The sequence below is a fragment of the Halobacillus sp. A1 genome, from assembly GCF_024189295.1.
Classification (GTDB): Bacteria; Bacillota; Bacilli; order Bacillales; family Halobacillaceae; genus Halobacillus_A.
In genome coordinates this window covers 173,014-230,684 of the sequence record NZ_JAIZEN010000002.1, presented here as the reverse complement: position 1 = coordinate 230,684, position 57,671 = coordinate 173,014, and the positions used below count along the sequence as shown (strand labels likewise).

General features: G+C 40.6%; 52 protein-coding genes, 2 tRNA genes, 1 pseudogene and 1 other annotated feature (2 of these 56 only partly in view). Of the genes and pseudogenes, 48 read left to right on the top strand and 7 right to left on the bottom strand.

The genetic code is table 11. From position 1 onward, the window contains the following. Positions 1-673: the 5' portion of a ribonuclease HIII gene (rnhC, locus tag LF817_RS04130; RefSeq protein ID WP_253934499.1), read on the bottom strand. Its footprint begins 260 nt before the window's first position; only the first 673 of its 933 coding nucleotides appear in the window; the start codon lies at positions 671-673; the stop codon falls past the left edge of the window. A gap of 144 nt (positions 674-817) precedes the next feature. Here rnhC and zapA point away from each other — a divergent pair, with 144 nt between their 5' ends. The 12 genes from zapA to uvrC all read left to right on the top strand — a co-directional run bounded on the left by zapA (position 818) and on the right by uvrC (position 14,002). Next, a complete protein-coding gene (zapA, locus tag LF817_RS04125) occupies positions 818-1,096 on the top strand; it encodes a cell division protein ZapA (RefSeq protein ID WP_253934498.1) in 279 nt (92 codons plus the stop codon). A gap of 1 nt (position 1,097) precedes the next feature. Then, a complete protein-coding gene (locus LF817_RS04120) occupies positions 1,098-1,646 on the top strand; it encodes a CvpA family protein (RefSeq protein ID WP_253934497.1) in 549 nt (182 codons plus the stop codon). A 62-nt stretch (positions 1,647-1,708) separates the two neighbouring features. Beyond that, positions 1,709-3,427, top strand: a complete 1,719-nt coding sequence (polX, locus tag LF817_RS04115; RefSeq protein WP_253934496.1) for a DNA polymerase/3'-5' exonuclease PolX — start codon at positions 1,709-1,711, stop codon at positions 3,425-3,427. Between the two features lie 14 nt (positions 3,428-3,441). Further along, entirely contained in the window at positions 3,442-5,787 is a 2,346-nt protein-coding gene (locus LF817_RS04110) for an endonuclease MutS2 (protein WP_253934495.1), read from the top strand. A 21-nt stretch (positions 5,788-5,808) separates the two neighbouring features. After that, positions 5,809-6,216 (top strand): DUF350 domain-containing protein, encoded by a 408-nt coding sequence (locus LF817_RS04105; protein WP_253934494.1) that lies wholly within the window; start codon positions 5,809-5,811, stop codon positions 6,214-6,216. A gap of 260 nt (positions 6,217-6,476) precedes the next feature. Continuing rightward, positions 6,477-8,183 carry a long-chain-fatty-acid--CoA ligase gene (locus tag LF817_RS04100; RefSeq protein WP_253934493.1) on the top strand — a complete coding sequence of 569 codons (1,707 nt, stop codon included), beginning with the start codon at positions 6,477-6,479 and terminating at the stop codon, positions 8,181-8,183. Between the two features lie 86 nt (positions 8,184-8,269). Further along, the gene (locus LF817_RS04095) at positions 8,270-8,860 is read left to right on the top strand and encodes a fatty acid metabolism transcriptional regulator FadR (protein ID WP_253934492.1); all 591 of its coding nucleotides are present in this window, start codon (positions 8,270-8,272) and stop codon (positions 8,858-8,860) included. Between the two features lie 14 nt (positions 8,861-8,874). Then, a complete protein-coding gene (locus LF817_RS04090) occupies positions 8,875-9,648 on the top strand; it encodes an enoyl-CoA hydratase (RefSeq protein ID WP_253934491.1) in 774 nt (257 codons plus the stop codon). Between the two features lie 17 nt (positions 9,649-9,665). After that, the gene (locus tag LF817_RS04085; RefSeq protein WP_253934490.1) at positions 9,666-10,439 is read left to right on the top strand and encodes an electron transfer flavoprotein subunit beta/FixA family protein; all 774 of its coding nucleotides are present in this window, start codon (positions 9,666-9,668) and stop codon (positions 10,437-10,439) included. Between the two features lie 29 nt (positions 10,440-10,468). After that, positions 10,469-11,449: an electron transfer flavoprotein subunit alpha/FixB family protein gene (locus LF817_RS04080; RefSeq protein ID WP_253934489.1), complete on the top strand. Its 981-nt coding sequence runs from the start codon at positions 10,469-10,471 to the stop codon at positions 11,447-11,449. Between the two features lie 325 nt (positions 11,450-11,774). Further along, positions 11,775-12,089, top strand: coding sequence for a thioredoxin (trxA, locus tag LF817_RS04075; protein WP_253934488.1), 315 nt, complete (start codon positions 11,775-11,777; stop codon positions 12,087-12,089). A 119-nt stretch (positions 12,090-12,208) separates the two neighbouring features. After that, a complete protein-coding gene (uvrC, locus tag LF817_RS04070) occupies positions 12,209-14,002 on the top strand; it encodes an excinuclease ABC subunit UvrC (protein WP_253934487.1) in 1,794 nt (597 codons plus the stop codon). A gap of 10 nt (positions 14,003-14,012) precedes the next feature. On the opposite strand, the gene LF817_RS04065 is transcribed toward uvrC, so the two are convergent. Further along, positions 14,013-14,453: a YslB family protein gene (locus LF817_RS04065; protein ID WP_253934486.1), complete on the bottom strand. Its 441-nt coding sequence runs from the start codon at positions 14,451-14,453 to the stop codon at positions 14,013-14,015. Positions 14,454-14,747: 294 nt separating this feature from the next. On the opposite strand from LF817_RS04065, the gene LF817_RS04060 reads away from it, so the two are divergent. The 22 genes from LF817_RS04060 to LF817_RS03955 all read left to right on the top strand — a co-directional run bounded on the left by LF817_RS04060 (position 14,748) and on the right by LF817_RS03955 (position 36,933). Then, positions 14,748-15,368: a succinate dehydrogenase cytochrome b558 subunit gene (locus tag LF817_RS04060; RefSeq protein ID WP_253934485.1), complete on the top strand. Its 621-nt coding sequence runs from the start codon at positions 14,748-14,750 to the stop codon at positions 15,366-15,368. Positions 15,369-15,411: 43 nt separating this feature from the next. Next, positions 15,412-17,163: a succinate dehydrogenase flavoprotein subunit gene (gene sdhA / locus LF817_RS04055; protein WP_253934484.1), complete on the top strand. Its 1,752-nt coding sequence runs from the start codon at positions 15,412-15,414 to the stop codon at positions 17,161-17,163. Positions 17,164-17,178: 15 nt separating this feature from the next. Next, positions 17,179-17,943 carry a succinate dehydrogenase iron-sulfur subunit gene (gene sdhB / locus LF817_RS04050; RefSeq protein WP_253934483.1) on the top strand — a complete coding sequence of 255 codons (765 nt, stop codon included), beginning with the start codon at positions 17,179-17,181 and terminating at the stop codon, positions 17,941-17,943. Positions 17,944-18,069: 126 nt separating this feature from the next. Further along, entirely contained in the window at positions 18,070-20,394 is a 2,325-nt protein-coding gene (locus LF817_RS04045) for a sensor histidine kinase (RefSeq protein WP_253934482.1), read from the top strand. Further along, entirely contained in the window at positions 20,391-21,038 is a 648-nt protein-coding gene (locus tag LF817_RS04040) for a response regulator transcription factor (RefSeq protein WP_253934481.1), read from the top strand. The genes LF817_RS04045 and LF817_RS04040 overlap by 4 nt, the downstream gene beginning before the upstream one ends. A 94-nt stretch (positions 21,039-21,132) precedes the next feature. Beyond that, positions 21,133-21,357, top strand: coding sequence for a helix-turn-helix domain-containing protein (locus tag LF817_RS04035; RefSeq protein ID WP_253934480.1), 225 nt, complete (start codon positions 21,133-21,135; stop codon positions 21,355-21,357). Positions 21,358-21,511: 154 nt separating this feature from the next. Further along, positions 21,512-21,961 carry a MarR family winged helix-turn-helix transcriptional regulator gene (locus LF817_RS04030; RefSeq protein WP_253934479.1) on the top strand — a complete coding sequence of 150 codons (450 nt, stop codon included), beginning with the start codon at positions 21,512-21,514 and terminating at the stop codon, positions 21,959-21,961. Between the two features lie 21 nt (positions 21,962-21,982). Then, complete coding sequence (racE, locus tag LF817_RS04025) at positions 21,983-22,804, top strand: glutamate racemase (RefSeq protein ID WP_253934478.1); 822 nt, start codon at positions 21,983-21,985, stop codon at positions 22,802-22,804. Between the two features lie 83 nt (positions 22,805-22,887). Then, the gene (locus tag LF817_RS04020; protein WP_253934477.1) at positions 22,888-23,967 is read left to right on the top strand and encodes a GerMN domain-containing protein; all 1,080 of its coding nucleotides are present in this window, start codon (positions 22,888-22,890) and stop codon (positions 23,965-23,967) included. A gap of 120 nt (positions 23,968-24,087) precedes the next feature. Then, positions 24,088-24,855 (top strand): ribonuclease PH, encoded by a 768-nt coding sequence (gene rph / locus LF817_RS04015; RefSeq protein ID WP_253934476.1) that lies wholly within the window; start codon positions 24,088-24,090, stop codon positions 24,853-24,855. A gap of 4 nt (positions 24,856-24,859) precedes the next feature. After that, positions 24,860-25,456 carry an XTP/dITP diphosphatase gene (locus LF817_RS04010; protein WP_253934475.1) on the top strand — a complete coding sequence of 199 codons (597 nt, stop codon included), beginning with the start codon at positions 24,860-24,862 and terminating at the stop codon, positions 25,454-25,456. 14 nt (positions 25,457-25,470) lie between these two features. Continuing rightward, positions 25,471-25,998, top strand: a complete 528-nt coding sequence (locus LF817_RS04005; RefSeq protein ID WP_253934474.1) for a metallophosphoesterase family protein — start codon at positions 25,471-25,473, stop codon at positions 25,996-25,998. A 282-nt stretch (positions 25,999-26,280) separates the two neighbouring features. Further along, positions 26,281-26,354: transfer RNA gene (locus tag LF817_RS04000), tRNA-Gly, on the top strand. A gap of 17 nt (positions 26,355-26,371) precedes the next feature. After that, positions 26,372-26,445 (top strand) — tRNA-Arg (locus LF817_RS03995). 210 nt (positions 26,446-26,655) lie between these two features. Continuing rightward, positions 26,656-27,297: a BMQ_0737 family morphogenetic spore coat protein gene (locus LF817_RS03990; RefSeq protein WP_253934473.1), complete on the top strand. Its 642-nt coding sequence runs from the start codon at positions 26,656-26,658 to the stop codon at positions 27,295-27,297. A 761-nt stretch (positions 27,298-28,058) separates the two neighbouring features. Beyond that, the gene (locus tag LF817_RS03985; RefSeq protein ID WP_253934472.1) at positions 28,059-28,655 is read left to right on the top strand and encodes a YitT family protein; all 597 of its coding nucleotides are present in this window, start codon (positions 28,059-28,061) and stop codon (positions 28,653-28,655) included. Positions 28,656-28,950: 295 nt separating this feature from the next. After that, positions 28,951-29,931, top strand: coding sequence for a tetratricopeptide repeat protein (locus LF817_RS03980; protein ID WP_253934471.1), 981 nt, complete (start codon positions 28,951-28,953; stop codon positions 29,929-29,931). 172 nt (positions 29,932-30,103) lie between these two features. Beyond that, a complete protein-coding gene (tig, locus tag LF817_RS03975) occupies positions 30,104-31,390 on the top strand; it encodes a trigger factor (protein WP_253934470.1) in 1,287 nt (428 codons plus the stop codon). A gap of 319 nt (positions 31,391-31,709) precedes the next feature. Further along, positions 31,710-32,987: an ATP-dependent protease ATP-binding subunit ClpX gene (clpX, locus tag LF817_RS03970; protein WP_253934469.1), complete on the top strand. Its 1,278-nt coding sequence runs from the start codon at positions 31,710-31,712 to the stop codon at positions 32,985-32,987. 307 nt (positions 32,988-33,294) lie between these two features. Beyond that, the gene (gene lon, locus LF817_RS03965; RefSeq protein WP_371924995.1) at positions 33,295-35,559 is read left to right on the top strand and encodes an endopeptidase La; all 2,265 of its coding nucleotides are present in this window, start codon (positions 33,295-33,297) and stop codon (positions 35,557-35,559) included. Next, positions 35,549-36,136: a ribosome biogenesis GTP-binding protein YihA/YsxC gene (gene yihA, locus LF817_RS03960; protein ID WP_253934467.1), complete on the top strand. Its 588-nt coding sequence runs from the start codon at positions 35,549-35,551 to the stop codon at positions 36,134-36,136. Before lon ends, yihA begins: the two co-directional genes overlap by 11 nt. A gap of 74 nt (positions 36,137-36,210) precedes the next feature. After that, entirely contained in the window at positions 36,211-36,933 is a 723-nt protein-coding gene (locus LF817_RS03955) for an amino acid ABC transporter ATP-binding protein (RefSeq protein ID WP_253934561.1), read from the top strand. Between the two features lie 568 nt (positions 36,934-37,501). Here LF817_RS03955 and LF817_RS03950 read toward each other — a convergent pair. Continuing rightward, positions 37,502-37,981: a LiaI-LiaF-like domain-containing protein gene (locus tag LF817_RS03950; protein ID WP_253934466.1), complete on the bottom strand. Its 480-nt coding sequence runs from the start codon at positions 37,979-37,981 to the stop codon at positions 37,502-37,504. A gap of 248 nt (positions 37,982-38,229) precedes the next feature. On the opposite strand from LF817_RS03950, the gene hemA reads away from it, so the two are divergent. Genes hemA through hemL form a run of 6 tightly spaced genes read left to right on the top strand, consistent with a single transcriptional unit; the run spans position 38,230 to position 44,427 of the window. Continuing rightward, entirely contained in the window at positions 38,230-39,603 is a 1,374-nt protein-coding gene (gene hemA / locus LF817_RS03945; protein WP_253934465.1) for a glutamyl-tRNA reductase, read from the top strand. 13 nt (positions 39,604-39,616) lie between these two features. Further along, positions 39,617-40,435, top strand: a complete 819-nt coding sequence (locus LF817_RS03940) for a cytochrome c biogenesis protein (protein WP_253934464.1) — start codon at positions 39,617-39,619, stop codon at positions 40,433-40,435. A 17-nt stretch (positions 40,436-40,452) separates the two neighbouring features. Then, complete coding sequence (hemC, locus tag LF817_RS03935; RefSeq protein ID WP_253934463.1) at positions 40,453-41,382, top strand: hydroxymethylbilane synthase; 930 nt, start codon at positions 40,453-40,455, stop codon at positions 41,380-41,382. Further along, positions 41,382-42,143 carry a uroporphyrinogen-III synthase gene (locus LF817_RS03930; protein WP_253934462.1) on the top strand — a complete coding sequence of 254 codons (762 nt, stop codon included), beginning with the start codon at positions 41,382-41,384 and terminating at the stop codon, positions 42,141-42,143. The genes hemC and LF817_RS03930 overlap by 1 nt, the downstream gene beginning before the upstream one ends. A 2-nt stretch (positions 42,144-42,145) precedes the next feature. After that, positions 42,146-43,123 carry a porphobilinogen synthase gene (gene hemB / locus LF817_RS03925; protein ID WP_253934461.1) on the top strand — a complete coding sequence of 326 codons (978 nt, stop codon included), beginning with the start codon at positions 42,146-42,148 and terminating at the stop codon, positions 43,121-43,123. 20 nt (positions 43,124-43,143) lie between these two features. Then, positions 43,144-44,427 carry a glutamate-1-semialdehyde 2,1-aminomutase gene (gene hemL / locus LF817_RS03920; RefSeq protein ID WP_253934460.1) on the top strand — a complete coding sequence of 428 codons (1,284 nt, stop codon included), beginning with the start codon at positions 43,144-43,146 and terminating at the stop codon, positions 44,425-44,427. Positions 44,428-44,723: 296 nt separating this feature from the next. Here the strand turns inward: hemL and LF817_RS03915 are convergent. Beyond that, a protein-coding gene (locus tag LF817_RS03915; RefSeq protein WP_253934459.1) for an IS3 family transposase occupies positions 44,724-45,850 on the bottom strand; the annotation gives its coding sequence in 2 pieces (ribosomal slippage) (positions 44,724-45,601 and positions 45,601-45,850; 1,128 coding nt in all). A gap of 351 nt (positions 45,851-46,201) precedes the next feature. On the opposite strand from LF817_RS03915, the gene spoVID reads away from it, so the two are divergent. Continuing rightward, positions 46,202-47,185, top strand: a complete 984-nt coding sequence (spoVID, locus tag LF817_RS03910) for a stage VI sporulation protein D (protein ID WP_253934458.1) — start codon at positions 46,202-46,204, stop codon at positions 47,183-47,185. Here the strand turns inward: spoVID and LF817_RS03905 are convergent. Beyond that, positions 47,182-47,370, bottom strand: a complete 189-nt coding sequence (locus LF817_RS03905; RefSeq protein ID WP_253934457.1) for a hypothetical protein — start codon at positions 47,368-47,370, stop codon at positions 47,182-47,184. The genes spoVID and LF817_RS03905 overlap by 4 nt on opposite strands. Positions 47,371-47,456: 86 nt before the next feature. Continuing rightward, positions 47,457-47,684: a binding site (T-box leader), on the top strand. A gap of 58 nt (positions 47,685-47,742) precedes the next feature. On the opposite strand from LF817_RS03905, the gene LF817_RS03900 reads away from it, so the two are divergent. The 3 genes from LF817_RS03900 to LF817_RS03890 all read left to right on the top strand — a co-directional run bounded on the left by LF817_RS03900 (position 47,743) and on the right by LF817_RS03890 (position 53,545). Then, positions 47,743-50,385 carry a valine--tRNA ligase gene (locus tag LF817_RS03900; RefSeq protein WP_253934456.1) on the top strand — a complete coding sequence of 881 codons (2,643 nt, stop codon included), beginning with the start codon at positions 47,743-47,745 and terminating at the stop codon, positions 50,383-50,385. Positions 50,386-50,452: 67 nt separating this feature from the next. Then, entirely contained in the window at positions 50,453-51,733 is a 1,281-nt protein-coding gene (locus LF817_RS03895) for a bifunctional folylpolyglutamate synthase/dihydrofolate synthase (RefSeq protein WP_253934455.1), read from the top strand. Between the two features lie 72 nt (positions 51,734-51,805). Beyond that, the gene (locus LF817_RS03890; protein ID WP_253934454.1) at positions 51,806-53,545 is read left to right on the top strand and encodes a sensor domain-containing diguanylate cyclase; all 1,740 of its coding nucleotides are present in this window, start codon (positions 51,806-51,808) and stop codon (positions 53,543-53,545) included. 341 nt (positions 53,546-53,886) lie between these two features. Here LF817_RS03890 and LF817_RS03885 read toward each other — a convergent pair whose 3' ends face one another. After that, complete coding sequence (locus LF817_RS03885; RefSeq protein ID WP_253934453.1) at positions 53,887-54,765, bottom strand: DMT family transporter; 879 nt, start codon at positions 54,763-54,765, stop codon at positions 53,887-53,889. A 774-nt stretch (positions 54,766-55,539) separates the two neighbouring features. On the opposite strand from LF817_RS03885, the gene LF817_RS03880 reads away from it, so the two are divergent. The 4 genes and pseudogenes from LF817_RS03880 to LF817_RS03865 all read left to right on the top strand — a co-directional run. Then, complete coding sequence (locus LF817_RS03880; protein WP_253934452.1) at positions 55,540-56,208, top strand: YesK family protein; 669 nt, start codon at positions 55,540-55,542, stop codon at positions 56,206-56,208. Positions 56,209-56,350: 142 nt separating this feature from the next. Then, the gene (locus LF817_RS03875; protein ID WP_253934451.1) at positions 56,351-56,545 is read left to right on the top strand and encodes a hypothetical protein; all 195 of its coding nucleotides are present in this window, start codon (positions 56,351-56,353) and stop codon (positions 56,543-56,545) included. Between the two features lie 238 nt (positions 56,546-56,783). Next, a complete protein-coding gene (locus LF817_RS03870) occupies positions 56,784-57,146 on the top strand; it encodes a hypothetical protein (RefSeq protein ID WP_253934450.1) in 363 nt (120 codons plus the stop codon). Positions 57,147-57,184: 38 nt separating this feature from the next. After that, positions 57,185-57,292 (top strand): annotated as a pseudogene (locus tag LF817_RS03865) (GNAT family N-acetyltransferase); the annotation flags it as partial. A gap of 59 nt (positions 57,293-57,351) precedes the next feature. Here LF817_RS03865 and LF817_RS03860 read toward each other — a convergent pair. Beyond that, positions 57,352-57,671, bottom strand: partial view of a prepilin-type N-terminal cleavage/methylation domain-containing protein gene (locus LF817_RS03860; RefSeq protein ID WP_253934449.1) — the 3' portion only. Its footprint extends 1,096 nt past the window's final position; only the last 320 of its 1,416 coding nucleotides appear in the window; the start codon falls outside the window, past its right edge; the stop codon is at positions 57,352-57,354.

The following is a 57,671-nucleotide window of genomic DNA, read 5'->3' as shown; positions in this document are numbered from 1 at the left end:
GAAGCATTCGTCCTTCAGATTTCAAATGTTTTAAATAAACGGACGGCTCTGAAAATTGGTCGATCAATATTCCGTCGGGCTTTTCAGGTTCGATTTTTGTCAATAATTTATCGATGGCCTGGTGGTGAAGAAGGGTCTTCATCTTCCCCTGGGACCAGCCTTTTTCCTGCCAGTCATTGTATTTACTGTTGTGAAGTCTTAATAAGGTGTAAGGGATGTTCATTTCAACAATTTGTTTAGCGATATGTGTAATTTGATCGTCTGATAAATGTTTGGAATCTTTTACACCAATGGCTTTTAGTTGACCAATCTGGTGGTCTTTGACATAGGCTGCTGCAACGGTTATAGGGCCGAAGAAGTCACCAGTTCCCGCTTCGTCAGATCCGATATGACTGCTTGTGAATAAGTCATTCGCTGGATGGTAATTATGTGCTTTTTTCGTAGAAATACTTTTTGATGCTTTCTGGGTTGTTTCCCCCCAGTGCTTTGATTCCGCTTCAGGGTTTTTACCTTGAAATAAAACTTTTCCTGAAGGGTATGCCGTGATCGTGCAATTGGGTGTTTTCGCTGCAAAGGCAGCATGGTTAGGTGTAATGGGTTTCAAAGACGTCCGATAATGATCTTTTAGTTTAGATAATCGTTCCTTCGATAATGTAAGTACAACTTGTGGCATATATAGATCCTCTCTTTGATATATTTTCTAGCCATAGTATAGCAAATTCCAGTACCTCAAAGGAAATCAATCTTATTGGTTTCCTAATTGTTTAGCTTCATGTTAGTATAAAGCGTAGGATATTAGAATCAAGGGGGTATAGATGTGTCCCAATCAGATAAAGAGCGGAAGCGAATTACCGTTGAGATATACAATCGATCTTATACTATAGTTGGTCAAGAAGAACCACATCATATCCGCATGGTATCTAATCTTGTCGACCAGAAAATGAGAGAAATTCACGAGTCCAATCCTGCTCTGGATGTGTCTAAGTTGGCTGTATTAACGGCTGTTAATACAATGAACGAGTACATAAAACTGAAAGAGGAATGTGCAGAGTTGATTAACTATATTGAAAAGATAGAGAAAGAGGACGACGACTAACATGATTGATTTACTGATACTTTTTATTTTGCTTTTAGGTATATTTACAGGATTTAAACGAGGCTTCATTTTACAATTATTCCATTTAATCGGCTTTGTGACAGCTTTCATTGTAGGAGTTCTTTACTATGATGATCTAGCTCCTAATCTCGTATTGTGGATTCCTTATCCTGACCTTCCTGAAGGAGCATCATGGGCTATTTTCTTAGATAACCTCCCGCTAGAAACTGCTTTTTACAACGCGATAGCCTTTGCTATCTTGTTTTTCGGGGTGAGGATTATCCTGCAAATCGTGGCTTCTATGCTGGATTTCGTTTCCGATCTTCCAGTGCTTAGTTCCATTAATGGATTGCTTGGAGGAATCCTGGGTTTTGTTCAGCGCTATGTTCTTTTGTTTATACTTTTATATATTGCGGCACTTGTTCCTGTAGTCCAGATTCAAAATGCGATTGATGGATCTTTCTTAGCACAGTATATTATAGAGCATACTCCTGTGCTTTCATCTCAAATAAAAAATTTGTGGATTGAACAAGTGGCTAGTTTGATATAATGGAGTAAAGGGGAGCCGCTATTTTCATAGCGGCTTTTTCCTATGAAGAGAGGATGGGAAAATTGAGTAACGTCAATAAAAAGCAAGTAATCCAATTACTCGAAAAGATTGCTGTGTATTTAGAATTAAAAGGTGAAAACCCGTTTAAGATATCCGCTTACCGAAAGGCAGCGCAGGCATTAGAACGTGACGATCATTCATTGAGCGAAATTGATGATTTTACAAAAATGCAGGGCATTGGAAAAGGAACGGCATCCGTCATTCAGGAGTATGTCCAATCTGGTGAATCAGAAACACTCCGTCAGTTAGAAGCGGACGTACCTGCAGGACTAGTGCCCTTATTGGACTTACCTGGTCTTGGTGGTAAGAAGCTGGCCAAACTTTATCAACAACTAGGTGTCACAGATGCTGAGTCCTTGAAAGAAGCATTACAATCTGGAAAGGTCGAGGAACTAGAAGGTTTCGGCAAAAAGTCTGTTGAAAAAATGCTTAAGGCTTTGGAAGAAGCAGGCTCAAGACCAGAACGTCTGCCAATTTCTAAAATGCTTCCACTTTCTGAAAAGGTGGAAGAGTACTTAGCCGGACTTCATACTTTAGAGCGTTATTCCAAGGCGGGAAGCGTCAGGAGAATGAGGGAAACCATCAAGGACCTTGATTTCATTATCGCTTCCAATGATGCTCAAGCCACGCGCGATGAACTGTTGAACTATCCAGATATAAAAGAAGTCGTAGCTTCTGGCGAGACGAAGGTATCCATCATCGTGAATGAGGGATATGATATCGGTATCGACTTTAGAATTGTGGAACCTCAGGAATTCATTACAACACTGCACCACTTCACTGGCTCTAAAGACCATAATGTCGCAATGAGACAGTTGGCTAAAGAAAATAACGAAAAGATAAGTGAGTACGGCATTGAAAATACGGAGACGGGCAAAGTAGAAACCTTTGAAACAGAGGAAGCGTTCTTTAAGCATTTCGGTTTGAATTATATTCCTCCTGAAGTGAGGGAGGATACTGGTGAGATTGATGCTTTTCGTGAAAAGGTCGACCTGCTGGAGTTAAGTGATATCCGTGGAGACCTGCACATGCACTCAACGTGGAGTGATGGTGCCCAATCTATCAAGGAAATGGCTTTACGCAGTAAGGAAAAAGGATACGATTATATTGCGATTACCGATCACTCTAAATATTTAAAAGTGGCAAATGGATTAAATGAAAAACGTCTGCGTATGCAGCGGGAAGAAATAGAAAAAATCAATGAAGAAATAGAAGACTTTCATATTTTCTGCGGCATTGAGATGGATATTCTTCCAGATGGCAGTTTGGACTTTGAAGACGATTTTCTAAAAGAAATGGATTTTGTAATTGGCTCTATTCACTCAAGTTTCAGTCAAACAGAGGAGCTCATCATGAAAAGGCTCACTAATGCCTTGGAAAATCCTTATGTCCATATGATTGCCCATCCTACCGGAAGATTAATAGGCAAGCGCCAGGGATATAGAGCTAATGTTGAACAATTGATACAAGGTGCAAAAGAAACCGGGACTATTTTGGAGTTGAACGCGAACCCCAACCGCCTCGACTTGAGCGCCGAATGGGTAAGAGCGGCTCAGGAAGCCGGTGTGGAGATTGCTATCAATACGGATGCACACAGCTACCCTATGCTTGAGCATATAGAGGTTGGAGTCGGGTCTGCTAGAAAAGGCTGGCTTAAAAAAGAATCGGTGATCAATACGATGACAAGAGAACAGCTCATGAAACGACTCGGATTAAGTTAGAAGGGGATGTCATAATGAACCAGCGGATCTTTAAGGTTCTTGAATATAATAAAATTAAAAATCAATTGATTGATCAAGCTGCTTCTTCACTAGGAAAAGAAAAAGCGGCAGCAGTGAAGCCATCCACTGAATTAGAGGAAGTTGTGCGTTGGCAGCAGGAAACAGATGAAGCCGCGCAAGTGCTTCGTTTGAAAGGCCATGTTCCTCTGGGCGGTATTTTTGACATTAAACCAAGCATAAAAAGAACAATGATCGGGGGTATCTTAAGTGCATTGGAATGTCTCGACATTGCCAGTACGATCTATGGAGGCCGTCAGCTCAAACGTTTTATTGAAGATATGGAAGAGCCCGAACTCCCAATTCTGCGCGAATTAGTTGATGGTCTGCTTCCCCTTCATGAACTGGAAAGAAGTATAAAGAGCTGTATTGATGACCACGGGACTGTTATGGACGGCGCCTCGGATAAACTTCGTACGATACGCTCTAGAATACGCACTTCTGAAAGCAGAGTAAGGGACAAGTTAGATTCCATTACGAAGTCAAAATCAAAGATGCTTTCTGATTCGATCGTAACGATCCGTAATGACCGCTATGTTCTTCCTGTAAAACAAGAATATCGCGGGTCCATTGGAGGCATCGTTCACGACCAGTCTGCTTCTGGAGCTACTTTATTCATAGAACCTCAGGCAGTAGTGGAAGTCAACAACCTGCTCCAACAAGCCCGAGTGGAAGAGAAACAGGAAATCGAGCGGATATTAGCGGAATTATCTCAGGACGTTTCTGAAAATCAAAGCTTCTTATATACCAACGTTGAAATTTTATCTCAAATTGATTTCATGTTCGCAAGAGCCAAACTAGGCAGTCAAATGAAAGCTGCTATGCCAACGATGAATGATGAGGGACGCGTCAATATAAAGCAGGCTCGACATCCATTAATAGATCCTGAAGAAGTAGTACCCAATGATATTGAGCTAGGCTCAGACTTTACCTCTATTGTTATCACAGGGCCTAATACCGGCGGAAAAACGGTTACGTTGAAATTACTCGGCCTATTCACCTTGATGGCTCAGTCCGGGCTGCAAGTACCTGCAATGGATGGCTGTGAACTTGCGGTGTTTGAACAAGTATACGCTGACATTGGAGATGAGCAGTCGATCGAACAAAGCTTATCTACCTTTTCTTCGCATATGACGAATATTGTAGACATATTAAAACACGTGAATGATCGCACGCTCGTGCTTTTTGACGAACTAGGTGCCGGTACAGACCCTCAAGAAGGAGCAGCACTGGCGATGTCCATTCTTGACGAGGTTGTCAGCAGAAAGGCTCGGGTCATTGCGACCACTCATTATCCTGAATTAAAAGCATATGGCTACAACCGTGACGGAGTAACGAATGCAAGCGTGGAATTTGATATCCAGACATTAAAACCTACTTACCGATTGTTGATCGGTGTCCCTGGCCGGAGTAACGCTTTTGAAATTTCGCGCAGGCTGGGTCTTGATGAGAATATTATTGAAACGGCTAAGCAGCATGTTGGAGTAGATTCGCAAAGTGTGGAACACATGATTGCTTCACTGGAAGCTTCCACAAGAGAAGCTGAGAAGGATTATGAGGAAGCTGATTTAAAGCTGAAGGAAGCTGAGCAGCTGCATCGTGATTTACAGGAAAAATTGCGGCAGTTTGAAGAAAAGAAAGAGAAGATGTATGAGAAGGCAGAAGCGAAAGCCGAGAAGGCCATTCAAAAAGCTAAAGAAGAAGCAGAATATATCGTTAGTGAAATTCGTAATAAAAACAAAGCTGGTCTAAAAGAACATGAATGGATTGAAGCTCGAAAATCATTTGAGGAAGCTCAACCAAATCTGTCAAACAACCAGAAACACCCTCAGAAGCAGCCAGAAAAGAAACAACAAAAAGAACTCCAAGCTGGCGATGAAGTTAAACTATTGACTTTGAATCAAGAAGGAACGATCGTGGATAAAACCGGCAGAGAAGAATATCAGGTCCAAGTCGGGGTCATGAAAGTGAAGGCCAAAGCTAAAGACCTCGAATTCATCAAGTCTAAGCAGCCGTATAAAGATAAACCTCTTGCGACAGTAAAAGGTAAAAGCCATCACGTTAAAACCGAGCTTGATTTACGTGGGGAGAGGTATGAGGATGCGTTGAACCTTTTAGAGAAATATGTTGATGATGCTGTGTTAGCAGGTTATCCTACAGTTTCTATCATTCACGGCAAAGGAACAGGTGCCCTTAGAACAGCCGTACAAAATTATGCGAAAAACCATCGGTCGATTGCTTCTTCCAGATTCGGCGGTATGAATGAGGGCGGAAGCGGTGTCACTGTACTAGAATTAAAGTGATGACATAAGGGAGTGCGAGGAATGACAGGTTTTTGGGAAAACCCATACGTAGAAACGGCTGCAAGTTATAGTGTGGCCGTCTTATGTTTAATCTTATTCATGGCTGTATTTGAAGTGGTCACTTCCTACAATAACTGGAAAGAAATCAAAAACGGAAATATTGCCGTTGCTATGGCAACCGGAGGCAAAATATTCGGGATTGCTAACATTTTCAGGTATTCCATAGAACATAATGACAGCTTACTGCAGACGATGGGATGGGGTATTTATGGTTTTGTTATGCTGCTCGTCGGTTATTTCATCTTCGAATTTTTGACTCCGTCTTTTAAAATTGATGAAGAACTCTCTGCCGATAACCGAGCGGTTGGATTTATTTCTTTGATTATTTCAGTAGGATTATCCTATGTCATTGGTGCTAACATTATGTGAGGGGGCGCAAGGTGGAAACTCTAGCGAAAGTATTGATGGTAGTGGCCGCTGTTTTTATCATAGTCGGCGTCGTTTATATGTTTTTAGTTTAAAACCTCCTTTTACAAGGAGGTTTTTTGTTACCAGAGTCAAAAAAATAGGTAGTAGTGGTATTGAATTCATTAGTTGTCCTCATACATTTTCAATAATTTAAATAATATTTCAAATTATTCGGAAATATCGTTATAATGTAAGTATTAAGTAGCGGGAGGGATACAAAGATGACAATCGAAACAAAACCATGGCATAAGCACTATCCACCAGAGATTCCTACTAGCATTGAGTATGACGAATATCCGTTGCACCATTATCTTAAAGAAAGCGCTGAACATTACAGTAAAAAGAAAGCGCTTTATTTTATGGGAAAAGAGCTTAATTACGAAGAAGTGTATGAGGATACAAAGGCTTTTGCAAGCTATTTACAGAAGCTTGGGCTTGAAAAAGGGGATCGAGTGTCGATCATGCTGCCTAACTGTCCGCAATCAGTTATTGCTTATTACGCGATACTGATGGCAGGTGGAATCGTCGTTCAGACGAACCCTTTATATATGGAGAGAGAATTAGAGTATCAGTTAAAGGACTCTGAAGCCAAAATGATTTTGTGTTTAGACGTTTTATATCCTAAAGTGGCAAACGTCAAGCCAGCTACTTCACTCGAGCATATTATTGTGACAGGTATTAAAGACTATTTGCCTTTTCCTAAGAATAAAATTTATCCATTCATTCAGAGGCGCCAGTATCAAATGCTTGTAAAACCCGAGCAGTCGACAGATACACATCTCTGGAGACATCTGATGAATGAAAGCAGCAAACAGGTCAGTCCTGTAGAAATCGACCCTAAAGAAGATTTAGCCCTTTTGCAGTACACAGGAGGTACGACAGGCTTTCCCAAGGGTGTGATGCTAACCCATTATAATTTAGTGGCTAACACTCAAATGTCGATGAAATGGATGTATAAATCTGAAAAAGGCCAGGAGGTTGTGTTGGCATTACTGCCATTTTTCCATGTATATGGGATGACATCCGTCATGAACTTATCGGTAATGATGAGTAGTAAAATGGTGATTTTGCCTAAATTCGAGCCTGAAGATGTTTTAAAAGTCATTGCCAAACAAAAACCGACACTTTTTCCAGGAGCCCCTACGATATATATTGCATTATTGAACCATCCGGATATTAAGAAGTATGACCTGTCATCCATTACTGCATGCCTCAGCGGTTCAGCACCGTTACCAGTAGAAGTTCAGGAACGATTTGAACAAATTACTGGAGGCAAATTAGTAGAAGGGTATGGATTGACGGAAACTTCTCCTGTTACCCACTCCAATTTCATTTGGTCTAATCGAATCAGTGGAAGTATCGGAGTCCCCTGGCCTGATACGGATGCGAAGATCTTCCGTATTGATGCGGACGAAGAAGCGGACCATGGTGAGATCGGCGAGATTGTGGTAAAAGGACCACAAGTCATGAAAGGTTATTGGAAACGAAAAGAAGATACTGATAAAGTGTTAAGTGAGGATGGCTGGTTCAGAACAGGGGACTTGGGCTACATGAATGAAGAGGGTTACTTCTATATAGTGGATCGGAAGAAGGATATGATCATCGCCGGCGGCTTTAATATATATCCTCGAGAAGTTGAAGAAGTTTTATATGAGCATGAGGCTGTACAGGAGGCGGTCATCATTGGTATTCCTGATCCTTATCGCGGAGAAACCGTCAAAGCATTTATTGTGAAAAAGCCTGGTCAGGTCGTAACGGAAGAAGAACTGGATGAATTCTGCCGTAAAAATATGGCTGCATTCAAAGTGCCGAGGATTTATGAGTTCAGGGAGGAGCTGCCAAAAACAGCTGTAGGTAAAATATTAAGGCGTACTTTGGTAGAAGAAGAAAAAAAGAAGATGGACAATAAACCTCTGCAAAGTTCCTAGTTTTCGTGTTGACAGATATATTTTTGGGATGTAATATAATAGGTGAATGACCATTCATTCATTTTTAGCAAAGGCAGGGGATTACTATGAATAAGAATAAACCAAAATACAAACAAATTATCGATGCAGCAGTCGTAGTTATTGCTGAAAATGGATACCACTCTTCGCAAGTTTCCAAGATTGCCAAAAAAGCAGGAGTGGCGGATGGTACTATTTATTTATATTTCAAAAATAAGGAAGATATCTTAGTTTCACTTTTTCAAGACAAAATGGGCCAGTTCATAGAGAAGATTGAACACGAAACCACTTCCGGGCAGTCTGCTGAAGAGAAATTGTTGACCTTAGTAGAAACCCATTTCGAACAGCTGGCTGCCGATCATCATCTGGCTATAGTGACTCAGCTCGAACTTCGTCAATCAAATAAAGAGCTGCGTTACAAAATCAATAATGTGCTAAAGAAGTACTTAGCAGTTATTGATAACATCGTCGATGAAGGTATACAGGAAAAATTGTTCCGTAATAACCTGAATCGCAGACTAGTTCGTCAGCTGATTTTTGGGATGATGGACGAAGCTGTCACCAATTGGGTAATGAAAGAACAAAAATATAACTTAGAAGAGCAAGCACAAGACGTCCATAGTTTAATCGTCTATGGATTGGCCGAATCAAGTAAATAAAGGAGAGAAAATTTTTGTCTACTTTACACGTCGAAACAAATGGCCATGTGGCCACAATCACCATTCAAAGTCCACCGGCAAATGCTTTATCCAGTCATATTTTAAATGATCTGTCAGTGGAGCTGGACAATATTGAAAACAATCAATCCATTAAAGCTATTGTACTCAAAGGGGAAGATAAGTTCTTTTCCGCAGGAGCAGATATTAAAGAATTTACGTCTTTCCAGGATGGATCTGACTCCGGAAGTCTTGCGGGTAAAGGCCAGGAGCTCTTCAATAGAATTGAAAACTTCCACATACCAGTGATTGCAGCGATTCACGGTGCTGCATTAGGTGGTGGTTTGGAACTTGCCATGGCCTGCCACATCCGCTATGTGGCGGAAGACGCAAAGCTTGGTTTACCAGAATTGAATCTAGGCATCATTCCCGGATTTGCTGGAACTCAAAGGCTGCCTCGCCATGTGGGTGCTGCCAAAGCGTATGAAATGATATTAACCGGTGTACCGATTTCGGGTGAAGAAGCGGTGGAGGCTGGATTAGCAAATCAAAGCTTCAGCAACGATGAGTTGTTCGTTAGTGCTGATAAAACAGCTCAGTTAATTGCGGCAAAAAGCGGACCTTCTATCCACCACATCATGAAATTGATTCCTTATGCTCATACTACTCAGCTTCAGGAAGGTATCCAAAAAGAAGCAGAGGCTTTCGGTGCAGTTTTTGGTAATGAAGATGCTGTTGAAGGTGTGCAGGCTTTTATTGAAAAAAGAAAACCAGAATTCAAGGATAAATAGTTTAGGAGGGTATGCAAATGAACATTTATGTATTATTAAAAAGAACATTTGATACAGAGGAAAAAATTTCTATAAGTAATGGTCGTATCGAGGATGATGGTGCTGAATTCATCATCAACCCATACGATGAGTATGCGGTAGAAGAAGCCATTAATTTGCGTGATGCACATGGTGGAGAAGTCACGGTCGTTACGATTGGTGAAGAAGACGCTGAGAAACAACTCCGTACAGCGCTGGCGATGGGTGCAGACAAAGCTGTATTGATCAATACTGAAGATGACCTTGAAGAAGGTGATCAGTTCACCACGGTTAAAATTTTAGAAGCCTTCTTTGAAGATAAAGAAGCAGACATCATTTTAGGTGGAAATGTAGCTATCGATGAAGCCAGCGGACAGGTCGGACCACGTCTGGCTGAACGATTGAATATGCCTTGTGTGACAACAATTACAAGTATCGATATTGACGGAAGTGATGTTCAAATAGAAAGAGACGTAGAAGGTGACGTGGAGAAGGTGGAGACGACACTTCCACTAATTGTAACGTGCCAGCAAGGATTGAATGAACCACGTTATCCATCATTGCCTGGAATTATGAAAGCTAAGAAAAAACCTTTAGAAGAACTTGAGATTGATGATCTTGATTTAGATGAAGATGAAGTCGAACCAAAAACGAAAACTATAGAAATCTTCCTGCCTCCTGAAAAACAAGCGGGTAAGGTGCTAGAAGGAGAAACGGACGACCAAGTAAAAGAGCTGGTATCTCTACTGAAAACGGAAGCTAAAGTTCTGTAATTATTTATGGAGGGAAAGGAGACTTATTTATGAGTAAGAAAGTATTAGTCATCGGGGAAGCTAGAGAAGGAACTTTGAGAAATGTAACGTTTGAAGCTATTGCTGCAGCTAATATCATTAGTGACGGAGGCGAAGTGGTCGGTGTTCTCTGCGGATCTGATAGCCTTGAAGATATGGGTAAAGAAATGATTTATTACGGGGCCGATCGAGTCATCACTGTAGCAAACGAAGAATTGAAAACGTATACATCTGATGGATATGGTCAAGCTGTGTTATCCGTAATCGATGATGAAACCCCAGAAGGGATCGTTATGGGACACACGTCAATCGGTAAAGATTTAACTCCTAAGCTGGCCAGTCGACTGGAGTCAGGTTTAATTTCTGATGCTACAGAAGTCGTAGCAGAAGGCGGAAGGATCGTATTTACACGTCCCATTTATTCAGGAAAAGCCTTTGAGAAAAAGGAAATTACTGAAGGATTGACCTTTGCTACTATCCGGCCGAACAATATTCCTGCAGCTGCAAGGGACGAAGGACGGGCTGGAGAAGTTACTGAAAAAAGTGTAGATGTGCAAAATATCCGTACGATTATTAAAGAAGTAATCCGTAAATCAACGGATGGTGTGGATCTTTCCGAAGCTAAAGTCGTAATAGCCGGTGGTCGAGGGGTGAAAAGCGCCGAAGGGTTTGAACCGCTTGAAGAACTTGCTGAGCTGTTAGGTGGTACAGTAGGAGCTTCCCGAGGAGCTTGTGACGCAGGATATTGTGATTACTCTCTGCAAATCGGACAGACGGGTAAAGTCATAACTCCAGATTTATACATCGCCTGTGGTATATCAGGTGCAATTCAGCACTTAGCTGGTATGTCTAACTCTAAAGTGATCGTAGCTATTAACAAAGATCCAGAAGCGAACATTTTTAATGTAGCGGATTATGGAATTGTAGGAGATTTATTTGACGTATTACCTAAGCTGATTGAAGAAATCAAACAGATGAAAGTGAACGCTTAATTATAATAAATGGTTAAAGTGATGCTTTAGTCACTTTAACCATTTATTTTTGTTATGTTAGGTTTGAGTTGCGCCGCCTTGCTTATGCGTGTCAGGCCTACCAGTCCCTCTCCGCTTTTCGTGATGTCCAGCTTCGGTGTTCAGACACTCGAGACATAAGCAATTCGCCTCCGTGAAGGAAGAACGCTTCACTGCGCCGCCTTGCTTATGCTTGTCGTGTCTACCAGTCCCCCTCCGCTTTTCGGTGCATAAACAAATTGTTAGTCAGTTAAAATAGAAAGTGATATACTCGTTACAGACTAAAAGTTCGAGGAGGAATGTAAAGATGGCACTTGTAAAAGCTACTGATCAAAATTTTACTAATGAAACTAGTGAAGGCCTTGTCCTTGCTGACTTTTGGGCACCTTGGTGTGGCCCTTGTAAAATGATCGCACCGGTTCTTGAAGAGCTGGATGAAGAAATGAGCGATCAGGTGAAAATTGTTAAGCTTGATGTAGATGAAAACCAGGAAACAGCTAGTAAATTCGGTGTTATGAGTATACCGACATTACTTCTTTTCAAAGATGGTAAAGTCGTCGATCAAGTAATCGGTTTTCAACCGAAAGAAGCACTTGCTGAACTTATTACTAAGCACTCTTAATAAGAGCGTAATTTTTGAAAAGGGCCACGCTGTATGACAGCGTGGCTTTTTGCTGTATAAGATTTCCTAAATGTGGTACCTTTCATATAAGAACCACAATAAGGGTGGGGTGAACAACCATGAACAACAATATTAAAGAGAAACTGGCAGTATTGCCGGACCAGCCGGGCTGCTACTTGATGAAAGATAAACAGAATACAATCATTTATGTAGGTAAAGCTAAAGTTTTAAAAAATAGAGTTCGCTCTTATTTTACAGGAGCTCATGATGGAAAAACGCAGCGACTTGTAAGAGAAATCGTGGACTTTGAATATATTGTTACCACTTCAGAAATCGAAGCCTTGATTCTAGAAATGAATCTCATCAAGAAACATGATCCTAAATACAACGTTATGTTGAAAGATGATAAAACTTATCCCTACCTTAAGGTCACAGCTGAACGTCATCCTAAGTTGATTGTGACTCGTAAAGTGAAAAAGGATAAAGGGAAGTATTTTGGGCCTTACCCGAACGTCATTGCGGCAAGGGAGACGAAAAAACTTTTGGACCGACTTTACCCGTTAAGAAAATGTAATACCATGCCGGACAGGGTGTGTTTGTATTACCACATGCACCAATGTTTAGGTCCATGTGAGTTTCCGGTTTCTAAAGAAACGAATCAGGAAATCGTGCAAAGTATTACTTCTTTTCTTGGAGGAGGTCATAAGGAAATAAAAAATGACCTCAAAAGAAAAATGCAGGACGCTTCAGAAAAGTTGGATTTTGAAAGAGCCAAGGAGTATCGTGATCAAATCGAACATATTGAGTCTGTCATGGAGCAGCAGAAGATGACGATGAATGATCAAATAGATCGCGATATATTCGGGTACTCTGTCAATAAAGGCTGGATGTGTGTGCAAGTGTTCTTCGTACGTCAAGGAAAACTGATTGAGCGCGATATTGCTTTATTCCCGTTTTTCGACGACCCAGAAGAAACTTTCTTAAGTTACATCGGCCGCTTCTATTTGCACCAAAACCACCCATATCCAAAAGAGATCCTTGTACCCGTGGCAACAAATACGGAGGTTCTCGAAGGCGTAGTGGAAACGAAAGTAGCTATTCCTATGAGAGGGCGTAAAAAAGAGCTCGTCAATTTAGCTATGAAAAATGCAGAAATCGCTCTTGAAGAGAAATTTGCACTTATTGAACGAGATGAAGAAAGAACAATAAAAGCAGTAGAAAAACTTGGGGAAGAACTCAATATCGAAACTCCTCATCGGATCGAAGCTTTCGATAATTCGAACATCCAAGGAACGGATCCCGTTTCTGCTATGGTAACGTTCATTGACGGGAAACCTGACAAAAAAGAATATCGTAAATATAAAGTGAAAAATGTTAAAGGGCCAGATGACTATGAAACGATGCGAGAAGTCGTGAGGAGAAGGTATTCAAGAGTTTTGAAAGAAGAATTGCCGCTTCCTGATTTAATCGTTGTAGATGGTGGCAAAGGACAAATGACGGCCGCTATGGATGTTTTGGATAACGAATTAGGATTGGATATACCGTTATGCGGGCTTGCTAAAGATGATAAGCACAAAACGAGTGAATTACTATACGGGGACCCTCCGGCTTTTGTCAGCCTGGACAGGAATTCTCAAGAGTTTTATTTAGTCCAGCGAATCCAGGACGAAGTACACCGCTTTGCCATTTCGTTCCACAGACAGTTACGGGGTAAAGGTGCCATTCAATCTGAACTCGATCAAATCCCTGGTGTGGGGCAAAAGCGCCGCCGATTGTTATTAAGGCATTTCAAATCCGTGAAAGAAATCAAAGATGCATCCCCGGAGGATATTACAAAATTAGGGGTCCCGTTACCGACAGCACAGAACATCATTGAAACACTCAATAAAGAAGAAGAGCCAGCTGAGGAATAACACTGGCTCCTTATTCTGGTTCTCTTGTAGCAATGATCTCAACAATATTTTCTTTTGAGTTTATTTCTTCAATGCATTCATATGTATCTTCTGTTAAAGATTTAAGGATCTCTGCTAAAAAACCGCATTCGAGCCTGAAATCAACTTTGAACATTTTTTGATTCAACCTTTTCTCAACGATATGTCCTTGAAGATTGAAAATCATTTCTTTTCTTTTTTCCTTCACCAGCTGTAATTCGCCCCAGCCCATGTATTGGAAAAACTCATATAATTCTTCAAATGTACTTATAGTCGTTTCCCGTGCGATATTTTTCCCCATGAAATAAAGTAAAGAGGGAGCTTCTTTCCCAAGAAAATCGGGTAAAGAATAATAGCGCAGAAGGTCGAACCCCGCGCCTGTAGCGACTAGCGATGAAATGTTTTCAGTAGATAGCTTAGCAGTTTGTTTCATAACGTTCATTCCCTTCTACTTCATTATTATCGCTTGAATTAAAAAAACTCGCAACATATTCAATAGATTTTAAGGAATTGTGAATTTTTGGGGATTTCTACTAAATAATGAACAGGTTTTCTTGACGCTATTCCCCGATAGAAGTACAATATACGTGTCACAAATTGTACATTTAGCAGTTTTGATCATGGAAAAATTGGGGATTTCCTATCTTTTTTTGAGCCTTTATAAAAGCGCTTAACTGTCTGAATAATGTGCATAATACTATAGTCATCATCTTCTAGGGGGGTAAACATGGCAGGATCACGCGGATACGTTAATCGAAGACTACATTCATTATTAGGAGTAGTTCCTATAGGAATTTTCCTGATCCAACACTTAACTGTGAATTTCTTTGCAACTCGTGGGCCAGAAGCGTTTAATGCGGCAGCACATTTTATGGAAAGCTTGCCTTATCGATACGTTCTGGAAATTTTCATCATCTTTTTACCACTGTTATTTCATTCGATTTATGGAGTATACATTGCATTCACGGCTAAAAGTAATTTGAAAAACTTTGGATATTTCAGGAACTATATGTTCATGCTACAGCGTTTTACGGGTATTATTACGCTCATATTTATTGCTTGGCACGTATGGGAAACTCGTATTGCCATTGGATTCGGTTGGGCTGATTTAAATTATCAGCTTATGGAAGGCATCCTTACTGACCCATTCTTTTTCTGGTTCTACATAGTAGGGGTTATCTCCACAACATTCCACTTCTCGAATGGACTTTGGTCCTTTTTCGTCAGTTGGGGAATTACCGTTTCTCCACGTTCACAGCGCATTATGACGTATGTGAGCATCATTGTATTTGTTGCAATTTCATACGTAGGTGTTCGTACATTAATTCAGTTTGCCTACGGAGTATAAAATTATATACGGTTAGAGAAAGTCAAGGGAGTGAGCATTAATCATGAGTAATCGAAATATAGTTATTGTTGGTGGGGGACTAGCTGGTCTTATGGCAACAATTAAAGCTGCTGAGAAGGGCGTTCATGTCGACTTGCTTTCAGTAGTTCCTGTTAAACGTTCTCACTCTGTATGCGCTCAGGGCGGAATTAACGGAGCTGTCAACACGAAGGGTGAGGGGGACTCACCATGGGAACACTTTGACGATAGCGTATACGGCGGCGATTTCCTGGCAAACCAGCCGCCTGTAAAAGCCATGTGTGATGCAGCACCTGGAATTATACACTTGCTGGACCGAATGGGAGTTATGTTCAACCGAACCCCTGAAGGTTTGCTCGATTTCCGCCGTTTCGGTGGAACACAGCACCATAGAACTGCATTTGCTGGAGCAACTACGGGACAGCAGTTGTTATATGCTTTAGATGAACAAGTTCGCCGCCACGAAGTGAATGGACTTGTTACGAAATATGAAAACTGGGAGTTTCTTTCTGCAATCGTTGATGAGAAAGGCGTTGGGCGAGGTGTGGTCGGTCAGAATTTAAGTAACCACGAGCTTAAAGCTTTCCCTGCTGACGCCGTAATCATGGCGACAGGCGGTCCTGGAATCATCTTTGGAAAATCTACGAACTCGGTCATCAACACAGGATCTGCGGCTGGTTCTTTATTCCAGCAGGGAGTGGATTATGCAAATGGTGAATTCATTCAAATTCACCCGACTGCCATCCCTGGTGATGATAAGCTTAGGCTTATGAGTGAGTCGGCTCGAGGTGAAGGCGGAAGGGTTTGGACTTATAAAGATGGCGAGCCATGGTATTTCCTTGAAGAGAAGTACCCTGCCTACGGAAACCTGGTGCCTCGTGATATTGCTACACGTGAAATTTTCGATGTATGTGTCAATCAGAAGCTTGGTATCAATGGTGAAAATATGGTGTATCTGGACCTTTCTCATAAAGACCCTAAAGAATTAGACGTCAAGCTTGGCGGTATTATTGAAATCTACGAGAAGTTCGTTGGGGAAGACCCAAGAAAAGTACCGATGAAAATCTTCCCGGCTGTTCATTACTCTATGGGAGGACTTTGGGTTGATTTCGATCAAATGACGAATATACCTGGAATTTTCGCAGCGGGAGAATGTGATTACACTCAGCATGGGGCTAACCGACTCGGAGCAAACTCGCTGTTATCATCAATTTATGGTGGTATGGTTGCCGGTCCGAATGCTGTGAAATATACAGAGGATCTGGAAACCATTTCAGATGAAATGACTTCAACTCTATTTGACGAAGCGCTTAAAGCTGAACAGGAAAAATTCGAAGCTATTATGAATATGGATGGCGATGAAAATGCGTTCCAAATTCATAGAGAGCTGGGAGAATGGATGACCGATAACGTTACAGTTGTTCGAGAGAATGATAAACTTTTAAAAACGGATGAAAAAATTGTCGAGCTTATGGAACGATATAAGCGTATCAATATCAATGATACATCCCGTTGGAGCAATCAAGGCGCAATGTTTACTCGTCAGCTATGGAATATGCTTCAACTAGCTCGAGTAATCACACAAGGTGCTTATAATCGAAATGAGAGCCGTGGCGCGCATTATAAGCCAGAGTTTCCTGATCGTAATGATGAAGACTGGTTGAAGACAACGGTAGCAAGCTATGATAAAGAAAATAATAAGCCTGTTTTCCGTTATGACGCTGTAGATACATCTTTGATCGAACCGCGTAAACGTGACTATTCGAAATCCAAATAAAGGAGGTCCATCATCATGAGTGAAGAAAAAAACATTACGTTTATAATCACACGACAGGACGATCCGAATTCCCAGCCGTATGAGGAAACATTTGAGATTCCCTATCGTAATAATATGAACGTTATTTCTGCTTTAATGGAGATTCGTCGGAATCCAGTTAATGCTGAAGGGAAGACCACGACACCTGTCTATTGGGATATGGGATGTTTAGAAGAAGTTTGTGGTGCATGTTCAATGATTATCAACGGGAAGCCGAGACAGTCTTGTACCGCTCTTGTCGATCAATTAGACCAGCCTATCCGCTTAGAACCTATGTCGACTTTCCCGATCAATCGTGATTTGGCCGTTGATCGTAACCGTATGTTCGACTCTTTGAAAAAAGTGAAAGCATGGGTGCCTATTGATGGTACGCACGATCTTGGTCCTGGACCGAAAATGCCTGAAAGTAAAAGGCAATGGGCTTACGAGCTATCTAAGTGTATGACATGTGGTGTATGCTTGGAAGCTTGTCCGAACGTTAACAGTAAATCGGACTTTATTGGTCCAGCTGCACTTTCACAAGTTCGCTTGTTCAACTCTCATCCGACAGGTGCGATGAATAAGAGTGAAAGGCTGCAAACGATTATGGATGCAGAAGGGATTATGGGCTGTGGTAATGCGCAGAACTGCGTGGAATCATGTCCTAAAGGTATCCCGCTTACAACTTCTATCGCGTCATTATATCGTGATACAGCAATTGAATCTTTCAAAAGCTTCTTCGGAAGTGACCAAAGAGTTTAATTCAATTTATTTATCCAAAATACTTCTGCTCATTGAGCAGAGGTATTTTTTTGTGTGTCAGGGTTGCCCGCTATTATTGTGGTAGTATAATAGAATGGATTGACATATATAAAGGTGGATTTATCTATGCGCTCGATGAATACAAAAGAGTTATTGATTCTATTATTTGTACTAGGATCTGCCAGCTATATTATTTTTGTTTCTGTTACACAGCCGTTTCTGGGTATCGAACTTGAAAAGAATGGGGAACAGTTTGAAATCACCCATATTAACGGGGATAGCTGGGGTGACAAGCAGCAGGTTCCTTTAGGGGCGACCGTTGAAAATGTGAATGGAGAAAGTCCAGAAGAACATTACACAGTTACCATGTTTAAAACACTGGAAAACGCAAACTCTTTTACATTGAATCATGATGGAGAATTCCTGAATTATGAAGAAATCGAACAGTCTTCTGCAACACATTGGGCATTTTTCATTATATTACCGATTATTTTTCTGTTGTTCGTACTTTGGATATCGCACCTTGTAAATAAAAAAGTAAATAAACGTTATTCTGCGAATTTGCTCATGCTGTTCTTTTTAATGATAGCTGTCGGCTATATAAGCAATGGTGGAGCGGTACGTGCTGACTTCTACAGTTTATTCATCAATGTTTTTTTGTTTTTGCTTGCTCCCGTTGTATTGATACACTTTTTGTATAAATATTTCTCGGAACTTGGAGTGTATTGGTTTTCAAAAAATTGGTATCAAGTATTATATATTCTGGTTGGAGCCGTAACCTTACTGGAAGGTTATTTTATATTGACGAACCAATACCCGTCAGTTTATTACTATATTCCTCGAATCTTTTTATTGGGATTATATATTATTTCTTTTTTTATTATTTTCAGAGGATTATTTATTCACCGGAATCATTCCCATGGTACGTTGTTCAAGTATGTAAGCATAGGGATGACGGTAGGCTTTTTTCCGTATATTTTCTTGTACTTGATTCCTGCTTTACTGCTGGACACAAAGTTCATTCCTATTGAATTCGCAGGGGCTTTCTTAATAGCGCTGCCTGTCACTTTTATGTATTTAATTACACGTGAACGACTGATCGATATTAACTTTTATATGGGAAGACTGCGATACTACTTATTTCTTTCATCAATTCCAAGCTTATTGATTACTATCGCTTTAGTCCTATTCCTTAGAGACAGCGTTTCAGTTGTCCATTATATCGAGATCTACTTTATCATCAACGTTTTGCTCATCGTGTTTCTTTCTTTAAAGGAAATACTGGACTTTAAGCTTCAGCAGTATCTATTCGCTGCTCGTTATAGTTATCAAGAAAGTATGCACCGCATGTCCAAAGATATGAAGGACCAGACGAATGTGGTCGATTTAATGAAAGTCTTGCGAAATGAGATCAGCAATGTACTAAACGTTAGAGAGATTTATATTTATTCAAAACACAACAAAAAACCGCTTTATTGTGTATATGATCCAATCCCTGAAGACTATATCGAGCATGTCGACTATCATTTGACCCATCACAGCTATGATATTGGTTCCATTATCGAGACTGAAAAAGGGTTCGGGGTTATCGTCGGATATTCTTTAGAAAAAATTACAATGCTCTGGTGTAGAGGGAAGAAGGATTTCACCAGGTTAAATCGGGATGAGAAGACGTATCTTCAGACGATATCTCACAATGCCAATATTGCTATTGAAAATATGAATCTCATTGAAGATCTGCTTAAAGAGCTGCGAACCCTTCGAAGTGATCAGACTCAACAATATCCAGCATGGTTATCAAGGCTTTTATTTACGATCGCGGAAAACCAAAGGAAGCAGCTTTCAATTGACCTTCACGATACAGTTTTGCAAGAGCAGCTTTACCTTTACCGCAGGATGGATGATTTAGTCAGCAAACGTAAAGACTTACCGAAGACGCTTGTAACGGAACTGAATATGTTCAAGGAGTCGATATTGGATAGTATACATTTGATTAGAGAAACGTGTAATGAGTTAAGACCAGCTTTTATTGAGGAACTCGGATTGGTGCATTCGTTAGAGGACCTTATTGAGCAATATCAACTTAGGTCTAATTTCACGGTATACTTTTCACATGATAACTTTGATGCAGAGCTCGATCAGGAGCGGATTCTAGCAATTTTTCGAATTGTCCAGGAGTTATTGTCCAATGCGATGAAACATTCGGATGCGAAAATTGTTAAACTCAGTCTGTCCAATTTAAGTGAAGAGGTTACTTTACTTTACTCTGATGATGGACAGGGCATGGATTATTCATTTCAACGAGATCTTTTCTCTCATATCGGATTATCAGGAATCGAACAAAGGGTTCACGGCTTAAACGGCCGTTTGCATATTGAGACTGCACCGGATCAAGGATTCAAATCAATGGTTGCTTTCCCTTATAACTCAAGAAAGGAGGCTAAAGTATGACTCGTGTACTCATAGTGGACGACCACCCAGCGGTCGGTGCTGGAACCAAAGCCATGCTGGAACAAGAGGAGGACATGCAGGTAGATGTCATCGATCAAGCTGAGGAGGCGGAGGCGACACTTGCACACCAAATTTATGATATTGTGCTCCTGGATTTATATATGCCTGGAATGAGCGGTGTCGATTTAGCGAAAGATTTACGCAAGGACCACCCTGATTTAGCCATTCTTATTTATACCGGATTTGACTTGAACACTCATTTTAATATGCTGGTGGAAGCCAATATCAACGGGTTCGTTAGTAAAACAGCTTCTAGTGAGCAACTTATTAATGTAATTCGCTGTGCACTTCGAGATGAAGTCGTCATTCCTCTTCACCTTTTCAAACAATTGAGGCGGTCTGAAGCCAGCGTGAGCGATATTTCTGAAAAAGAAGGAGCTCGGCTTTCGTTAAATGAAAAGGAACAGTCCATACTAAGAGAAGTATCTTCTGGTTTGACTAACCGGGAAATCGCTCAAACCCTTCATATGTCACAGCGCAGTGTAGAGTATACGTTAACGGGTATATTCAATAAATTATCCGTAAAGTCGAGAACTGAGGCCTTATTTAAAGCTCAAGAGTTAGGTCTTGTATCTAAAACGTAAATGAACGGCACATGGTCACCCCTACCTTCATACGATACAATGACTAAATAATTCCCTCCGTACAGAGCTCTAGACAACAAGGAGGGGTTCGCTTGTGAAGGAGGAGGGCTATAGGCCAGCACAGATTCTGACTAAACGCGAGCGCGAAGTTTTTGAACTATTGGTGCAAGACAAGACGACAAAAGAAATTGCTAAAGAACTGTTCATCTCAGAAAAGACGGTGAGAAACCATATTTCTAATGCCATGCAAAAACTGGGCGTTAAGGGCAGGTCTCAAGCTGTAGTAGAATTACTGCGAATGGGTGAATTGAAGCTTTAGCTTTGATGTGCCATGCTAGATAGCAGGCAAAGACCTTTCAGGTATTAGATTGTCTATGCCTGGGAGGGTTTTCATTTTTAGAAAGTTTAGCTTGATATTTATCTCAAAAAAAGTAAGATATATAGAATAGAACAATTTGTTAGGAGTGCTGTAAGTGGTCGAATCACATCCCGCGGCGTCAATAGCCAATGTTGAAAAAGAATTAAGGTACATATCAGGAATTATTAAACAAAAAGGAAGAGAAATTCTTGACCAGTATCCAATAACAGCCCCTCAGTTTGTAGCTGTTCAGTGGCTGCTTGAAAAAGGTGATCTGACGATAGGTGAGTTATCAGACCATATTTATTTAGCATGCAGCACAACAACAGATCTAGTGGACCGTATGGAAAAGAATAAACTGGTGGAGCGGGTCCGTGATCCTAAAGACCGCCGGGTAGTTCGTATACACGTTTTAGATAAAGGAAAACAGATTATCCACGAAGTGATTGAAAAGAGGCAGGAATACCTTAAAGAAGTCTTAAGTGAAATGCCAAGTGATGACGTGGAAACTTTAAATAAATTATTGAGTCTTCTGCATGATAACATGGTACACACATCTAAGTAGACGCAGAGAAGAGGGATATGCTTGGAACAGCCTATAGGAGTTATAGATTCAGGGGTCGGAGGGCTGACCGTGGCCGTGGAGTTGATGCGTCAGCTTCCTAATGAAAAACTCATATATCTGGGAGATACGATCAGGTGCCCGTATGGCCCGCGCCCAAAAGAACAAGTGAAGCGTTATACTTGGCAGATGGTCCATTATTTATTAGAAAAAAACATTAAAATGCTGATCGTAGCGTGCAATACGGCTACGGCTTATACACTGCGTGAGCTTCAATCAACGCTTTCTATTCCCGTAATAGGAGTTATTGAGCCCGGCGCAAGAGCGGCGATTAAAAATAGCCAAAACAAGCAAATCGGTGTTATTGGTACAGAAGGCACAATCAAGAGTGAAGCGTATCCACATACCCTTCGGACAATCGACCAAAGTATTGTCGTAGATGGTTTGGCTTGTCCGTCGTTCGTCCCGATGATAGAAAGTGGCCTTCTATCAGGTCCTGAGGCAGAAGAGATCGTTTCGAGAACCTTGAAGCCTTTTCAAAATCAAAAAAATATCGATACACTGATTCTTGGATGTACCCATTATCCTATTATAAAAGATTTGATTCAAAAGGAGATGGGCTCTCACATTCAAGTTATCAGTTCTGGAGAAGAAACGGCAAGAGAAGCCAGTTTGATTCTTGCTTATCACAGGTCTTTAGAGCAACGGAACAGAAGTCCTGTTCACGAATTTTATACAACGGGTGACACAGAGAAATTCCGCCATGTGGCGAATCGCTGGTTTGAGGAACCGATTCAAGTGCTCAACTACGTCAGCCTGGACCCGATACAAAGCTCCGCAAATTAATGCGGAGTTTTTTTGTTCGGCTGGTCTAATCCCTCAAAAAGCTCGTATATATGGTAGTACAAACTATCATGGGAGGGAAAGGCATGAAAACGTGGGGAATTAAGCCATTAACAATTGTAGCTCTTATGAGCATGGGTATGTTGACTGGCTGCCTCTTTGAGGGGGAGCAATCCCTGGAGGAAATGGATGGTCCTCCTGAAGAAGAAGCAGCAAGTACAGATACAATAACCGAAGAAACTGAAACGGAAAGCGGAGAAGGTGAGGAAGGGGAAAGTACTGAAGAAGAAACTTCCGGAACAGTTGAAAGAGAATTATACCTTCTTGACTCCAACGGAATGGTTGTACCGCAGACGCTTGAAATACCGGCTTCTGAAAATGTGGCCGGACAATCATTAGAATACTTGGTCAAAGATGGGCCAGTTACTGAACTTCTCCCATCAGGCTTTGAAGCCGTACTTCCAGCAGGAACGCAAATCCAGGGAGTGAACCTGGTAGATGGGACGATGACTGTTGATGTTTCGAAAGAATTCCAAGAATATGAAGCGGAAGATGAAGAGAAAATTTTACAAGCTATGACCTTCACTCTTACGCAGTTCGATAATGTGGAAAGAATCAAATTATGGATCAATGGCCATGAACAGAAGACAATGCCTGTGAGCGGAACCCCAATATCCGATGGGGTTTCCCGTTCTGACGGGATCAATGTACAGGAAAGCTCAACGAATGATTTAGTGAACAGTGAACCAGTGACTGTGTATTATCCGAGTCAGCAGGATGGTGAAGAAGTTTATCAGGTCCCTGTAACAACGAGAGTAGCCAGCGGAGAGGATTTATATACAACTGTAGTACAAACCCTCCTGAATGGCCCCGCACTTGGCACATCGCTTATGCAGCCTTTTAATGAGGGAGCAGAAGTAAGTAAGGCGGAGATGAAGGATGGAGTGCTGTCGGTCACTTTCAATGAAGCGATGTTGACCGGTGAAGAAACAAAGGCTCTTTCGAATGAAGCTTTATCAAGCTTAGTGATGAGTTTGACAGGTCTCCCAGACGTAGAGTCAGTGGAAGTGATGGTAGAAGGAGTGAAGGATGTATTAAATGAAGCTGGAGAACCAATTAGTGAACCTGTAACGAAATCTGACATACAAGAAGCTGAAAGTTTATAAAGTTTCGTTTAAAGAGCCACTCTAAAATAGGAGTGGCTCTCATTGTTTATGCAAAGCAGAAGCTTATTATGTTAAGATAGTCAAGGATAAAAGGAAGAATGGAAAGGGAGGACGTTTACGATGAGAAGTGATCAGCGTGAAGTCAATGAACTTAGAAAAATTACGATTGAAACGGACTATGTAAAACACCCGGAGGGGTCTGTATTAATAAGCTTTGGAGATACAAAAGTAATTTGTAATGCAAGTGTAGAAGATCGTGTTCCCCCTTTTCTCCGCGGACAAGGAAAAGGCTGGATCACAGCTGAATATGCTATGCTCCCAAGAGCTACTGAGCAACGAAATATAAGAGAATCCTCTAAAGGGAAAGTCTATGGCCGTACGATGGAAATCCAGCGTCTGATCGGTCGTGCCCTGCGTGCTGTAGTGGATTTAGATAAAATCGGTGAACGCACTTTATGGGTGGACTGTGATGTCATCCAGGCAGATGGCGGTACAAGAACAGCATCCATAACCGGTGCGTTCGTAGCTGTCGTTCTTGCGTTTGGAAAGATGGTAGATAAGGGTACAATTAAAGAACTCCCTGTTAAAGATTTTTTGACGGCGATTTCTGTAGGGGTTTTAAAAGATGGAAAAGAAATTCTCGACCTTTGCTATGAAGAAGACAGCCAGGCTCATGTAGATATGAATGTAGTCATGACTGGTCAGGGAGAATTCGTAGAGCTTCAGGGGACAGGGGAAGAAGCTACTTTCTCGATGAATCAACTTCAAGAAATGCTATCGCTGGCTCAAGAAGGCGTAACCGAACTGATTACATTGCAAAAAGAAGCTATTGGTAAATGGTCGGAAACAATCGAATCTAAACAATCCTCAAAAGCAGCGGGAAAGTAATCAGATGAAACAACTGGTGATTGCTACTAAAAACGCTGGAAAAGTGGAAGAGTTCCGTACGATGTTTGCCAATTACGGCATCGAAGTGAAGTCATTATTGGATTTTGACGAGCCCATCGGAGACATTGTCGAAGATGGAGACTCGTTTGAAGAAAATGCAATAATAAAAGCAGAAGCCATTGCAGAAAAATTTCAGATACCAGTCGCTGCTGATGACTCCGGTTTAGAAATCGACGCTCTTCGCGGAGCACCAGGCATTTATTCTGCCCGCTATGCAGGCGAAGACAAAAATGACCAGAAGAATTTAGAAAAAGTCCTTCATGAGTTGAAAAGCACCCCTGCGGAAGAACGTACTGCACGTTTTGTCTGTGCAGTAGCTGTAGCTCGACCTGGCCTTAGCACATTTGTGAAAAGAGGAACATGTGAAGGTACAATCGCTGAAGCTCCACGTGGAAACGAAGGGTTCGGATATGATCCGATCTTTATTCCTCTCCATTCCAATCGGACAATGGCAGAACATAGTTCAACAGAAAAAAACTCGATCAGTCACCGTAAACAAGCGATTCTGAAAATTGAAGAATGGATACAAGAACATTTCTAAAGAGGTGATTCTAAATGCCAAAAGTATTAATTGTAAGTGATACACACGGTCTTACGGATAAGGTTGTTGAAATTAAAGAGCGTCACCAGCATGAAGTAGATGCTATGATTCATTGCGGTGACTCAGAGTTGGCTTATGCTTCAGAAGAACTTGAAGGATTTTATTATGCGAAAGGCAACTGCGATTTTGAACCGGAAATGGAAAACGAACAAGTAGTGCCGGTCGGTAATATCAAAATCCTTGTCGTTCACGGCCACCTGCATCAAATTAAATCAACATTGCTCCCATTAACTTATCGTGCGGACGAAGTAGGTGCCCAAATCGCCTGCTTTGGACATTCTCACATGGCCGGAGCAGAAAAAGTAAACGGAAAACTCCTGATCAACCCAGGTAGCGCTCGCGAACCGAGAGATCATAAGGAACCGTCCTATGCAATTTTAGAATGGCAAAGTAATGATAAAATCAGCCTGCAATACTATCACGTCAACGGTGAACCGATGCCTGAACTAAGAATAGAAACATCACTTGCAGCAGAGAATTAATTCTTTGCTGCAAGACTGTTGACAAATCCGCTGATAATTAATATACTTATTCTTGTCCGAAAAAACAGGACAGCCATTACAAATTGCTTTAATAAATACATATTCATGAACTTTTCTAGAAAATCAGTAGAATAAAATATGCGGGTGTAGTTTAGTGGTAAAACCTCAGCCACGAGCAACGCTTCCGCCGAGTCAACTACGCGTTGCTTCGACGCATTTACATCTTTGAATCATCTAGAAGAGAAAGAAGCATGAAAAACAAGGCTAATGAATTTTATTAATGCGGGTGTAGTTTAGTGGTAAAACCTCAGCCTTCCAAGCTGATGATGAGGGTTCGATTCCCTTCACCCGCTCCAATTAAATTACATATTTTGTCCCAGTAGCTCAGCTGGATAGAGCAACAGCCTTCTAAGCTGTGGGTCGGGAGTTCGAATCTCTCCTGGGACGCTAACTAACTAAACGCTGAATCTATTGTCTATCAATAGATTCAGCGTTTTATTTATTATTTTTATATGACCTGATATTGATTCGTAAATTAATGACATAAATCTGATGATAGAAAGCTTTTGGGTTTTTAATTGAATTTAGTACTTTAGTCTATACTTATTTTCATAAGGTGCATAAATTAGCTATAAATACTAAAAAAGTGGGGGTTGTATGCGACTTCAACAGGAAACCTTTTGTGTAAATGTCGATAAAGTATTAGATTGGATAGCGAATGAATTTCAATTTGAATTGAATGAAAGAAACCCAGACGTTCCATTCCCCGGTCTTCCTTTACCGCCTGGTACGGTTATTGAAGGTGCAAATGTAACTTGTGAGATTCTGTCCGTGACAGCTGAAATCGCAAATATAAAGGATCGTCGCATTTTTGTTGAAGGCAGCGAAGTGGTCCTGCAGGAGGTCACTGTCCGAAAAACAGTGAGTGCTGATTTGGTAATTGAATTAGCCGATGGGAGGACATTTCAAAGTGAGCCAGGAATTCTAACGAGGTGTGAAACCGTATTATTATGTGCCCCTGAGGGAACAAATGTAGAAGTAGAAGTTATGACTAGTGATTGTATTGTTTGTTCTACGGGAACGATGACCGTGGAGGCTTCCCGGCGAGGCCCTATCATTCGATTTTCCGACCTTTTTATACAAATTAATGTTTGTCAAAGCATCCAATCTACTTATCCTGTAACTATTGAAATAACAGGGGGGTTTTGTAAACCAAGAGATTTAGCAGATGTCTCTTGCCCTCAGTCTGGTCAGAATGTCTTCCTGCTGAATGATCACCCTCGCAACACAAGCACATAATAGATTAAAGGTATCATTTTTTAAGATTCCTGGTGTGGAATGGAATCTTAATAAGAGAATTTCGGATGTTCGGAAGCAGAGAGTTGCATCACTTTGATTTGACCGTATAGCTTGGCGCGAAGCTCAATAGGGATTTGAACTGGATATAGTAGGATAGATTAGGGTTTTGATTTCCATAAAAAGATTGTTGTCCAGCATATGGTGAGTAGTGACGACCATTGAGTCGCTCACCTTTTAAAGTATATAGGAGGTGGGGTAAAGGGAAGCCCTTGGACTTACACTATTCAGGAAGAGGTTTTAAAAGGGAGCGTAAATCTAATGCTGTTAAGCTTGATAGCTCTTTTTGTTCTTTCATGAGTTATCGTAATATTTGTCGTAGAGGTCGATGTAAAACTCATATTTCTTATTTCTCCTTTTGCTTCTCTGACTGCGCATGTTATTAATACTTGGACGATTGCCCATGGGAATAGGAAAGTCTACCTTTATATTGTCTTAGATAATTATGCCTCTCTGCCATTTATTATAGGTTTCTTTCCTTCTACTAGTTCAGCTATGGTCCACATGGTGATTAAATACAAATGCCTTTAACTGTAATCTTCTTATATTTCCTCGTATTTACGATATTTGAATGGCCGGTGGTTTACCTTACTATAAACCGTTACTTCATTGAAAAAATATATTGGTATTACTTACACGAATTCTACATAATCCACTCCCTGCATAAAGTAGTACAAACCTTATTGATTCAGAGGGGACATACTATGAAAAATTTCGTGAAGAAAGCATCAGCCATACTTATAGGAAGTGTTTTCCTTTCATTAGGAATCAATCTGTTTCTTATCCCCCATCAGGTATTGGACGGTGGTGTCATCGGCTTAGGACTAATAGCGAATTATGTATGGGATTTACAAGTAGGTTTCACAATCATATGTGTCAGTATTCCGATATTTACAATTGCGTGGTTTCATTTTAGAAGTTATTTCTATAATAGCCTGCATGGATTGTTAGTCTCTTCCTTTTTAATTGATGTTCTGAGTGATACGAGAAATTATCAAGTTAACATCGACCCTGTGGTCAGCTCGATTCTTGGAGGAGTACTTGTAGGGTGTGGGATTGGATACATGCTCAGACATCAGACGAGCACGGGCGGGACAGATTTACTTGCCCAGATGATTGCGAAGTTTATGAAAGTAAACGTAGGGTTTGTTATTCTTTTTATTGATTCGATCGTAATTCTTTTAGGAGGATACTTGTTTTCAGCGCACACCCTCTTGCTTTCAACCCTCACTATCATAAGTGTAGCACTGGCCACTATGCTGCTTACTTCTCACAGATTCATCCCTAATGCCTCACTATGAGTGAATAAGGTGTGTTCATGAACTGCCTGTGCTATAATAAACGGTGTCAAATATACATATACAGGTTTGTGTCAGCGATACTTCGCAAAACAAAGAAAGAGGCGCCGCATTGGACGCCTCTTCTCTATATATTTATTAAGGGGGAGTTACACCTACACTTTTCGAATGCATGTCTTTTTTTAGGGTGTTTTCTTATAAAAAATTTGGAACAGACCATTTTCAAAAACTTACCGGTTTTAAAAATAATGAATCTGGTTACAATGGATGAATGATAAATTATTTGGAAGGGTGTCTTATGGAAAAACAAAACGGGGATATAGTATTGTTCCCAAAATGGAAATCAACTTTGGAGAATACAGGTTTTCAGTCTATTCGCGAGAAGCGGTATGAAGACGCAGTAGAAAGCTTTAAGCTGCTTCTTGAGCACCGCGTTGCGACTCATGAAGTAATCACCGGATTACTAATGGCATGGATTGAGCTGGGACACTATGAAGAAGCAGAGTACCTTTGTCAAGAGCAGATGAAAACAGAAGAAGATCACTATTATCAATATCTACATATTTATATTACGATTCTTTTTCAAGATAATCGGTATCAGGAATTAATCAGTCTATTGGATGAAGTATTTGAGACGGAGGATATGCCCCATCAAAGCCGTACTCAGCTTTGGCAAATGTATGAAGTAAGTAAAAAACTCTTACAGGATGTACATAAAGAAGAAAGTGATAAACTGACGTCCGATTTTAAAAATGCATTGGGGGCCGGTGACTTACATAACCAATGGATAGCGGTCAATCAATTGAAGAAGCAGCCTATACCGAAGGACGTTTCAGTATTTGAAAGCTCTTTGGTTGATGATCAAGTACACCCCATTATTAAAACCGGGATTATTCAATGGTTTAGGGATGAGGGCTTCAACAACAAAATCCGGATTAAGAAATTTGGTTCAGAATGGGACGTCACACCCTCTAAATTAAACACATTTCAATCTGACTACATTATCAAGCAGATTCAATTAAGGCTGGGTTCCATTGAACAAAGCAATCCGACAATGTTTGATTTGATTCATAACTTACTTGATCACTACTGCTTCGTCCGTTATCCGCTCTTCCCATCTGAAGATGAAGTGGATTTTGTAGTGGAGGCTTTAAAACAATTGGGACATGAGTATTTGCAGCTTCCTTATAACTATGATGGACATCCTGAAGAAGTTCATAAATATAAGGAAGAAATTGAACTTTGTGAACAGCATTATATGGTTCTTGTAGGGGAATGAAATCGTTAGACTTTTCATAATTCTTTTGAGGGATGGACAATTGTTGAAAGCACGAATCTTTATGTTATAATGTAGTGGTTGCATATGAGATTCGTGTATAGGTAGAATCATAGAATGAAACAATGATCGTCTACTGACGAAAAGGAAATTATAGATGTTGGAGGGAATTTTTATGTCAGCAAAGTGGGAAAAACAAGAAGGTAATCAGGGGACACTAACAGTTGAAGTGCCTGCTGAGGATTTCAACAATGCTTTAGATGAAGCATTCAAAAAAGTAGTAAAGCAAGTGCAGGTGCCAGGTTTCCGTAAAGGTAAAGTACCTCGTAAATTATTCGAACAACGTTTCGGAGTAGAATCACTTTATCAGGATGCTATTGATATCGTTCTTCCAAAAGCGTATTCAGACGCTGTAGAAGAAACTGGTATTGAGCCTGTAGACCGTCCTGAAGTGGATGTGCAGCAAATCGAAAAAGGAGAGCCGCTTGTATTTACTGCTGAAGTAACAGTAAAACCAGAAGTTAAACTGGGTGAATACAAAGGATTAACTTACGAAGAGCAAAGCACTGAAGTAACGGACGAAGACGTTGAAAACGAACTTCAGCAGCAGCAAGAGCGCCAAGCTGAACTTGTTGTGAAAGAAGACGGTGCAGTTGAAGATGGAGATACCGTTGTTATGGACTTTGAAGGTTTTGTCGATGGCGAAGCTTTTGAAGGCGGCCAGGCTGAGAACTATTCTCTTGAAATTGGTTCTGGTTCTTTCATTCCAGGATTTGAAGAACAGCTGGTTGGTAAGAAAACAGGAGAAGAAACTGATGTTACAGTGACGTTCCCTGAAGAATATCATGCAGAAGATCTTGCAGGTAAAGAAGCTACTTTCAAAGTAACGATTCACGAAGTAAAAGGAAAAGAACTTCCTGAACTTGATGATGAGTTTGCTAAAGATGTAGATGAAGAAGTTGAATCTCTGGATGAACTGAAGAAGAAAACTCGTGAGCGTTTGGAAGAGCAGAAGAAAACAGATGCTGAAAACCAAAAGCGCGACACTCTAGTTCAAAAGGCTTCTGAAAATGCAGAAGTAGAAATTCCACAATCCATGGTGGATACAGAACTTGACCGCATGGTCAGCGAGTTTGAACAACGCCTTCAAATGCAAGGCATGACGAAAGACATGTACTTCCAGTTCACTGGTCAAGATGAAGATGCTTTACGCGAACAAATGCAAGAAGATGCAGGCAAGCGTGTGAAAACAAATCTTACACTTGAAGCAATTGCTGAAGCTGAAAACGTTGAAGCTAACGAAGAAGACGTGAATGCTGAGCTTGAAAAGATGGCTTCCACGTATCAGACTGACGTAGCTCAACTAACACAAATGCTTGGCGGTAACACGGACATGGTCAAAGAAGACTTAAAAGTCCGTAAAGCAATTGACGTGTTAGCTGAAAATAGTAAACCTGAATAATAAAAATAGAAGACAAGGGGACTTAGGCACCCCTTGTCTTCTCCTATATTTTTCGTTCCTTATAAAATCTAGTTTTATCGAAGATGATGAATGAATATCTCTTGTTTTTACATATAATATAGATATACCTATCAGTTGACTTCTAAGTTATATGTCTACATAATGAGGTTGATGTAATAGTATTCGCACACCTCTCTATGGGTATTGCTTTTTTGTTTGTCGTTAATCTGGTATGATGGGCAAAAGAAACGGATGCACAGCAGCCACGATTGAGCAGTCGCAATCAACTATTGCGTCATTTTATAAAGGGGTGAAGGTTATGTTTAAATTTAATGAAGAAAAAGGACAATTGAAATGTTCTTTCTGTGGGAAAAGTCAAGAGCAAGTTAGAAAATTAGTGGCTGGCCCTGGCGTATATATATGTGATGAGTGTATTGAGCTATGTACAGAAATCGTAGAAGAAGAGCTGGGCAATGAAGAGGAAGTGGAATTTAAAGAAGTTCCAAAACCTCAGGAAATACGCGGAATTCTGAACGACTACGTCATCGGGCAGGATCAAGCTAAGAAAAACTTATCAGTAGCTGTTTACAATCACTACAAGCGTATTAACGCTGGAGTAAAAAATGATGATGTAGAACTAGCTAAAAGTAACATTCTTATGCTTGGACCGACCGGGAGCGGTAAAACGTTGCTTGCTCAGACATTGGCTCGTATTTTGAATGTTCCATTTGCTATCGCAGATGCAACATCATTGACGGAAGCTGGATATGTAGGTGAAGATGTAGAAAACATTCTTCTCAAACTGATTCAAGCAGCTGATTACGATGTTGAAAAAGCAGAAAAAGGAATTATTTATATCGATGAGATTGATAAGGTAGCTCGGAAATCTGAGAACCCTTCCATCACTCGTGATGTTTCTGGTGAAGGTGTGCAGCAGGCACTGCTTAAGATTCTTGAGGGCACTCAAGCCAGCGTTCCTCCACAAGGCGGAAGAAAGCATCCTCATCAAGAATTCATCCAGATCGATACGACTAACGTTCTATTTATCGTCGGTGGTGCATTTGATGGGATTGAGCAGATCATTAAACGCCGTTTAGGTAAAAAAGTTATAGGTTTCGGCTCAGGTCAAGTAGACGTAGACGCCGAGAAAAGTGAACTTTTAACAAAAGTTTTACCAGAAGACCTGCTTAGTTACGGTTTGATTCCTGAATTTATCGGCCGTCTTCCTGTAATTGGAAGCCTGGAGCAATTAGATGAGGAAGCACTCGTGGAAATTCTTACGGCTCCTAAGAATGCATTGGTCAAGCAGTATCAAAAGCTTCTGCAAATCGACCATGTGGAATTAGAGTTTGAAGAAGAAGCACTGCGTGAGATTGCGCGCTTAGCAATTGAACGTAAAACAGGCGCTCGTGGTCTCCGTTCAATCATCGAAGGAATCATGTTAGACGTTATGTACGAACTTCCATCAAGAGACGATATTGAAAAATGTGTCATAACGAAGGATACAGTTGTTGAAGAAAGCAGCTATCCTAAGTTGATTTTGACTGATGGTACGGTAGAAGATGAGAACAAGGAATCAGGTAAAGAGAGTGCTTAATTAAGCCTTTTAACATTTTTCGATTTTTTATGAAAACCGCGCTGCGATCAGTTTGTAGCGCGGTTTCTGCTGTACATAGGTTCTTTTTTAGCATGATTCACTGGCCGCGTGTTTATAATAGAACTAACGCTCGTAGTTTTTAAGTACGGCTATAGTCTTTAGACCTATTCCTTACGTTTTACTTTCCACTTGGATTTCTATATGATTAACATACAATTCGCATTATTTGGAGGTGCAATCCTTGTCAGAAAAACATAAAATACAGTTACCCCTCCTTCCTCTTAGAGGTCTTTTAGTGTACCCTTCGATGGTACTACACCTTGATGTAGGTAGAGACAAATCAGTTAATGCCTTAGAGCAAGCGATGATTGAAAACAACGAAATATTTCTCGTTTCACAAAAAGAAGTGAATATCGATGATCCCTCAGCAGAGGATATGTATGATATAGGTACAGTTGCGCGCGTGAAACAAATGGTTAAACTCCCTAACGGAACGAATCGAGTTCTTGTAGAAGGACTTTACCGAGCGAGTGTAGAACATATCCGCACAGGAGAAGAGTTTTATGAAGCGGATGTCGTAAGAGTAGAGGATATCCATGAAGATCATAACGAAGAAGAAGCTTTAATGCGTACTTTGCTCAATCAGTTTGAGCAGTATGTCAAAGTGTCTAAAAAGGTGAGTAAAGAGACGTATAATACTGTAGCGGATGTAGATGAACCAAGCCACCTGGCTGACATCGTGACCTCACATCTGCCAATAAAAATAAAAGAAAAGCAAAGCGTTCTTGAAACTGCTAACGTCAAGCAGCGTTTGAAGCATTTGATCGAATTGATCGGAAATGAACGAGACGTGCTTCAAATTGAACAAAAAATCGGACAGCGTGTTAAGAAATCGATGGAAAAAACGCAGAAAGAATACTATTTGCGTGAGCAGATGAAGGCCATCCAAAACGAACTCGGTGATAAAGATGGAAAGTCTGGAGAGGTTTCAGAGCTCAGGGAGAAAATTAAAGAAGCTAATATGCCTGAACGTGTAGAAAAGGTAGCAGAAAAGGAGCTGGGCCGTTATGAAAAGGTTCCACAAAGCTCTGCAGAAAGCTCTGTCATCCGTAATTATATCGAATGGCTGGTTTCTTTGCCGTGGACAACAGAAACAGAGGACAATTTAGATGTGAATCATGCGGAAACCATTCTGGATGAAGATCATTACGGCTTAGAAAAAGTGAAAGAGCGCGTACTGGAGTACTTAGCTGTGCAGCAGCTCACCAATTCGATTAAAGGGCCTATCCTTTGCTTAGTCGGCCCGCCCGGAGTAGGTAAAACCTCTCTGGCCAAGTCAATTGCAAGAGCGATCAACCGTAAGTTTGTGCGCGTGTCACTTGGAGGTGTCCGTGATGAAGCTGAAATACGTGGCCATCGACGTACGTATATTGGTGCGATGCCTGGTCGCGTTATCCAGGGGATGAAACGTGCTGAGACGGTAAACCCTGTCTTTTTATTGGATGAAATTGATAAGATGGCAAGTGATTTTCGCGGCGATCCGTCTTCCGCAATGCTTGAAGTACTTGATCCTGAGCAAAACAATACGTTCAGCGACCACTTCATTGAAGAACATTATGATCTATCTAACGTTATGTTCGTGGCTACCGCAAATACGATGAACTCGATACCCGGCCCATTGCTTGACCGTATGGAAGTCATATCAATTGCTGGATATACAGAGGTGGAGAAGCTTCATATCGCTAAAGAGCATTTGCTTCCTAAACAGATCAAGGAAAATGGCTTAACGAAAAGCAAAGTCCAGTTCAAAGATGAAGCGCTATTGAAGCTGATTCGTATGTATACGAGGGAAGCCGGCGTGCGTAATTTAGAAAGAGAATTGGCAGGCGTCTGCAGAAAAGCAGCGAAGATCATCGTCTCTGGCAAGAAAAAACGTGTCGTAGTAACTGAAAATCAGCTGGAGGAGCTTTTAGGGCGCCCTAAATTCCGTTATGGGCAAGCAGAGCTTGAAGATCAAGTCGGAGCTGCAACAGGATTGGCTTACACCTCTGCAGGAGGAGATACGCTATCCATTGAAGTTTCTATTTATCCTGGTAAAGGCAACCTGACCTTGACCGGTAAATTAGGCGATGTCATGAAAGAATCAGCACAGGCTGCGTTCAGCTATATCCGTACACGTGCTGACGATTTGAAAATTGATCGCGATTTTGTTGAAAAGAATGATATTCATATTCACGTTCCTGAAGGAGCTACACCTAAAGATGGCCCTTCAGCCGGTATTACCATGGCTACAGCCTTGGTCTCAGCCCTTACAGGAAGAGCTGTAAAGAAAGAGGTAGGCATGACTGGTGAAATCACTCTGCGCGGGCGTGTGCTCCCTATCGGAGGGCTGAAGGAAAAATCGTTAAGTGCTCATAGAGCAGGACTTACAAAAATCATTATTCCAGCAGATAACGAAAAAGATTTGGATGACATTCCTGAAAGCGTGAGGGAAGGTCTTACATTCATCCCGGTTAAACATTTGGATGAGGTGTTAGAACAAGCTTTAACGGAGGATAATCATGAAGGTTAACCAGGCAGATATCGTGATCAGTGCAGCGAGTAAAAAACAATATCCTAAAGATCTTATTCCGGAAATTGCGTTAGCTGGCCGTTCCAATGTAGGTAAGTCTTCATTTATTAATAAAATGATTTTAAGGAAAAATCTAGCCAGGACTTCTTCTAAACCAGGCAAAACGCAGACATTGAATTTTTATATCATCAATGATAAATTCCATTTTGTCGATGTTCCAGGCTATGGGTATGCGAAAGTGTCTAAAAAGGAAAGAGCTAAATGGGGAGAAATGATGGAAGAGTATTTCTCAGAACGAGAACAGCTTCGAGCGACTGCTCTTGTCATCGATATCCGCCATAAGCCGACTGAAGATGACTGCATGATGTATGATTTCCTCAAACACTTTGAGCTTCCTGTGATGGTCATTGCGACGAAACTAGATAAGATAAAAAAAGGTCAAAGAAAAAAACAGCTCCAATTGATTTCTTCAACGCTTCAGATGGAAGAAGAGGATCTGTTGATTCCTTTCTCCGCTGAAACTGGAGAGGGCAAGGATTTAGCATGGAGAAAAATGCTGGAGTATTTAAACATTTGAAAGTAACCACTCCTATTGGGGTGGTTTTTTTCTGAAGGTACGGAGGAGGCAGTCTTATGAATGAAGGCAGAGAGATGGTAACCGTAAAGAATCTAAATAAATATTTTGGTGATTTACACGTATTAAAAAACATAAATTTTAAAGTGAGGGAAAGTGAAGTAGTTTGCCTTATCGGCTCGAGTGGATCTGGCAAAAGTACACTGCTCCGGTGTCTAAATTTTTTAGAAATGCTTAACAGCGGCGTCGTCATGATTAAAGGACAAGCTGTAGACCCAAAGAAAAATAACTTAAATGACGTTCGTCAAAAAGTCGGGATGGTGTTTCAGCAATTTAATTTATTTCCTCATAAAACCGTCCTTGAAAATGTAACCGAAGCTCCTATTCAGGTGAAAAAGGAAAAAAAGACGGATGCTGAACAAGAAGCCCTGGCCTTACTGAAGAAGGTTGGGTTATTAGAAAAAGCGAACGATTATCCTTCTAAGCTTTCCGGAGGGCAGATGCAAAGAGTAGCGATTGCAAGAGCACTAGCCATGAAGCCGGAAATCATGCTGTTTGACGAACCAACTTCTGCTCTGGATCCGGAGCTCGTCGGTGAGGTCCTGCAGACAATTAAAACATTAGCGAGTGAAGGGATGACGATGGTCGTCGTAACTCATGAAATGGGATTTGCCAGAGAGGTCGCCGATCGTGTAGTTTATATGCATGAGGGTAGAATTGTAGAGGTTGGCGACCCTGAGGAGATTTTTGATCATCCAAAAGAGGAACGAACAAAAGCTTTCTTAAGCTCGATATTATAATAAAAAAGGCTGTAAAGTAATTCACTTCATAATTTGAAGAAGATGGTACATCACATTATCAAAAGGCGTCAGTGTCTTATTAAAATCTTAGTTGTTCCACTAATGCTCACTATTCTTGAAGACTCAGCTTCGAGATTTTGTATAAGGATATGGTGACTTCAGAAAACGGATCGCTTTCCGTGGGCATGTGGTGAGCTTCCTCGAGGGGCGGCGGGGAATGGGGAGACACCTGTGGGAAGAGAGTGCTTGGTGAACTCCCAAGGAAAGCGAGCCATTCCCCGCCGACCTGACCCCCTCACTCAATGTCTCGAAATCAATTCTTTCACTATCCTGCCAGTTTGTTCAAGACATAAAGAAAGCGTAGACGAAGTTAATTGCCCGTCTAATTTATTGCAACGTTAGTAATCTCAGCTCGAAAAGCTGATTAAGAACTATATAAAACAAAAAATGCCTAACAAATTGATAGACATTTCAGACTGCATTTTCTAGCTGCAATCGGGAATGGAAACCGTTATCCTATAAAAAATATCTCAGACTTATAAGATATCCCTGATTTTACAAAGTGCATCTATTTTCTTTTCATTAAAAATAGTCCTGCTGCAATTAGGACGACAGGCCAAAACTGTTCAATCCAGCCCGTCAATGTATATAAGAAGCTGAACCAACCGGGGTTTGACGTAGAGAAAAAACCGAAACCAGCTAATCCTAGTAATCCTAATGCTGGTAGAATCCCAGATTTCGATTTCGAATACTTAAGCAAAAAGCCGATACCGATAATTAAAGGATACATGGCCCAATGATCGATCCAAAATGAATAATGATTCTGTCCGTGAAAATGAACGCCCAGTCCTGTAAGTATAAAACCAGGGAGAATGTTCGTATAATCTTTTGACACATAGCTATGTATCAAAAAGGCAGCCCCAATTATGATAAGAATGGTAGGCCAAGAGTAAAATTGACTGAAATAGGGTATATTTAATTGGCGAAGAAGAAAATAAATGCCGAGACCAATCAATAGATAGCCAGCGAAAGAGTTTTGTTTTTTCAATGATAATTCCTCCATAAATACATAGCTGCAAAATGCTTTTCTTGCGCAATTTGTAATGATTTGTTATATTACAAACGGGTTATAAATTAGACTCGTTCTAAACAAATATCAATGATTAATGATTATAAGTTCATCCTAACATAAGGATTTCAAATTCTGTTCATATTTTTTCTCTAAAATTTCATTTTGTTCATGTTATAATGGTTTATATGTAACGGACTAGGAACGTTGAGATGGGGGTATTCGTAGTGCATATTTTAACAATAGGACTAAATTATAAAACAGCCCCTGTGGAAATTCGAGAAAAATTGACGTTTTCTGAAGACCACATTGAAGAGGCGATGCAGAAGCTGAGTACTCAAAAAAGTGTGCTGGAAAATGTCATTATATCTACCTGCAATCGTACGGAAATTTATGCAGTTGTAGATCAGCTTCATACTGGACGATATTATATTAAGAAATTTTTAGCTGATTGGTTTGAGATGGATAAAGAACAATTTTCTCCATTCTTATCGATCTATGAAGCGGATGGCGCGATGGAGCATTTGTTCCGTGTGACGTCAGGTCTCGATTCCATGGTATTAGGCGAAACTCAAATATTAGGACAAATAAAGCAAGCGTTTCAAAGAGCACAGGAAGCCGGAACGACGGGAACAATCTTTAACCAGCTTTTTAAACAAGGGGTTACGATGTCGAAAAAGGCTCATAAAGATACAGAAATTGGTGGAAATGCCGTCTCTGTAAGCTATGCCGCTGTGGAACTTGCCCGAAAGATTTTCGGAGATTTAGTTCATAAGCATATTGTAATTGTCGGTGCCGGAAAGATGGGCGAGCTTGCGGCTAAAAACCTGCACGGTTCAGGTGTGAAAAAAGTCACTGTATTAAACCGTACGTTATCCAAAGCACGAATGGTAGCGGAACAGTTCAATGGACAAGCCAGGACGATGGATAACCTTGAAGAAGTGTTGACGGATGCGGATATCGTGATAACATCAACAGGTTCTTCAGAATATGTCGTGACTAAAGAAAATATGGAGCCTATTCACAAGAAACGAAAAGGTAAGCCTTTGTTTTTCGTAGATATTGCCGTACCTCGAAATCTGGATCCGGCTATGGAAAACTTAGATAGTGTCTTTTTATATGATATTGATGATCTTCAAGGAATTGTTGATTCAAATTTGGCGGTCAGAAAGCAGGCAGCCGAAGAGATCGAAATCATGATTGAAGCAGAGATCGTAGCGTTTAAAGAATGGCTTCAGACGATAGGTGTTGTCCCTGTCATTTCAGCTCTGCGGGCTAAAGCGATGGGCATTCAGGCGGAAACGATGGAAAGCATTGAACGGAAAATGCCCGAGCTGACGGAGCGAGAAAGAAAAGTGTTGAACAAACACACGAAGAGCATCATCAATCAAATGCTTAAAGATCCTATTCTGCAAGTGAAAGAACTTAGTGCTAAACCAGAATCTGAGGAATCTTTGCGTCTTTTCACGCAAATTTTCGGCATTGAAGAAGAAGTGGAAAAGGAACTGGAAGAACAAGAGAGAAAAGCACAATCCACCGTAAAGTCGACGGATGAAGAAAATTTCACCTTTCCAGCTCTTCGTAAGATTGTGAATTCATAGGGTGGAGTCAGCGATGTTCGAGCTCAAATGGATTTATGAACTGATCCTTTTACTTTATGGACTGAGCTTAATAGGATATTTTATTGATTTCATTCAAAATAACCGGAAGGCTAATGTGTTTGCCTTCTGGTTACTTAGTTTGGTTTGGGGTTTGCAAACCTTTTTTTTATTGGCACAAGTCTTTATTAAAGAAAATTTACCGGTCATGAACGTTTATGATGGGCTCTATTTCTACGCATGGATCCTTGTCACTTTTTCCTTGATTATCAACCGTTTTTTCAGAGTGGATTTTCTTGTGTTTTTTACAAATCTATTAGGGTTCCTTGTGATGCTGCTTCATATTTCCACGCGTGCGCAAAGTGTAATGGATGATGAAGGAGTGGCATTGGTTCATGAGATGCTCGTCGTGCATATTACTCTGGCTCTCATTTCTTATGGATTTTTCACCCTGTCCTTCACTTTTTCACTAATGTATTTATTGCAGTACCGGCTGCTAAAACAGAAACAATGGAATGCTAAACTGTTTCGACTTGGAGACTTGACTAAACTCGATCATTTCTCTTATATAGCTGTCATACTTGGCATGCCTCTGCTATTGATCGCTTTGATTCTAGGAATCACGTGGGGGTATGTTTCTGAAGATACTTTTTATTGGTACGATTCTAAAACATTAGGTTCTATTCTCGTGCTGATCGTCTATGGGGTCTACTTGTTCCTTAGGGTTGTTAAAGGGTATCAGGGCAGGGCCATTTCACTCTTTAATAGTGCGGCATTTTTATTTTTATTGATTAACTTCTTTTTATTTGGATCGTTATCGAATTTTCATTTCTAAGCTGAGGAGGATGTAAGGTGCGTAAAATAGTCATTGGCTCGCGTAAAAGTAATTTGGCGATCACTCAAACTGAATGGGTAATCGACCAGTTGAAGAAAGTAGACCCTTCTTATGATTTTGAAATCAAGAGGATTTCTACAAAAGGGGATCGTGTCCTCGATGTCACCTTGTCTAAAGTAGGAGGGAAAGGTCTATTCATTAAAGAGATCGAACAAGCTATGTATGACGAAGAAATAGATATGGCTGTTCACAGTATGAAAGATATGCCATCTGAAGTCGCTGATGGCTTGACGATTGCTTCCATTCCTTTGCGTGAGGATCACAGAGATGCTTTCATTTCAAACGATCATGTAGCTTTGAAAGATCTTAAGGAGGGCGCTGTCGTAGGTACAAGCAGCTTGCGCAGAGGCTCTCAAATTAAAGCCTTCCGGCCGGATTTGGAAATTCAATGGATTCGTGGGAATATTGACACGCGGTTGAAAAAACTCAAAGAAGAAGATTTCGATGCGATCGTACTAGCTGCAGCAGGGCTTAAGCGTATGGGCTGGGATGATGAGCTAGTGACCGAATATTTAGAAGAAGATGTATGTGTTTCGGCAGTAGGTCAGGGTGCGCTGGCGCTGCAATGCAGAGAAACAGATACGGAGCTTCTGAATTTCCTTAAAAAAATTAATCATGAGTATACGGAAAAAACGGTTACAGCGGAACGCAAATTTCTTCATGATTTAAATGGAGGCTGTCAGGTGCCTATTGGTGGTTATGCTTATCTTGAAGGTGACAATGTCATTTTGACAGCTCTTGTAGGCAAACCAGATGGCTCGGCTATTCTTCATGAAAGGGTCAAAGGCAAGGACCCTGTAGAAGTAGGCAGAGAAGCAGCTGATCAACTAAAAGCACAAGGTGCTGTAAGCATAGTGGAGAAAGCGAAACAGGAGTACGGGCAGTAATGACCCTTCTAGAAGGCAAGAAAGTGTTAGTAACACGGGCTATAGAGCAATCGGAAGGTCTGCTTTTAAATCTGCAGGAATCGGGGGCTGAGGTCATCCATGAGCCCCTGATTCAATTTCAGTTCAATGAAAACATTAATAATAAATCGATTTTGACTAAACTTCACGATTTCAGCTGGGTTTTCTTAACAAGCTCTAATGGCGTGAAGTTTTTTTTCGAATGGATGAAGAGAAACGATCTCAGCCCCCCTTCCCAATGGCGATGGGCGGTCGTAGGTGATAAAACAAGGCAAACGCTCAGAGAGTTCGGTATACAGGCCGACTTTGTACCCGGTCAGTTTGAAGCTGAAGCTATGGCGGAGGAATATTTATCACTGTACAAGCATCCCGGTCCGACTCTATTTGTTCGCGGGAATTTATCAAAAGATACTCTTTTAAAATCATTTAGAGCCAAGGGCGTTCTTTTTGAAACATTCACTGTATATGATACCCTACTATTAAAAGAGTCGAATGACATACTTAACCATTTGAACACGTTGGATGCTCTTACATTTACCAGTCCTTCCACAATCCATGCTTTTATAAAAATTGTTGAAAATAGAAAAGCAGAGGCCTTACGTATTCCTTGTTTCTGTATCGGTTCAACGACTGCTGACGAAGCTTTTTCCGAGGGCTTTCAACAAGTGTATTTTCCGGACAGGTTTACAGTGGAGGATATGATTCAGCAAATGATCGATTATTTCACGAAAGAAGGTAAGTGAACATGAAAGATATGCAATTCAAAAGACATCGCCGCTTGAGAAAAACAGAATCTATGCGAGCACTGGTGCGGGAAACGCACCTGCGTAAAGAAGATCTTATCTACCCTATCTTTGTAGTGGAGGGTGAACAAATAAAAAACGCTGTAGCCTCTATGCCAGGAGTGCATCAAGTATCTCTTGATCATCTATCTGAGGAAATGAATGAACTTGAACAATTAGGCATCCGTTCTGTCATTTTGTTTGGAGTGCCTAATGAAAAGGATGAAGTGGGAAGCCAGGCTTATCACAATGAGGGAATCGTTCAGCAGGCAACTCGTCATGTAAAAGAAGCTCATCCATCTTTAACCGTAATTGCGGATACGTGTTTATGCCAATATACTGATCACGGCCACTGCGGTGTCGTACGAGACGGGGAAATCGCGAATGACGAATCTCTTGAACTTATTACTAAAACAGCTGTGAGCCAGGCTGAAGCGGGCGCGGATATCATCGCTCCTTCAAATATGATGGATGGATTTGTAGCAGCAATCAGAAAGGGGCTGGATGATGCAGGGTATAGCCATGTCCCCGTTATGTCCTATGCGGTTAAATATGCTTCTGCGTTTTATGGTCCATTTCGTGATGCTGCCCACAGCTCTCCGCAGTTCGGTGACCGCAGAGCCTATCAAATGGATCCAGCAAACCGTTTGGAAGCCATGAGAGAAGCAGAGTCTGATGTAGATGAGGGAGCAGACTTCCTTATAGTAAAGCCTGCCTTGTCATACCTTGATATTATGAGAGAGGTAAAGGACCGCTTTAATTTACCGCTGGTGGCTTATAATGTCAGTGGTGAATATTCAATGATCAAAGCAGCCGCAGCTAATGGCTGGGTGAATGAGGAAGAAATTGTGATGGAAAAGCTGACATCCATGAAGCGTGCAGGTGCTGATTTGATTATTACCTACTTTGCAAAAGATGCAGCTCGATATTTAGATAAGTAAAGGAAGAAAGGATGCTGTAAATGAAAAAATTCGAACGCTCTGTCGCCGCTTATAAAGAAGCCGTGGATTTAATGCCTGGAGGAGTGAACTCACCAGTACGTGCATTCAACTCGGTCAAGATGGATCCGATTTTTATGGAAAAAGGAAAAGGTTCGAAAATTGCAGATATCGATGGCAATGAATATATTGATTATGTATTGAGCTGGGGCCCTTTAATTTTGGGGCACGCAGACGATCGTGTCGTCGATTCATTAAAAAAAACGACGGAACTTGGAACCAGCTTTGGGGCACCTACTCAGGTGGAAAATGACTTAGCACAGCTGGTAATTGATCGAGTTCCTTCTATAGAAATGCTCCGGATGGTCAATTCTGGAACAGAAGCTACCATGAGTGCTCTTCGGGTAGCGAGAGGGTATACTGGGCGTGACAAAATCCTTAAATTCGAAGGGAATTATCATGGTCACGGGGATTCCCTTTTAATAAAAGCGGGTTCTGGTGTAGCTACACTAGGGCTACCTGACTCACCAGGTGTCCCGGCCTCTATTGCAGAGAATACTATTACGGTTCCTTATAATGATATGGAAAGCGTCAAGTATGTATTTGAGGAATTTGGCAAGGATTTAGCAGCTGTTATTATTGAACCTGTTTCAGGAAATATGGGGGTAGTTCCACCGCAAGAAGGCTTCTTGGAGCAGCTTCGCGAAATTACTGAGGATCATGGCACGTTGCTTATTTTTGATGAAGTAATGACCGGTTTTCGTGTCGGGTACGAAAGTGCTCAAGGTCACTTTGGAGTCACTCCTGATATGACTTGTCTCGGTAAAGTGATAGGCGGCGGCCTTCCGGTCGGTGCGTATGGTGGAAAGCGAAAAATCATGGAACGAGTAGCTCCTGTTGGCGACATTTATCAGGCAGGAACTCTATCTGGTAACCCTCTGGCAATGACCGCTGGGTATGAAACGTTGAAAGCTATGAACGAAGAAGCTTATCAAAAAATAGGAGAAAAAGTCGATCGACTTGTGGAAGGTTTCAAGGCTGCTGCTGAGAAATACAGCATTCCACTAACCGTAAATAGAGCTGGTTCAATGGTGGGTGTCTTTTTCAATGAAGATCCCGTGGTCAACTTTGAAACTGCAAATGCTTCTAATCTGGACATGTTCGCAAAATATTATCAAGGAATGATTGAAGAAGGTATTTTCCTTCCGCCTTCTCAATTTGAAGGATTGTTCTTATCTACCGCTCATACTGAGGAAGATATAGAAAAAACAATTAAAGCCGTGGAACAAGTTTTCAGTAATTTATAATTTCGCAAAAGGTTCTGTACTCCATTCCTTCAGCTGTGAGTAAACCACACAGATGAAATCAATTCAGCTGAATAGTCACCTATAAAAAATCGCTCTGTTTCGTTTTTTTGTTAAAGCTTAGTCGCTTACATTAAAACAATTGGAGCGATTTTTTATTATAAAAAATTAATTCGTGCGATCGTTGATTAGAGGTGTGATTTTTAACTGTTCATTGATCGTAATGAGGGGAAGGTGTTTTTAGGAATGGGCTCGCTTTCCTTGGGAGCTTGGTGAGTCTCTGGATTGTCAACACAAAACTAGACAATTTCATTAAGGTGTTTCTTCTTGAATTCTATAGGACTAAGGTAGTTGAGAGTGCCATGAATGCGAATATGATTGTACCAGTGGACATAATCAAATAAAGCCAGATCTAATTGTTCTTGAGATTCAAAGGTTTCTCCATAAACAAATTCTGTCTTAATCACCTTATAAGTAGCTTCAGCGACTGCATTATCATAAGGGCATCCTTTCATACTTAAAGAACGATCAATTTGAAAGGTTTCAAGTAAATCTTCAATGGCTTGATTCTTAAATTCACTTCCGCGATCCGTATGAAAAAGAGCTAATTCATCAAGGTTTCCATCTATTGAAGCGAAGGCTTTTTGAACCAGGGCTGCATCTTTTTGTGGGCCCGAGCTATAGCCGATAATTTCACGGTTATACAAATCCAAAATCGTACAGACATAATGCCATTTTGTGTGAACGCGCACATAAGTTAGGTCACTGACCACGACCTTACGAGCCTGGTCTTGAGTGAATTCACGATTCAACGTATTCCCTTGCTTTGACTCATTACACGCACTCTTCGTCGGTTTGAATTGAGCGATGGTGTATTTCGAGACAAGCCCCTGTTCTTTCATGATTCGCCCAATCCTTCGACGAGAGACCTGAGAGCCTTTTTTATGGAGCTCATGCTTGATTTTTCGAGTGCCGTAGTTTTGACGGCTTTCGTGAAAGATCTCGGTAATCTGAGACGTCAGATCATCCGCCTCAGAAGAGTCTTTTTCTTTCGCTTCATAATAAAATGTACTTTTAGGAAGTTGTAGGACGGCACACATTGCTGATACCGAGTAACGGTGACGGTTGTTCTGGATCACCTTTACTTTCGTCCCATGATCAGCGCCGCTTGCTTTAAAACATCAACCTCCATCATAAGACGCTGATTTTCTTTTTTCAGCCTGATATTTTCATTTTGTTCAGCTGTCCGGTTGTCTTCTTCCTTGAAAGAACCCGTATTTCTAAACTGACTAAGCCAACGATCAAAGGCGGAAGATGATAATTCGTATTCTTTTAAAATTTCTTTTCTCGGTTTTCCGTTTTCATTTAACTGCACCACTTGCTTCTTAAATTCATCAGTAAAGTTACGGCGATTCCTTGGGGTCATGTTTAGTCTCCTTGATTGAAATATTTAGTAAAGTGTAACTGACCTTAACGAAACTGTCCAAACAAGTGTAACCTTTCCACTCCTCGAGCTAACGCTCTGCGGGGCCTCATCAATCACTCTCTTCCTACAGGTGTCTCGCAATTCCCCGGAGCTTTTAGCGATGATTAAGTGGAACGAAAACTTCCGTTGCGTCCCTCTAAACATGTCGAAGCTGAGTCGATAAAGGAGAAAGACTACTTCTAAAACGTTCAGGATAGTTCCTTTTTCTTTTCCTAATGTATATCAAAGAAATTCATGCATACGTTTTAAGTAGGTGACTTTGTTGATTAATTAGGGGAGGGAATGGAATACATGCAAAACAATCAGGAATTTACATTTTATTTAGATGAGTCTCTGTGGTTCAAGGAAGGACAGGGAGTAAATGAATTATTAGGCATATCATTGGACCCTGATGTATCTATTACAGATTTAGGAGAAGAAGTAAGGCTTCATGGATTTGTCGTGCTGTCTGGGGAATATATACCGAACCCGGACATTGAGCCATACAGAAACCAAGATGCTATTCCTGTCGGTCGAGTATTGGAGGTAGCCGATGCAGAAGATGGAGTGGCAGAGTTTTCTCATTCATTTCCAGTTGAAATTACTGTAGCCAAAGATCGAGTCGATGATTTAGATGAAGTAGTAATAAACATTGAAAGTTTCGATTACGAATTACCTGAACCTGCAAACTTGAGTCTTCATGCTCAAATCAGCATGATGGGCATAAAACAAGAGCAAACGGCTGCCCCTGAAAAAGACGGTCACGAAATGATTACAATTGGCCCTGTCCGGTATACTGAAGAAGAAACGTTGACTGTAGATGAAGTGGATTTGAAGAAAGATTTTGAAGAAGAACCATTGCCAGTTGATGAAGTTTCCTTGTATGAAAATACTGAAGAAGACAGTCTAATGAATGAACGATATGAAACTTATGAGGAAAGCAGCAGGAAAGAGAAAACCCAAAGTTTATCAGAATTTTTCTATACAAATGAGAAAGAGATTGAGGAGACTGAATTAGTTGAGGATGAAGGTGATTCTGAAACATATGAGGTGGAGAATGTATCAAATGTAGAAGAAGAATCCTCGCCATCCGTCAACGGCTTCAAGCAGATATTCCAACACCTCTTTCCAAATAGAGATGAAACGTATACGCAAATGAAGATGTATATAGTACAAGAGGATGAAACCATTCAAATGATCGCTGAACGCTATGAGGTGCCTGTGAAACAGTTAGAGAAAGTGAATGGCGTAGAAGATGAAGTTTCACCAGGGCAAATTGTTTATATTCCGAATTAAATCCACTTCACTCGGAAAGCTAAGTGAAGACCTATACAGACCCCCAGCAATAAAACGTCAAGTGTGGTAGGGAAGATGACGGTTCTGATCAGCTGATAAATACAAATAGGTAACGTCGCTTTTTCAATGACATAGAGCCAATGACGACACCATGGAGGTAACCGATAACGGTACATTCTACTCATATAGACCACCTCTTTCTTTTAAATTTTAAAAATAGTTGACTTCCTAGTCGCATTCTATATACAATATGAATATTAACTACTATATGTGAAATGCCGTGAATGGGAAGAGTACATCAATCTCTCCTTCAGAGAAGAAAACATGAGCTGAGAGTTTTCTAGGAAAGAGATGGATGGAAGGTCGCCCGGGATGCAGCTTCTTTGAAGGTTCAGTAAAAGAAGCCGGTTAAAAGCCGTTATTTGTCATGAAGTGTACAGATGTAAATGTCTGTAAATGAAGGTGGTACCACGGAAACTCAGTCCTTTTCGTCCTTTTTAGGATGAAAGGGATTTTTTTGTTTTTACAGCAGGGTATGATTTGAAGGAGGAAATGAAATGGAGCATGAAAATGTGTCTATGCCGACGAAGTATGATCCGGCAGAAATTGAAAAGGACAGGTATCAATATTGGGTAGATGGTAAATTCTTTGAAGCCGATGGTGATAAGAACAAAGAGCCTTATACGGTCGTCATTCCACCGCCTAACGTCACGGGGAAACTGCACCTTGGTCATGCCTGGGATACTACATTGCAAGATATTCTGACGCGCGTGAAGCGCATGCAGGGTTATGATGTGCTATGGCTGCCGGGAATGGACCATGCAGGTATCGCTACGCAAGCTAAAGTAGAAGCTAAACTGAAAGAGCAAGGAACGTCCCGGTATGATTTAGGGCGAGAGGCTTTTCTTGATAAGTCTTGGGAATGGAAAAAAGAATACGCTCAGTTCATTCGAACGCAGTGGGAAAAGCTAGGACTTGGATTAGATTATTCCCGCGAAAGGTTCACCTTAGATGAAGGGCTTTCTGAAGCTGTAAAAGAAGTCTTTGTGAAACTTTATGAAAAGGACCTTATTTATCGGGGAGAATATATCATTAACTGGGATCCATCCACGCAAACGGCACTTTCTGATATCGAAGTGGAATATAAAGATGTCCAGGGTGCATTCTATCATATGCGTTATCCTTTAAAAGATGAAGAGGGATCGATAGAAATCGCTACGACTCGTCCGGAAACGATGCTTGGAGATACGGCGGTAGCCGTGCATCCTAAAGATGAGCGATATAAACATTTGATCGGCAAAAAAGCGGTGCTTCCTATCATCGGACGTGAAATTGAAATTGTAGCGGATGATTATGTTGATATGGAGTTCGGTTCAGGCGCTGTGAAAATTACTCCGGCTCATGACCCTAATGATTTCGAAATCGGTAACCGCCATAACTTAGAGCGCGTACTCGTTATGAACGAAGACGGTTCTATGAATGAAAATGCCGGCAAGTACAAAGGGATGGATCGCTTCGAATGTCGTAAGCAGCTCGTTAAGGATCTCGAAGCTAGCGGTGTTCTTTTTGAGATTGAAGAGCATATGCATTCGGTTGGTCACTCGGAAAGAAGCGGAGCTGTTGTAGAGCCATATTTGTCCACTCAATGGTTTGTTAATATGGAACCCCTTGCTAAAGAGGCGATCAAATTACAATCCGGCGATGATAAAGTCAGCTTTGTTCCTGACCGTTTTGAAAAAACTTACTTGAACTGGATGGAAAACATCCGTGACTGGTGTATTTCTCGTCAGCTTTGGTGGGGGCACCGCATTCCAGCATGGTATCACAAAGAAACAGGGGAGATACATGTAGGGAAAGAAGCTCCTAAGGATATCGAAAATTGGGAACAGGATGAAGATGTTCTCGATACATGGTTTTCATCCGCATTATGGCCTTTTTCTACAATGGGATGGCCTGATGAGAACAATGAAGATTTCAAACGGTACTTCCCGACGAATGTGCTAGTTACAGGCTACGATATTATTTTCTTCTGGGTAAGCCGCATGATCTTCCAGTCGATTGAATTTACAGATCGACGTCCATTTGAAGACGTACTGATCCATGGGCTCGTACGGGATGCGGAAGGCCGGAAGATGAGTAAATCTCTCGGAAACGGTGTAGATCCAATGGATGTCATAGAAAAGTATGGGGCAGACTCCCTTCGCTATTTCTTATCCACAGGATCATCACCAGGACAAGATTTGCGCTTTCAGTGGGAGAAGGTAGAATCGACGTGGAATTTTGCGAATAAAATTTGGAATGCGTCTCGTTTTGCTTTAATGAATATGGGCGATCTTAAATATGAAGACATCGATCTCTCAGGTGAAAAATCTGTAGCCGATGAATGGATTCTGACTCGCTTAAATCAGACCATTGAACAAGTCACAAAAAATATTGATCGCTATGAATTTGGTGAAGCTGGACGCCACCTATACAACTTTATTTGGGATGAATTTTGTGATTGGTATATAGAAATGGCGAAATTGCCGTTGTATGGAGAAGATGAAAACAGAATTCATACGACTCGCTCCATTTTAGCTTATACGCTGGACCAGATAATGCGGATGCTTCATCCATTCATGCCATTTATTACTGAAGAAATCTGGCAGCATCTGCCTCACAAAGGGGAGTCCATTACTCAAGCAGCATGGCCTAAAGTGGTCAAAGAATTTCACAGTGAGCAGGCAGTATCCGAAATGAATGGATTGGTCTCTATTATTCGTTCGGTAAGGAATATCCGTGCCGAGGTAGATACACCGATGTCTAAAGAAATCCAGCTTCTTATTCAGGCGAAAGATGAAGATGTTGTCAAGGAATTAGAGAAGAATCGCAGCTATCTAGAGCGTTTCTGCAATCCAAGCGAACTTACTATCGGTACAGACTTGCAAGCTCCAGAAAAGGCTATGTCAGCCGTCGTAACAGGAGCTGAGCTTTATTTACCTTTAGCAGGCCTGATCAATATCGATGATGAGATTAAACGTCTAGAAAAAGAATGGGATAAATGGGACAAAGAAGTAAATCGTGTCCAGAAAAAGCTGGCGAACGAAGGATTTGTCAGTAAAGCTCCAGACCATGTCGTCGAAGAAGAACGTAATAAAGAAAGTGATTATTTAGATAAACGATCGAAAGTTGAAGCAAGGATGAAAGAATTGAAAGCTTAAAAGGGAAAAGGAGGGTATTCAAAGGAATACTCTCCTCTTTTATGATACAAAAAAGTGAGGGATATCAGTGAATTACGAAGACTCTATCCAATGGATACACTCAAGAGAGAAGTTTAAATTCAAACCAGGATTAAAAAGAATGGAATGGATGATGGAGAAGCTGGGCCATCCGGAGAAACAGTTGAACTCCATACATATCGCAGGAACGAATGGAAAAGGATCGACCGTTTCATTTCTTAGAAATTTACTTCAGAAACAAGAGTATACCGTAGGGACTTTCACCTCTCCATACATCATCCGTTTTAATGAAAGAATGAGCATAAATGGAGATCCCATTTCTGATTACGAACTTGCCGATTTAGTTGAGGTGGTTAAACCACTCGCTGAGGAAGCGGGCCAAACTGAACTTGGGGAACCTACAGAGTTTGAAGTCATCACGGTAATAGCTATCCTGTATTTTAAAAATAAAGGCGTAGACTTTGCAGTATTTGAAACTGGGTTGGGCGGCCGCTATGATTCCACGAATGTCATACATCCGTTAGTGTCGATCATTACGAACATAGGTAAAGACCATACGCATATCCTTGGAGATTCGTACGAAGACATTTCCTATCAAAAGGCAGGCATCATAAAGAAGGAAACGCCTGTTCTGACTTGTGTAAAACAAAAGGATGCCCTGGAGGTCATAAAAAAAGAAGCAGCACTTCATCAAGCGGACCTCTTGATTGATGGGCAGGATTTCTCATCTGAATATTACGGAAGTTCAAGTGAGGGTGAAGTTTTTACTTTTCATATGAAAACGTACGACTCACCAGAGCTGGTCTCGAATTTGAAGGGCATTCACCAGGTGGCTAATGCTTCTCTTGCTCTTGGAGCTATTGAACAATTAAGGGGAATGGGCTTTCTTATCCAGCAGGATTTTTACCCTGAAGCTATATCGGCTACAACTTGGCCGGCTCGATTTGAAACAGTTCAGGAGGATCCTCGCGTCATTTTGGATGGAGCGCACAATGAAGAAGGAACTAAAGCCTTAGTAAGTACCATTGAAAATTATTTCCCGGACAAGACCATTTACCTATTGTATGCGGCAGTCGAAGGTAAACCTGTCCATAATATGTTAGAAAAGCTGCAGCCCATTGTTAAAGAAGCATGGTTCACACAATTTGATTTCCCGAAATCGCTTAAGGCCAAGGATTTAGAAGCTGATTCAATGATTGAACCCGCACATGTGGAAGAGGATTATAGAGAGGCTCTTAATCAAATACTCGGAAAAATGACAGGTGAGGATGTCCTAATAGTTTCAGGCTCTTTGTATTTTATTTCCGATATAAGGAAATGTTTTGAATAAAAAGTATGGCTATGATAATATGATAATTGTTTGAATATTCTTTTACTATTGTAGCGAGAGGGTGCAGCTCTATTGATAGCTAAACGAAAAAAGCTCGCCGTTTATGCTTCCTGGTTAGTCATTTGGCCAGCCGCGATCTACATACTTTTTTCGAATACACCATTAGAGCTTGCAGATTACAAAATAGATATTTTTGGATTCATCGTTTTGGCCTCCTTAGTGGCTTTATTTCCATTGCTGATGGGTGACCACCCTGTTTTTTTGACGAATGTAGTCAGCTTTGCTGCTTTTCTGTACTTCGGTCTCCTGGTAGAGGTGCTTGTTATACAGGCGGCCATCATATTCCTTATGCTCAAGCTCGGAGTCGGGCGGGTTGATTTTTTTCGTATTCCTTTGAATATGCTCATGTTTCTCATTATTTCCTTAGTCTCCGCTTATGTATATAATCTGTTAGGAGGAAATCACGGGAGCGACGCTTTGAGTACTGGAAGCGCTGCTGTTCCAGTAGTTGCGTACGTCGTTACTCACGTAGTAGTCAATCAGCTGCTTCTTCATATCATCTGGAGGCTTTTCTATGACCGGAAGCAAAAGCTGTTAGACAGCGGGGTATTATGGGAATTAATAAGTTTAATATTAATATCCCCCGTCGGACTTATGCTATATTTTGTTTACACGAAAATCGGTCCGACGGCCATTTATTTAGTCGGCTTTCCTTTTTTACTGCTTTCTATCATGTTAAGACAATTCCATAAAACGAGTCAGGTGAATTACTATTTACAGACTACTGGCGAAATTGGTCATGAACTTACAGGCAGTCTCGGTGTGAAAGAAGTGTTAGATGTCTTCGTTAAGAGGGTAACTGAGCTGCTTCCGGTTGATTATATGTATGTTTTTGACGTGACACATGGCAACTCGCTAAAATTAATTAGATATTACAACCGGTTTCACAAGGATGAAATTCCTGACCTTAATCTGGTAGAGAATCAAAGCATCAGTGGAGATACTTGTAAGCGTGGCAAAGGAAAGCATTACCATAACAGAAAAAAGTGGAGACATTTGAGCAACGCTTATACTCCGGAGAATGCTGAGAGCGTTTTGTCTATTCCCATAAGCCGTCAAAACGAAATAGTGGGTGTAATTACAATGTACTCGACTAGCCCCCGTGCGTTCTTTAAATATCAGTATATGATTTTGAACATACTGGGTGGTTATTTAGCTGTAGCCATAGAAAATGCTAGAAACTATAAAAAGACTAAAATGGAGAGTGAGCGCTGTCCTTTGACGTCTTTGTATAATTATCGATATTTTGAAAACCACCTCCAAATATTAGCAGATGAGTGGGAAAATGAACATACGAGTCAACCGGTCTCCCAAATTTTATTAGATATCGATCATTTTAAGTCTGTGAACGATCAGTATGGCCATGAAGCGGGGAATGAAATTTTATGCGAACTGGCTGTCCGACTAGAGCAAGTGATTGGCGATCGTGGAATTGTGGCACGTTATGGTGGCGAAGAGTTCGTTGCTTTGCTTCCAGGTATGACGGTTGAAGAATCTGTTCCTATGGCTGAGAAAATCCGGCAAACGATTTATGAAAAACCCTTCACCGCATATGAGCATATCTTAAAGGATAGAGAGCCCATTAGCATCCGTATATCTGCGAGTATCGGAGTAGCCTCCTACCCTGAACATTGTGAAGATATTCTTGAATTAACCCGTCATGCAGACCGGGCGATGTATGTAGGTGCTAAACAGAGGGGACGAAATCGAGTCGCCAGTTATGAAAAGTTGAAACAAGATGCTGTTACATAAGCTAATTTACATGATAAAAACTCTTAAAAATGAAAGTAGTATCTGAATAGATCCTCATAAAAAATCTCCCTTTTTCGTTTTTGTTAAGTTTAGTCACTGACATTAAAACGAGCAGGGCGATTTTTTTGTATAAAGCTATGTCGAACGTGATTTTTGATTTTTTATAATTGAGTAATACAACTATAAGTCAGGATTGTTCGTTGTATCCATACTTTAACTAACCATATTTGAACATTTCATCACTTAACTATGGGAATAAATCAGTTTTTCAACTTATTAAAAAAAAGGAAAAGAAGGCCTTGTAATTTATAACGCCTTCTTTTTCCTTTGATGCGTAAGTTTTATTGAGGGTGAGGAGTCTTCTTCACGCTTAGAACGATAACCGTAAACAGGATGAGCACCATTCCAAGAAGTTGAATGATGATTAAATGATCGCCGATTAGTAGAAAGCCGAATAATGAAGCTGTTACCGGTTCCACCATAGCCACCATTGAAGCGGTAGTTGGCGCAGTCCACTGAATGCCAATCACATAAAAGATAAATGAAATTCCAGCTCCCAGGATCCCCAATAAAACAAACCAGCCTAAATCGTTCGACTTTGCCACACTAGCAGCTTCATCTATGTCCGCAATAAGCAAAAGTACGAGACAAAATGCAAAGAACGCGATGGTTAACGTGGTCTGTGGCTTTCCGATGGAAGAGGCGTTCTTAAATCCGAATATAAATAATGCATAGGAAAGGCCGGCAGCAAGCCCGGATGCCACCCCTACAAAACCCACTGATATAGACTCCGCATTGTAAGCACCTGTAAGCATGATAATCCCCATAAGTACACCTGATATGCATCCCCATTTAAACCAAGTCGAACGTTCTATTTTTAATAAAAAAGAGATGACAAGGACGAACACCGGTGCGGTGTACATTAATGTAGCAGCAACAGCCACACTTGATGCTTGGATAGTGAGAAAATAAAAGGTGAAATTACCAGCAACACCAACACCCGCCAATAAGGACCAAATGCATAAGCGGGTAGAGGAGGTCCAATTTTGTTTAAAGCGTAAAAGAAACCATGCAAAAAAACATACAAAGCCAACAGCCCCTCTATAAAGTGAAATTACAATAGGGTCCCAGCCCTTGTTCATTAAAATATCTGCAATCCCCCCACTAACGCCCCAGAATATAGCTGCAAAAATAACTAAGCTTACACCTACAGATCTCACCGTTTGTATGCCTCCTAAAAAAAAATAATACAAAATTTAATCGACCTCTTAGAAATCTAAAGTGGACTTACTAACAATGGATAGTAAAGATCCAAACCATCTTCAGTAATTTCCTAATAAAATACATGTTTTTTTAGAAGGCATAAGTTCTTTACCAGTCAACTTAATCTTCACATGGAATATATATGCTGAACTCTGCGGTCAGAGGATAAAGTTTAAACAGTGAAAGCTGATACTTATTATTGAGTTTGATAGCTATTGGATTATTAAAAATTCGTTGTTAGAAGGGGGAAGCTGCTTTCTTTTTTGTTCTCTTATTGGTGTATCTAATCATTAATGGAAACTTAGATATTTTGATTTTCGAGAAAATGAAGGAGGTAGTAGAAATATAATAAACTCTCGTATGGTAAAAATTAGAAATTGCTTCCTAAGCGTAGCAGGGGCATGCCTTTTTTTCAACTAAAAAATAGAAAAAATTGATAATTATTGGTATATTCAGAATTAGACTAGTAGATCTCTATCATTCTTGCTCAGAGAAAGCGGAAGGATGTCGAGGTTAAGTTTTTAATAAATTAGTCCATATGGATAGAGGTATACATCTCATAATCCTAGTGATGGTGTTGAAGCTTTATGTTATACCTTCCAACACTATACGTGTTTACATGAACGCGCTTAAATAAAAAGTGGCTCATCAACTCTTTGGTAGTGGACTTAGAGATTTTACTGGCCATTTGGCAGCTTCAACTATTTTATTAGTTTTTAGGAGGAGATAGAATGTATTCAATAATGGCAAGTGGAATATTTTTAGGTTTGTTGATTTTTAGCTTCTTCTTTATCATTTCAAAATTTAAAAAGCAGTATTACTTGGCACCACTGCTGACATTTATAACAGCTTTAACCATTGTTTTCTATAGTCTTTTCTTTGTAAGAGGATTTGAAGGCATGGGTTATATATTTCTAGCAGGAGGTATCTTTCTAATTAGTTTATTGGGCACGATGGTACTACCTTTATTGACTAAATCGTCTAAACTTACAAAGGTTTCAATTGGTGATAAAATCGGTCTTTTCGTACTCCCGGTGTTCTTTTTCACCACCATATTCTTTGTAACTTTAAATGATGCTGATGATTATTGGATTAATGAAGAAGGACATATGAGCGTCCAGGAGGACACGAAAAATCACTATCGTGTTTCAACGATTTCAGAAGGAAACAAAGAAATTTTCATAAGACTTGGTGAAGAGTATATCGGTAAGAAAATTGAAGTCGAGGAAATCGACCAAAACGAAAGTACAGAGGTTGTTTTAAGTATGGTTGAGGACGAAAATGCCCCCAAAAAATCTCCATTTATTTTTATAGGGCTCAATGAAATCAAAGAACCTTTAACCGTGCGTACGACAGAAGGAGAAGAATTTCAGTCAGATCTTGAGATGGCTAATGAATAGAGAAATATATGTATAAAAAACCAAAAAGAATGCTTGTGGAATTTATGAAAGATTAGAGTTCATATACCCTTGGCTCTGATTTATTGGTGTTAATATTTGAAATTTCCTTCACTCTGACCATATTGAATTAGAAGATGGGACCGTGTATGAGGACGGTGTAGATTGGATAGACGAAAAAGAATACGAAAAAGGAGAAAGAATAGGAGAAATTAAAAAAGGAATGGCAACTGAAACTCCTATTGGTGCTGAAATCTATAAAACTAAAGAGAAATCCCCTGTACTCATCTTAGAATATAACGGAATTTCTAAAAGATATTTGATACAAACGGGAGAATAACCTTGGTTCAAGTCCTGGTGTATAGGGGCAATGCTCCAACAGCCATGTCTGTTTTTTTATTCATAATGCTAGTTGTAAAAATTCACAATAGAGATAAAAGAAATATTTGAAACTCATACCTTGAATAATCGTATTTGTATGTAAGTTAGCTTTTTTTATCAGGTGCTATATAATTTGTTTTTTCAACATTCAATAAGTTAGCGCGAATATATCTGTAGTAATTAGGAATGAAAATGTGGTGAATTATCAAGAATTAAGGGGCAGGAAAAATATGGATATATCTATTTGGACCGCCGAGAAAAACGATTATGAGCCATTGCTGCGTTTATTTAAGCAAGTTCATGAAATGCATGTTGCTGAAAGACCAGATTTATATAAAAAGAATTCAACTCCAGTCGAGCAAGAGTTCTTTGAAAGCCAGTTAATTAATAACCAACAGCAAATTTTTGTGGATCTCATAGGGAATGATATCGTCGGAGTTATAGTTACTAAGGAAGAAGTAACGCCTGAAAATTCTTTTGTGATTGCGAGGAAAGTATTATTTTTAAATAGTTTATGTGTTGATGAAACGCATAGAAAGAAGGTTTCGGAAAAAAACTAACTACATACGTTTTTGATTTTGGAAGAAGCCTCAGAGTTGATAGTATTGAACTGGAAGTATCCGAGAAAAATACATCCGCAATCGAATTTTATAGGTCAATGGGGATGACGACAAAGAGTAGAAAAATGGAGATTAAATACAACTAAATCGTCAAGATGAAAAGTTAAAAACACCACTGATATGAATCAACGTCTAATCACTACATTCAAAAAGGGCAGCTGCCTCCTTCTTCTATCGTGTGCGGTCCATTAATATACTCTTTTCCAATAACTTCTCCTTCGGCGCAAATGAACTCATTTTCACCATCTGAATACCCGATATTTTTGCGGAAAATAATGTCCCCTTTTGCTATCAGTGATGTATTGTTTTGGAAATACCCGGTTTCATTGAAAGTGATATTACCTTCAGATTTAACAGAACTATTGCCATTTAAATTCGCCTGACTGTGAAAGGTTATGTTTCCTCCTGAAGACATGGACGCGTTGTTTTGAAATTGTGTCTTGCCGCGGATATCGATAGATCCGC

Bases quoted from the DNA above. Each gene is read 5' to 3' on its own strand.
- LF817_RS04065 (WP_253934486.1), bottom strand. From the start codon at position 14,453: ATGAAACAAACTGCTAAGCTATCTACTGAAAACATTTCATCGCTAGTC.
- LF817_RS04045 (WP_253934482.1), top strand. From the start codon at position 18,070: ATGCGCTCGATGAATACAAAAGAGTTATTGATTCTATTATTTGTACTA.
- LF817_RS04095 (WP_253934492.1), top strand. From the start codon at position 8,270: ATGAATAAGAATAAACCAAAATACAAACAAATTATCGATGCAGCAGTC.
- LF817_RS04120 (WP_253934497.1), top strand. From the start codon at position 1,098: ATGATTGATTTACTGATACTTTTTATTTTGCTTTTAGGTATATTTACA.
- hemB (WP_253934461.1), top strand. From the start codon at position 42,146: ATGAAAGATATGCAATTCAAAAGACATCGCCGCTTGAGAAAAACAGAA.
- LF817_RS03955 (WP_253934561.1), top strand. From the start codon at position 36,211: ATGGTAACCGTAAAGAATCTAAATAAATATTTTGGTGATTTACACGTA.
- LF817_RS04020 (WP_253934477.1), top strand. From the start codon at position 22,888: ATGAAAACGTGGGGAATTAAGCCATTAACAATTGTAGCTCTTATGAGC.
- LF817_RS04005 (WP_253934474.1), top strand. From the start codon at position 25,471: ATGCCAAAAGTATTAATTGTAAGTGATACACACGGTCTTACGGATAAG.
- tig (WP_253934470.1), top strand. From the start codon at position 30,104: ATGTCAGCAAAGTGGGAAAAACAAGAAGGTAATCAGGGGACACTAACA.
- LF817_RS04085 (WP_253934490.1), top strand. From the start codon at position 9,666: ATGAACATTTATGTATTATTAAAAAGAACATTTGATACAGAGGAAAAA.
- LF817_RS03900 (WP_253934456.1), top strand. From the start codon at position 47,743: ATGGAGCATGAAAATGTGTCTATGCCGACGAAGTATGATCCGGCAGAA.
- LF817_RS03980 (WP_253934471.1), top strand. From the start codon at position 28,951: ATGGAAAAACAAAACGGGGATATAGTATTGTTCCCAAAATGGAAATCA.
- LF817_RS04010 (WP_253934475.1), top strand. From the start codon at position 24,860: ATGAAACAACTGGTGATTGCTACTAAAAACGCTGGAAAAGTGGAAGAG.
- LF817_RS03940 (WP_253934464.1), top strand. From the start codon at position 39,617: ATGTTCGAGCTCAAATGGATTTATGAACTGATCCTTTTACTTTATGGA.
- LF817_RS04080 (WP_253934489.1), top strand. From the start codon at position 10,469: ATGAGTAAGAAAGTATTAGTCATCGGGGAAGCTAGAGAAGGAACTTTG.
- LF817_RS04110 (WP_253934495.1), top strand. From the start codon at position 3,442: ATGAACCAGCGGATCTTTAAGGTTCTTGAATATAATAAAATTAAAAAT.
- LF817_RS03905 (WP_253934457.1), bottom strand. From the start codon at position 47,370: ATGAGTAGAATGTACCGTTATCGGTTACCTCCATGGTGTCGTCATTGG.
- sdhA (WP_253934484.1), top strand. From the start codon at position 15,412: ATGAGTAATCGAAATATAGTTATTGTTGGTGGGGGACTAGCTGGTCTT.
- spoVID (WP_253934458.1), top strand. From the start codon at position 46,202: ATGCAAAACAATCAGGAATTTACATTTTATTTAGATGAGTCTCTGTGG.
- LF817_RS03880 (WP_253934452.1), top strand. From the start codon at position 55,540: ATGTATTCAATAATGGCAAGTGGAATATTTTTAGGTTTGTTGATTTTT.
- LF817_RS04040 (WP_253934481.1), top strand. From the start codon at position 20,391: ATGACTCGTGTACTCATAGTGGACGACCACCCAGCGGTCGGTGCTGGA.
- rph (WP_253934476.1), top strand. From the start codon at position 24,088: ATGAGAAGTGATCAGCGTGAAGTCAATGAACTTAGAAAAATTACGATT.
- LF817_RS04105 (WP_253934494.1), top strand. From the start codon at position 5,809: ATGACAGGTTTTTGGGAAAACCCATACGTAGAAACGGCTGCAAGTTAT.
- uvrC (WP_253934487.1), top strand. From the start codon at position 12,209: ATGAACAACAATATTAAAGAGAAACTGGCAGTATTGCCGGACCAGCCG.
- LF817_RS03990 (WP_253934473.1), top strand. From the start codon at position 26,656: ATGCGACTTCAACAGGAAACCTTTTGTGTAAATGTCGATAAAGTATTA.
- clpX (WP_253934469.1), top strand. From the start codon at position 31,710: ATGTTTAAATTTAATGAAGAAAAAGGACAATTGAAATGTTCTTTCTGT.
- hemL (WP_253934460.1), top strand. From the start codon at position 43,144: ATGAAAAAATTCGAACGCTCTGTCGCCGCTTATAAAGAAGCCGTGGAT.
- trxA (WP_253934488.1), top strand. From the start codon at position 11,775: ATGGCACTTGTAAAAGCTACTGATCAAAATTTTACTAATGAAACTAGT.
- LF817_RS04100 (WP_253934493.1), top strand. From the start codon at position 6,477: ATGACAATCGAAACAAAACCATGGCATAAGCACTATCCACCAGAGATT.
- lon (WP_371924995.1), top strand. From the start codon at position 33,295: ATGGTACTACACCTTGATGTAGGTAGAGACAAATCAGTTAATGCCTTA.
- LF817_RS03985 (WP_253934472.1), top strand. From the start codon at position 28,059: ATGAAAAATTTCGTGAAGAAAGCATCAGCCATACTTATAGGAAGTGTT.
- sdhB (WP_253934483.1), top strand. From the start codon at position 17,179: ATGAGTGAAGAAAAAAACATTACGTTTATAATCACACGACAGGACGAT.
- yihA (WP_253934467.1), top strand. From the start codon at position 35,549: ATGAAGGTTAACCAGGCAGATATCGTGATCAGTGCAGCGAGTAAAAAA.
- LF817_RS04060 (WP_253934485.1), top strand. From the start codon at position 14,748: ATGGCAGGATCACGCGGATACGTTAATCGAAGACTACATTCATTATTA.
- LF817_RS03930 (WP_253934462.1), top strand. From the start codon at position 41,382: ATGACCCTTCTAGAAGGCAAGAAAGTGTTAGTAACACGGGCTATAGAG.